Consider the following 56423-nt stretch of genomic DNA (forward strand, 5'->3'; position numbering starts at 1 on the left):
GATGCTCGCCGAGGCGGTCGTGGTGCTCAACCCCGCCGCAGCGGACGGGTTGCTCTTCTCTCGGAAATTCAACATGCAGCTCGCGTCGAAGATGCGCTTCATCTCGGCTCAGCTCGTCGCGCTGCTCGAGGACGACCTGTGGCTGCGCAACGCCCGCCATGCCAACGCGATGGCCCAGCGCCTGCGCACCTCGATCGAGGCGGGGCTGGCCGACGGCACGATCAGCGGCGTCGGATTCACGCAGAAGACCGAGGCGAACGGCGTGTTCGCGACGCTGCCCGCCGGGGTCGCAGACCGGCTGCGCGAGCGGTTCCGCTTCTACGACTGGGACGCCGCGCGCGGCGAGGTGCGGTGGATGTGCAGTTTCGACACCCAGGAGAGCGACATCGACGCGATGGTCGCCGAGCTTGGCAGCCTCACGACCGCCTGACTCCCCCGCCCCGTCGCACCGAACTCAGGCAGAAGCGCGGCCGGCCGCCCGAAACCGGCGGTTCTGGCGCGGTCGGCGTCGTCCTGCCTGCGTTGGGGCAGGCGTCAGCGCAGCAGGCCCAGGTGCGCGAGCGCCTGCCGCACGAGCGTGCCCCTGCCGCCCTCCATCTCGGCGGCCACCGTCTCGGAGGCGGCCTCAGCGGGCGTGAACCAGGTGACCTCGAGCGCGTCCTGACGGGGCTGGCAGGTGCCGGTGACCGGCACGACGAAGGCCAGCGACACCGCGTGCTGCCGATCGTCGTGGAAAGCGCTCACGCCAGGAAGGGGGAAGTACTCCGCGACCGTGAACGGCGCGGGCGAGGCGGGAAGCAACGGGAACGCCATGGGGCCGAGATCGTTCTCGACGTGGCGGAACAGCGCGTCACGCACCGTCTCGCCGAACCGCACGCGGCCGGAGACGATCGTGCGGGTGATCTCTCCCAGGGGCGTGGACCGCAGCAGGATACCGACCTCGGTCACCTGCCCCATGCCGTCGGTGCGCACCGGAACAGCCTCGACATAGAGCATCGGAAGCCGCCGGCGGGCCTCCGCGAGCTCCACCTCGGTCAGCCACCCCGGGCTCGTGCCGGCGCCGAGCACGGGAAGGTCGGGAGTGTCCTCCGGATCGGGGTCGGGAGTGCGTACCGTCATGGCTCCTTTCTATCAGCGCATCCGGCGACGCGCCGGCGTGTCGGATGCCCCTGGCAGGATGGACGTATGGCCGATACTCCCGTGATCGACACCGCCGCGACCCGCTGGGCCAACCGCGAGCCGTCTCTGCCCCTCCTGGTGCTGCTGCACGGCTACGGGGCCGACGAGAACGACCTGTTCGGCCTCGTCCCCTTCCTGCCCGATGGCATCGCCGTCGCGTCGGTCGCTGCGCCGCTCGCCCCGCGATGGCCGATGTCCGGTCGGGCCTGGTATCCGATCGAGGGGCTCGACAGCCGAGACCCCGACGCGGTCACCGCGGCCGCGCGGGCGCTGCACGCCTGGCTCGACGCGGAGGCCGAAGGCGCGCCGCGCATCGCACTGCTGGGGTTCTCGCAGGGTGCCGCCGTTTCGCTGCAGGCGCTCCGCCTGGATCCAGCCCGCTTCGACGCCGTGGTCGCGCTGAGCGGATACGCCGCCCCCGGCGAGCTGCCCGGCGACACCACCCTGCACGAGACACGCCCCGATGTCTTCTGGGGCCGCGGCAGTGCCGACGAGGTCATCCCGCTCCCGCTCATCGAGCACACCGCCCAGTGGCTGCCAGACCACGCCACCCTCTCCGGCCGGGTGTATCCGGGCCTCGGTCACGGCATCTCGCAGGACGAGCTCGCCGACATCCGGGGGTTCCTCGACCGGTGGCTCGCGGAGCCGTCACAGGGCTGAGTCCCGCGCAGCGCGCCCACCGCCGGACACTCCGACCGCGACGCCGGCCGGCACGTCCGCTCTCTCCGCCGCATCCCCCTTGCGCCGGGTCGCCGTTCGTGGTTAGAGTCGAGGGTCCTATCCGCCGTCGAAGGAAGACCGATGAAGCTGATCGTCGCATCCGCGCCCCTCACCTCGCGCTGACGACGATCGCCCCCGCGGCGGCTCTCGACTCTCCCGGCATCGGGTGATCCGGCCTCGGTGTGTTGCGGCTTCACGCCGCCACACCGCCCGATCCCCCCCCGGACCTGCATCCGATGGATGCGTCGAACACCTGCCGTCCCGGCCGCGCCTCGCGTCAGCATCACCCCTGACACCTGGAGGCAGCATGTCCGCACATCCCCACTCCCCCGCCATCGTGCTCGACCGAGTGCGTTTCACCTGGCCGGACGGAACCGTCGCGCTCGACGACCTCTCCGGCGCGTTCACCGACGGCCGCACCGGCCTGGTCGGCCGGAACGGATCCGGCAAGTCCACGCTCCTGCGCCTGATCGCCGGTGTGCACGCCCCGACGGCGGGTCAGATCCGCGCGACGGGCGATGTCGCCTACCTGCCGCAGCGCCTCACACTCGACCCGGCCCGACGCGTCGCTGCTGTTCTCGGCGTCGCGCCGGCACTCGATGCCGTGCGTGCGATCGAGGCCGGCGACGCAGACCCCGCCCACTTCGATGCGGTCGGCGATGACTGGGACGTCGAGGCCCGCGCGCAGGCCGCGCTCGGGGAGGCCGGGCTGGATCCGGCGTTCCTCGACCGTCGTATCGGCGAGCTGTCCGGGGGCGAGGCGATGCTCACCGCCATCACCGGGATCCGCCTGCGACGTGCTCCGATCACCCTGCTCGACGAGCCGACCAACGATCTCGACCGGTGGGCGCGCGCCCGGGTGCGCGACATCGTCTCCGCCTGGCGGGGGACGCTGCTGGTCGTGAGCCATGACGTCGAGCTGCTCGAGATCATGGATTCCACCGCGGAGATCTACGGCAGTGAGCTGAGCGTGTTCGGCGGGCCATATTCTGCCTGGCGCGCATGGCTGGAGACCGAGCAGGAGGCCGCCGAGCAGGCTCTGCGCTCCGCAGAGCAGGCCGTGCGTCGCGAGAAGCGCCAGCGCATCGAGGCCGAGACCGTGATCGCGCGCCGCGAGCGCGCTGGGCGCAAGGCCACGGCGGAGAAGCGCGAGCCGAAGATCGTGATGGGCGGGCGCAAGCGGGCCGCGCAGGTCTCGGCCGGGCGCATGCGCGTCGAGGCGGGTCAGAAGGAAGCCGAGGCGCGCTCGGCGCTGGATACCGCGGAGCGCCGCGTGCGGGACGACGCCATGCTCCGCATCGACCTGCCCGATCCGGCGGTGCCCGCGGGGCGACGTCTGGCGACCCTCGGCGATGACGAGCACACCTGGATCATCCAGGGTCCGGAGCGCGTCGCTCTGGTCGGCCGCAACGGCGTCGGCAAGACGACGCTCCTGCGGCGCCTGGTGGACACCGACCCCCTCCGCGGCATCCACCCTCATTCACCGGGTTCCGACCCCGCGGGCGACCCTGCGGCGCGGACCCGGCACCAGGAGGGCGGGCTCGGCGATGCGGACGGAGAGACCGGTGCGACGGGATGCGCTGAGGCGCACACGGAACGCATCGGCTATCTGCCGCAGCGGCGTGACGACCTCGACGAGAACGCCAGCGCGCTCGTCAACATCGCGGCCGCAGCGCCGTCCATCCCGGAGAAGGAGCTGCGCAACCGCCTGGCCCGCTTCCTCCTGCGCGGCACGATGGTCGACCGTCCGGTCTCCGCGCTGTCCGGCGGAGAGAGGTTCCGTGTCGCGCTCGCCCGGCTCCTGCTCGCCGACCCGCCACCCCAGCTCGTGGTGCTCGACGAGCCGACGAACGACCTCGACCTCGACACCGTCGACCAGTTGGTCGACGCGCTCTCGGCGTATCGCGGGGGCGTGCTCGTGGTCAGCCACGACGACGCGTTCCTCGCCCGGCTCGGCCTGGACCGCACGCTCGAGCTCGATGCAGACGGACGGCTCCGGGAGCTCTGAAAGCCCGGACGACGAGACGTGCCGCCGGCATCGTGACGCCGGCGGCACGTCTCCTCGTTTCCGCCTCGTGATCAGGCGTGCGGGTTGACGATGATCTTGACGTGCTGCTCGTTGTTGTTGATCAGCTGATCGAAGCCCTCGCTGACCAGCTCGTCGAGACCGATCCGGCCGGTGATGAACGGCGCGAGATCGAGCTTGCCGCTCTGCACCAGCTCGATCGTCGCCGGGTGGTCGCCGGCGTAGCCGATGGTGCCGCGCAGATCGATCTCCTTCAGCACGATGTGGGGCATGTCCACGGCCGGCTTGTGACCCCAGATCGAGACGTTGACCACCACGCCGCCCGGGCGCACGGCATCGATCAGCATGTCCAGCACCGCGGGCACCGACGAGCACTCGAAGCCCACATCGGCGCCGCGGCCGCCGGTGAGCTCGCGGATCTGCTCGGCGACGTCACCGTCACGCGGGTCGAACACCGCGTCGGCGACGCCGGTGGTGCGCGCCATCTCCTTACGCGCCTCGGAGAGCTCCGAGATGTACACGGTGAGGCCCTCGGCCTTGAGCACCGCGGCGGTCAGCAGGCCGATCGGCCCCGCGCCTCCGACGATGGCGACCTGGCCGGCGCTCGCGCCGGAGCGGACGAAGGCGTGGTGGGCGACCGACAGCGGCTCGATGAGCGCGGCCTGATCGAGCGGGATGTCGCCGATCGGGTGCACCCAGCGGCGCTCCACGACGATCTTCTCCGCCAGGCCCCCGCCGCGTCCGCCGAGACCGATGAAGTTCATGTCGGGCGAGAGGTGGTAGCTCTGCCCGGGGCTCGTGTCGACGTCGTCGCGGATGATGTACGGCTCCACCACCACGTTCTCGCCGACCGTGAGGTCGGTGACGCCCTCGCCGAGGGCGGTGACCGTGCCGGAGAACTCGTGTCCGATGGTGACGGGGGCCGACTCGCCGGAGATCGGATGCGGGTGCCCCGCCGGCGGGATGAAGATCGGCCCTTCGAGGTACTCGTGCAGGTCGGTGCCGCAGATCCCGCACCAGCCCACTTCCAGCTCTACGGTCCCCGGGGCCAGCTCGGGCTCGGGGATGTCCTCGATCCGGATGTCCTTGCGGTCGTAGTAGCGTGCAGCCCTCATCGTCGCCTCCTGCCCACCGGAGATGCCCGGCGGGCAGCTCGGCTCCGGTGCTCACCATCGAGCCTAAGCGAGCGCGCGACACGGCGGAAGGAGACCGAGCACACCACGGAATTTCTCCTGCCGGTGCGCACGGACGCCCGGCAGGGCCGCGTGGCAGGCGATCCGGCCGGAGCGCGCCGATGTCGGAGGCACCAGCGAAGATGGGGGGATGAGCGACGCCCCAGCAGACTCGGCGCACCGCGTGCTCGACCGGTTCAGCCCCGCGACCCAGGACTGGTTCCGCGGGGCGTTCCGCGCACCCACCACAGCGCAGGCCGGAGCCTGGGAGGCGATCTCCGCCGGCCGGAACGCGCTCGTGGTGGCTCCGACGGGCTCCGGCAAGACGCTCTCGGCGTTCCTCTGGGCGATCGACCGCGTCGCCCGCGAGAAGGCAGCCCGTCCCGCGGCGGGCACCGCCGCGGGGACGGCCGGCGCGAAGGGCGCCCAGAAGGACAAGAAGGCTCCCGCAGGCACGAGCATCCTCTACATCTCCCCGCTCAAGGCGCTCGGCGTCGACGTCGAGCGCAACCTGCGGTCCCCGCTGGTCGGCATCGGCCAGTCGGCGCGGCGTCTGGGCGTCGACGCCCCGGCGATCACGGTGGGTGTCCGGTCGGGCGACACCACCTCCGCCGACCGCCGCAAGCTGGTCGCCGCGCCGCCCGACATCCTCATCACGACCCCGGAGTCGCTGTACCTGATGCTGACGAGCCGAGCAGGGGAGACCCTGCGCGATGTGCACACCGTCATCATCGACGAGGTCCACGCGGTCGCCGCCACCAAGCGCGGAGCACACCTCGCGGTGAGCCTCGAGCGGCTCGATGCGCTGCGCCGCGACGGGCGGCCCGACCTCCCGCCGGCCCAGCGCATCGGCCTCTCGGCGACCGTGCGGCCGATCGACGAGGTCGCGCGGTTCCTGGGCGGCTCCGCCCCCGTCGACATCGTGGCGCCGCGAGCGTCGAAGACCTTCGACCTGAGCGTGGTCGTGCCCGTCGACGACATGCTCAACCCGCCCCCCGCACCCGATGCGCCACCCGACGACGACGACGACGTGTTCCGCCCGCCGAGCCTCACCGAGATCACCGGCTCGATCTGGCCCCACGTCGAGGAGGCGATCGTCGATCGCATCCTGCAGCACCGTTCCACGATCGTCTTCGCGAACTCCCGGCGCCTGGCCGAGCGTCTCACGGCGCGACTCAACGAGATCGCCGCAGAGCGCGCAGGGCTCGATCTGCCGGAGCCGGCCAGACCGGCAGACATGATCGCGCAGTCCGGGATGTCGTCCGGCGCCTCCCCGGTGCTCGCCAAGGCGCACCACGGGTCGGTGTCGAAGGAGCAGCGCGCCCTCGTCGAAGAAGAGCTGAAGTCGGGGGCCCTGCGCTGCGTCGTCGCGACGAGCAGCCTCGAACTCGGTATCGACATGGGTGCTGTCGACCTCGTGATCCAGGTCGAGGCGCCGCCCTCCGCCGCCTCGGGCCTGCAGCGCGTCGGACGCGCCGGGCACCAGGTGGGCGAGATCAGCCGGGCAGCACTCTTTCCCAAACACCGCGGCGACGTGCTGCATACCGCCGTGGTGACCGAGCGCATGCTGGCCGGTCAGATCGAGTCGATCGCCGTGCCCCGCAACCCGCTGGACATCCTCGCCCAGCAGACCGTCGCGGCGTGCGCCCTCGAGCCGCTCGACGTCGAGGAGTGGTTCGACACCGTGCGCCGCAGCGCACCCTTCGCCGCTCTCCCCCGCTCGGCCTATGAGGCGACGCTGGACCTGCTGGCCGGCCGGTACCCCTCGGATGAGTTCGCGGAGCTTCGCCCGCGGCTGGTGTGGGATCGCGATACCGGCACCCTCACCGCCCGCCCCGGCGCGCAGCGGATCGCCGTGACCAGCGGTGGCACGATCCCCGATCGTGGGCTGTTCGGGGTCTTCGTGGCCGGCGAGACCACCGGCGCCCGTGTGGGCGAGCTCGACGAGGAGATGGTCTACGAGTCACGCGTCGGCGATGTGTTCACCCTCGGCACCACCAGCTGGCGCATCGTGGAGATCACCCACGACCGGGTGAACGTGGTGCCGGCTTTCGGGCAGCCGGGGCGCCTGCCGTTCTGGCACGGAGACGGCCTCGGACGCCCGTTCGAGCTGGGCGAGGCGCTGGGCCGGTTCACGCGCGAGGTGGCGTCGAGCTCGCCCGCCAGGGCCGAGGAGCGCCTGCGCGAGGCCGGTCTCGACACCTTCGCGCGGCAGAACCTCCTCGCCTACGTCTCCGAGCAGAAGGCCGCGACCGGCACGCTCCCCACCGATCGTTCTCTGACCGTGGAGCGCGGCCGCGACGAGGTCGGAGACTGGCGGCTGATCCTTCATTCCCCATACGGCATGAAGGTGCATGCGCCGTGGGCTCTAGCGGTCAATGCGCGCATCAGGGAACGTCTCGGGGTCGAGGGATCCGCGGTCGGCAGCGACGACGGCATCATCGTGCGGGTGCCGGACGCGGAGTCCGAGCCCCCCGGCGCCGAGCTGTTCGTCTTCGACGCGGACGAGCTCGAGCAGATCGTGACGGCCGAGGTGGGCGGATCCGCGCTATTTGCCTCGCGCTTCCGCGAGTGCGCCGCCCGCGCTCTCCTGATGCCCCGCATGAACCCCACCCGGCGCACCCCGCTGTGGCAGCAGCGCCAGCGCTCCGCGCAGCTGCTCGACGTCGCCCGCAACCATCCGACGTTCCCGATCATCCTGGAGACCCTGCGCGAGGTGCTGCAGGACGTCTACGACCTGCCCGCGCTCCGGCGTCTGGCGACCTCGATCGCCGACCGCAGCATCCGTCTCGTCGAGACGGAGCCCGGCCAGCCCTCCCCCTACGCCCGCGATCTGCTGTTCGGATATGTTGGCGCGTTCATGTACGAGGGCGACTCCCCGCTGGCCGAACGCCGCGCGGCAGCGCTCTCGGTCGATCCTGCGCTGCTGAGCGAGCTGCTGGGCACCGTCGAGCTGCGCGAGCTGCTCGACCCCGCCGTCATCGCGCAGTTCGAACGCGAGGTGCAGCGGCTCGACCCCGCGCGCCGGGTGAAGGGGCTCGAGGGCGTCGCCGATCTGCTGCGGATGCTCGGCCCCCTCGACGCGGCGGAGGTCGCCGCACGACTCCGCGGCGACGACGCCGGAGACGACGCCGAGGCCGCCGGTGCTCCCCCGGCCACGGTCGCCGAGGCGGCCGCCCACCTGCAGACGCTCGTGACGGCCCGCCGCGCGATCGAGGTGGTCGTGGGCGGAGCGCCGCGCATCGCGGCCATCGAAGACGCCGGGCGCCTGCGGGACGCCCTCGGCACGGCGCTGCCGGTCGGCATTCCGGTGGCGTTCCTCGAACCCCTCGCCGACCCGCTGGGCGACCTGGTCGCGCGCTACGCGCGCACGCACGGACCGTTCACGACGTCCGCCGTCGCCGAACGCTACGGCATCGGCGGCGCTGTCGCCCGCCACACGCTGCAACGCCTCGAAGCGGCCGGACGCGTGGCGTCCGGCATCTTCCTCCCCGAGGGCAGGCCGCCCGGGACGGCGGACGATGCCGAGTGGTGCGACGCGGAGGCATTGCGCCGGCTGAGGATGCGCTCGCTCGCGGCGATCCGCGGCAGCGTGGAACCGGTGGCCCCCGCCGCCTACGCGCGGTTCCTTCCGGCGTGGCAGCACGTCACCCGCCCCACCGAGGGGATCGACGGCGTACTGGCGGCGGTCGAGCAGCTCGCGGGCGTGCCGATTCCGGCCAGCGCCTGGGAGTCGCTGGTGCTGCCGTCACGGGTGCGCGACTACTCCCCCGCGATGCTCGACGAGCTCACCACCGCCGGAGAAGTGGTGTGGGCGGGGGGCGGCACCCTTCCCGGCCGTGACGGCTGGGTGTCGCTGCACCCGGCCGACCTCGCCCCGTTCACGCTCGCCGACCCGGCGGACGAGATCGCTCCCGGTTCGCTCGAGGCACACCTGCTGCATGCGCTCGGGGTCGGGGGCGGTTTCTTCGCCGCGCAGCTCCGCGAGGCGACAGGGGCCGCGAACGAGCAGTCCGTGCTGGAGGCGCTGTGGAACCTGGCGTGGGCCGGTCGCGTCACCAACGACACCCTCGCCCCGGTCCGCACCCTCCTCGGCGGCGGATCGCAGGCGCACCGTGCGGTGCGCAAGACGCCGCGCACCCGGGCGTACCGGGGTGTCTCGTTCGGCAGCGCGCCGACGACCCCGCGTCCGAGCGGCGGGCGCTGGTCCCTGCTGCCCGCGGTCGAGACCGATGCCGCACGGCGCGCCACGGTGACCGCCGGTCTCCTCCTCGATCGCTACGGGGTGGTCACGCGCGGTGCCGTCCAGGCCGAGGGCGTGCCCGGCGGCTTCGCGCAGGTGTACCGGGTGCTGTCAGGGTTCGAACAGGCGGGGCACTGCCGCCGCGGCTATGTGATCGAACGTCTCGGCGCTGCGCAGTTCGCGGCATCCACGACCGTCGACCGGTTGCGCGAGTTCGCGGCCATCGCCGACCCTCCACCGCTGCGGGCAGTGACCCTCGCCGCGACCGATCCGGCGAACCCCTACGGCGCAGCGCTGGCCTGGCCGCGCCTCGAAGGTGTCTCGCACCGTCCCGGCCGCAAAGCGGGCGGTCTCGTCGTGATCGTCGACGGCGTGCTCGTGCTGTACCTCGAGCGCGGCGGCAAGTCGGCACTCGTCTTCGATGAGGACCCGGATCGGCTGCAGGCCGCAGCGTCCGACCTCGCCGCGACCTCGCGCGCGCGACGCCTCGACACGCTCACCGTGGAGAAGGTCGCGGGCGATGGCGTCTTCGGCACCCCGCTGGCATACGCGCTGACGGCGGCCGGCTTCGTGCAGACGCCGCGGGGCCTCACCCTGCGCAAAGCGATCTGACGCCACCAGGGCTGCGCGGACCGGGCGGATATCACCCGCCCGATGTCCGCGACCCCGGGTAGCGTGAACACCATGCTGAGCGAGTTCTGGGCGGGGGTGGGCACCCTCGGGCGCGGATTCCGCTTCTGGCGCAAGCGACCGGGGCTCATGGCCGCCGGCCTGGTCCCAGCGGTGATCGCGTTCGCGATCATGCTCGCCGCCCTGATTCCGCTGGGGCTGTCGCTGGGATCTGTGACCACCTGGTTCACCCCGTTCGCCGAGACCTGGGACGAAGGGTGGCGGGTCGCGCTGCGCGTCCTGCTCGGCGTGGTCGTGATGGCGGCAGCGATCGGCCTCGCGGCCATGCTCTTCACGGCGCTGGCGCTCGCGATCGGGGAACCGTTCTACCAGCGCATCTGGCAGGCGGTCGAGGCGGATCTGGGCGGCCCGGTGCCCGAGGGCGGGTCGTTCTGGCGCGCGCTCAGCGAGAGCGGCACGCTGGTGGTGCGCGGCCTCCTGATCGCCCTGCTGTGCTTCGGCATCGGCCTGATCCCCGCGATCGGCGGAGCGATCGGCGGTCTGCTCGCGCTGGTGCTCAACGGCCAGCTGCTCGCCCGCGAGCTCATGGGGCGATCCCTGGACCCCCGGGACATCGACGCCATCGGCCGGAAGGCCCTCATCGCCCGCGGCCGGGCCCGCACCCTGGGTTTCGGAATGGCGACCAACGCGTGCTTCCTCGTGCCCCTCGGCGCGATCGTGACCATGCCGGCCGCGGTCGTCGGCTCGACCCTGCTGGCCCGCGAGCTTCTCGACCGTGCCGGTATCACCCCCGCCGCGGAGCCCGGCGCGGCCGAACCAGCGGCGCCGACGCCGAGCGTGCCGCAGCGCCGCCCCGCGCCCGGAGCCGCTCCCCTCCCGCCGACACGCGCCCCCGCGCCGCCCCGCCCTCCGGCCGCCGATGCCTGAGGGCGACACCGTCTACCGCGCGGCCGCGCGCCAGCATGCCGCGCTCGCGGGGCGGCAGATCGGACGCTCCGACCTGCGGGTGCCCGCTCTGGCCACCGCCGACCTGCGCGGCGAGACGGTGATCGAGGTGGTGGCGCGCGGGAAGCACATCCTGCATCGCATCGGCGATCGCACCCTGCGATCCCACCTGCGCATGGACGGCTCATGGGAGCTGTACCGCGCCGGGGAGCGGTGGCGAAAGCCCGCCCATCACGCTCGCGCCATCCTGGCGACGTCGCCGTCGGACGCCGGCACCGCGTGGGAGTCCGTGGGCTTCGAGGTCTCGATGCTCGACCTCGTGCCCACCGCGCAGGAAGATCGACTGATCGGCCACCTCGGCCCCGATCCGCTCTCCGACGACTGGGATGCGGCCGAGGCCGTCCGACGCCTGTCGGCGGACTCCCGGCCGGTCCACGTCGCCCTGCTCGACCAGCGCAACGTCGCGGGCTTCGGCAACGAGTACGCCTCAGAGCTGCTGTTCCTGCGCGGCGTGCTGCCCACCACCCCCGCGACGGAGACCGACACCGCCGCGCTCATCGACCTGGGGGTGCGCACGATGCGCGCCAACCGCGACCGCCGAGATCGCACCTTCACCGGAGACGCCCGGCGCGGACGCACCGACTGGGTCTACGGGCGCGCCGGGCGCCCCTGCCGGCGCTGCGGCACACCGATCCGCACGGGCGAGCTCGGCGCCCGCGCCGACCGGGAGCGCATCGTTTTCTGGTGCTCCCGCTGCCAGCGCTGAGGACACCCCCGAGCTCAGAAATCCTTGAAAAACCAGCCGGAATAAATCAAACGGACTCCTCGTTGTCTCTTTTCGGGAACTCTGAGGAGGAACATCACGTGGGCAAGAACTACGTCGACATCGAGAACGAGCAGGGCACCACGCTGCGCTACCGCAAGCATGCGAACGGCCGCGGGCTCGTCGCGCACGGCGCCAAGGTCCATCCGCAGGCACTCGTCGAAGCCGGAGCCTACATCGAGCCCGGCGTGCGCATCGCCGCGGGTGCACACATCTCGCGCGGCGCCTGGGTCGAACCGGATGCCGTCATCGGCGAGGGCGCTTACGTCGATGCCCACGCGCACATCGGCGCGGGAGCTGCGGTCGGCGACGGTGCGCGCATCGGCGTACGCACCGACATCGGACCGGGTGCCCGCGTGCTGCGCGGCACCCGCATCGGCGCCGACGAGACCATTCCCGCAGGGTCCACGGTGACCACCGATCACAAAGGCTTCTGGCTGGCGGCCTGAGCCACCCGGCACAGCACCGCGGGGAAACCCTCTACCCTGAAACCATGAACCGACCGGGCAAGAAGCGGGTGCCGGGCGCCCGCGCCCCGCGTCGGCGCCCGGTCACGGCGAAGCCCGCCGCCGCCCCGCGGCGCGCAACGCCGGCACGAGCACCGCGCCAGAGCGACCCCGTGGCGGAGAGCGCTCTGGACCCGAAGCGCGTCTTCCGACTCGGCGCGATTCCCGGAGCGCGGCCCGGCAAGTGGATCGACGCCTGGAACGACCGGATGACGGTTCCTCTCGAGCTCGTGCCGCTCTCCGTCGCCGAGCAGCGCGGCGCCCTGGACGACGGCTCCGTCGATGCCGCCCTGGTGCGCCTCCCGCTGGACCGCGACGGGCTCCACGTCATCCCCCTCTACGACGAAGTTCCCGTCGTCGTCGTCTGCGTCGATTCGCATCTCACTGCTGCCGACGAGCTCGCCGCAGAGGACCTGGCGGGCGAGGTGCTGCTGACAACGCGGGACGACGTGCTCGGCCCTCTCGATCTGCCGACCGAGCCGGCGACGATTCCTCCGCTCGAGACCACAGCCGACGCCATCGCCACGGTCGCCGCGGGGGTCGGAATCCTGGTCGTGCCGATGTCCCTGGCCCGCGCCCACCAGCGCCGCGACGTGACCTACCGCCCGCTTCGCCACGGCCCGCTGTCGAGCGTGGGGCTGGCCTGGGTCGCCGACCGGACCACGAGCGACATCGAGACGTTCGTCGGGATCGTGCGCGGGCGCACGACGCGGTCCTCCCGCTGACCGGCCGTTCGCCGCAATCCCGCGCAACACCCTCGCCCGCGGTGGGGTCACGGCATAGACTCGGCGCATGGCATCGCTGGTTTACATCTGCGTGCGCCCGGAGCGCGGTGCGGCCGACCGCGAGTTCGCATCCTTCCAGCGGGCCCTCGATGTGGCCGACCTGGACCGCATCGACCTCCTCGACACGCCCCTCACCGAGGAGCTCCTCGACCGATATCGGGGCTTCGTGATCGGTGGATCCCCGCTCAACCTCACCGATTCCGAGGTCTCGCCGCTCCAGCAACGCATCGAGCGCGACCTGGAGCGCATCGCCGCACAGGCGCTGGACGGCGGCGCACCGGCGTTCTTCACCTGCTACGGCATCGGCGTCGTGACCCGCATGCTCGGCGGTACCGTGCACCGCCGCAACCCCGAATCCGCACGCGTCGCCGTCGCGAGGCTCACCGGTGTCGATGACGACCTGTTCCGTACCGAGCTGCCTGAGTTCTCCGTGCTCACGGCGCACAAGGAGGGATCCAGCGAGACCCCGCCGGGCGCCGAACTGCTCGCCACGAACGACGACTGCCCCGTACAGGCCTATCGGGTGGGCATCCGGCTGTACGCCACGCAGTTCCACCCCGAGGCCACCCCGCGCGACTTCGCCGACCGGATGGCGTACTACCGTACTCTCGGCTACTTCGATCCGGTGGAGTTCGAAGAGGTCGCCGGTCACGTCCTGGCGGCGTCCGTTCCCGAACCGGCCGGATTCCTCCGCCGGTTCGCGAAGCGCCTCGCCGCCTGACCGCCTACACGCCGAACATCAGGTCGATTCGCTCGTCGAGATATGTCGAGAGCGGCATCCACCCGCCCGCGGCGTTCCAGCGCACGAGCACGGTCCCCTCGTGCATCCGCAGCGGACCGGACGCCGCCCCGGACGCCACGGCGTCGAGGTCGACGCGCGTCCAGCCGATGTTGACCGTCTCGCCCGGCGCGAATCCCCCGCGTACGGCCTCGGCCCGCCGCTCGGCACGAGCCCGGGCCGACTCTGCCGTATAGCCGCGCCGGCCGAGCTCGGCGGCACGCAGCACCTCCGCACTGGCGAGCACGTCACGATCAGCGAGGAGCAGCACCCCGACACGCCAGGCGCGACCGGCGCGCACCAGTCGTCGGCCGCGCCAGCGCGACTCCCGTTCGACCGCCAGTGCCTCACGGGGATGCGCAGCGAGGCGCGCGCGGGCGCGGGCGAACATCTCGTCGAGGTCGATGCGCGCGTTCACCCCCTGATTCTATGAAACTGCCGAGAGCAGGCGTGCCCCCGAAGTGGGGCAGAATCGGAGCCATGTCAGAACAGCGCCTCGACGACACCGCCCGCCTCCTGATCACCTGCGACGACCAGCCCGGAATCGTCGCAGCGGTGAGCGGAGCGCTCGCGGAGCACGGGGCCAACATCATCTCCCTCGACCAGCATTCGACCGACGCCGAGGGCGGCCGGTTCTTCCAGCGCACCGTGCTGCATCTGGACGGCTTCGCCGCCAAGCGCCCGGCCCTCGAGTCATCGATCGCCGCCATAGCGGAGCGCTTCGGGATGGAGTGGTCGTTGCACGACACCGCCCGCCGCAAGCGCGTGGCGATCTTCGTGTCGAAGTACGATCACTGCCTCATGGAGCTGCTGTGGCGCACCCAGCGCGGCCAGCTCGACATCGACATCACGATGGTGGTGTCCAACCACCCCGACCTCGCCGAGTCGGTGCGCTCCTTCGGTGTCCCCTTCATCCATGTCCCCTCGGGCGACAAGGCGGCAATGGAGGCGCGGCAGCTCGGCCTGCTGCAGGGGAACGTCGACCTCGTCGTGCTGGCGCGCTACATGCAGATCCTCACCGACGACTTCATCGAGAAGGTCGGCGCCCCCGTCATCAACATCCACCACTCGTTCCTGCCGGCGTTCATCGGGGCCAACCCCTACGCCCGCGCCAAGGAGCGCGGGGTGAAGCTGATCGGCGCGACGGCGCACTATGCCACCGCAGACCTCGACGAGGGTCCGATCATCGAGCAGGACGTGACGCGGGTGACCCACGCCGAGACCGCCGCCGAGCTGCAGAGCCGCGGCGCCGAGGTCGAGCGCGTCGTCCTGGCGCGCGCGGTGCAGTGGCACGCCGAGGATCGCGTGATCGTGCACGGTCGGTCGACCGTGGTGCTCTGACACCTCTCTTCCCCCACTCAGGCAGATATCGCCGGCGCGGGCTCGGATAGGCCTGCTGCCGGGGCCGGCGTCGATTCTGCCTGAGTACGGGCTGGCGGCTGGGCCCGGAAGGCCGGGCGGGCGCGCGGGATACGATCGAAGGACCCTGCCGCTCCGTCGCCGAGCGGGAAGTCTCAGCAGGAAGGCCGCCATGTCCGCCGCCCCGGCAACACCCGCCCACGCCCACGCCGAAGACCTCGCCGACTTCGTCGCCGCGTCTCCGTCGAGCTATCACGCCGCCGAAGAGGTCGCGCGCCGTCTGGAGCGTATCGGCTTCACGCGGCTGAACGAGGCGGATGCGTGGCCGACCCTCCCGGGCGGACGTTTCGTCGTGGTGCGCGATGGTGCGGCAATCGCGTGGGCCGTGCCGACGGATGCCGGGCCGACCACCCCGGTCCGCATCCTCGGGGCCCACACCGACTCTCCCGGCTTCAAGCTGAAGCCGAAGCCCACGACGGGCACGCACGGCTGGCTGCAGGCCGGCGTCGAGGTATACGGCGGACCGCTGCTGAACTCCTGGCTGGACCGCGAGCTGCGCCTTGCCGGCCGCCTGGTCCTCGACGACGGCTCCGTCGTGCTCGCGGCCACCGGCCCCCTGCTGCGTCTGCCGCAGCTGGCGATCCATCTGGACCGTAGCGCCAACGACGGCTTCACTCTCGATCGGCAGCAGCACACCCAGCCGGTCTGGGGGCTCGGCGATCCGGCCTCGGCCGACCTGCTCGGCGAGCTGGCGGCCTCCGCAGGCGTGGACCCCGCCCGTATCCGCGGTTTCGATGCCGTGGTGGCCGACAGCGCACGGGGCGCGGTCTTCGGCAAGGATGACGCGTTCTTCGCCAGCGGTCGCCTCGACGACCTCGCCTCCGTCCATGCCGCCACCGCCGCCCTCGAAACGGTGGCGGCGGACGGCTTCGACGCACCGGCGATCGCGGTGCTCGCCGCCTTCGACCACGAGGAGATCGGGTCGGCGTCGCGTTCTGGCGCAGCCGGTCCGTTCCTCGAGGACGTGCTTGCTCGCATCGCCTCCGGGCTGGACGCGGACGCCGACGACCGTCGGCGCGCGCATCACGCTTCGTGGCTGCTGTCGAGCGATGTCGGCCACTCGGTGCACCCGAACTACGCCGGAAAGCACGACCCGGTGGTCGCACCGCTTCTCGGTTCCGGACCGATCCTGAAGATCAACGCCAATCAGCGCTACGCCACAGATGCGGTGGGCGCTGCGGCATGGAACGGGTGGTGCGATGCCGCGGGCGTTCGCTCCCAGGAGTTCGTGTCGAACAACGCCGTGCCGTGCGGATCGACCATCGGCCCGATCAGCGCAACGCGCCTGGGCATCCGCACGATCGACATCGGCATTCCGATCCTCTCGATGCATTCGGCTCGCGAGCTGGCGGGGGTCTCCGACCTGTACGACCTCTCGCGCGTGATCGGGACCTTCTTCACGACATGACCCCCGCCCACCCGGCGTACGGCCCCGCTTGACATCCAGGATACCCCCGGGGGTATCCTGGTCCGGCGGGAGGAATACTCCCCCCGGTATTGAGAGGACGGCATCGTCATGTGTCAGCCGGTGAAATGCCGCACGTGCGGAAAGACCACCTGGACCGGATGCGGCCAGCACGTCGCGACGGTGCGCGCGTCGGTCCCTGCTGGGCTCTGGTGCCCGGGGAAGCACACCCCCGGGGAGACCGCAGCAGCGCGCGCCGAACGCGGCGGACTCTTCTCCCGCCTGTTCTCGCGCTGATCACGGCCGTCGGAACGGCGCAGAAGCACCGCACGACGCGGGGCGCGCCGTGCGGTGCGAGGTCAGGCCTCCTCGGTCCGCTTGCGCCGCGCCCAGCGTGCAGGACGCCCGCGACCGTCCCACACCTGGATGATCGCCCAGGCGACCGCGGTGATCGGAACGGCAAGCACCGCACCGAGGATGCCGCCGAGCGCGGTCCCGACGGTCAGCGCGATCAGCACGACGAGAGCATGCAGGTTCATCGATCGCGACATCAGCACGGGCTGCAGGAAGTTGCCCTCCAGCTGGTTGACGGCCACCACCACGCCGACGACGAGGAGGGCCACGACCCAGCCGTTGGCGACCAGCGCGACGAGCGCCGCCAGGATGCCCGCCACCGTCGCTCCGACGATCGGGATGAACGCGAGCAGGAACACCAGCACCGCCAGCGGCACCGCGAGCGGCACCTGCAGAATGAGCAGACCGATGAGGATGCCGATGGCATCGACGAGCGCGACGGTCGCCGTGCCCCGCACATAGGACCCGAGCGTGGTGACCGTCGCCTCGCCGATGCGGCGGGCACGCTGATAGGCCTCGCCCTCGAAGGGGCGCAGCAGGAACGCCCAGATCTGGGGTCCGTCCTTGAGGAAGAAGAACAGCACGACGACCATCAGCACGAGGCCGGTGACGAAGCTCACCACCGCGCTGACGCCGGCGAGGGCACCCGAGCCGAACTGCGCGCTGGTGATGAAGTCCTGGAGCGCGCCCAGCCACTCGTCGATCTGCGCGGAATCGATCGAGAACGGCAACGTCTGCACCCAGGCCATCAGCTGGCTGGCGCCCTCCTGCGCCTGGCTGCTGAGGTCGTCCCACTGGTCGCGCACGGCCCACACGATGAGCCAGGCCACCAGGGCGAGCAGCAGGATGATCGCCAGGAACGACGCCAGCGTGACCAGCAGGGGCGGGACACCGCGTTCACGCAGCCACTTGGTGACCGGCCAGAACGCCGAGGCGAAGATCAGCGCCAGCAACACCGGGATGGTGACCACCGACACCTGCTGGATCCCGAAGAAGACCGCGGCGGTGAGCACCACGATGACGATGATCTGCAGTGCGCGGATGCTGGTGCGCCCGAGGCCATCGGCCCACAGGCTCCACGGCGCCCGCCGCGCCCGCAACTCGATGCCGACGCCTTCGACCCGCACCTGACGCGGGGAGCTCCCGAACAATCCCATCCCTCGACGCTAGTCGAGGGATGGGACATTGGGGAGCCCGGTGGCGGAGAGTCCGCGCGCGCTGCTCCGCCCCGCCCGCCTCAGGTCAGCGTGGTCTGATCGGTGAAGGCGCGCTTGGGCACGAAGCACAGCGCGACGGCGCTGACCAGCGCCGTCGCGCCGCAGATGGTCCACACCGCGAAGTAGCCCGTGAGCGAGCCGGCCGTGCTGCCGGCGTCTGCGATGCCGTGCATGAGCACGATCCCGAACACCGCAGACGCGATCGCGCCGCCCACCGTCTTGGTGGAGTTGGTGAGGCCGGTGGCCATGCCGGTCTGATGATCGGGCGCCGCTGCCGCTGCCGCTGCCGGCAGCGCGGCGACCAGGGCACCGGATCCGAGGCCGGCGATGAACATGTTCGTCAGCACCTGCGCGTAGAAATCGTGCATCGGCAGGAACAGCAGGTAGCCGACACCCACCAGGCAGCTCGCTCCGATGAGCGTGATGCGCGGGGTGAAGCGGCGCGCGAAGCGCGGGAACAGCAGCGCCCCGATGATCATCGCGATCAGATAGACGCCGATCAGAAGCGATGTGACGAAACCGTTCGTACCGAGGCCGTAGCCGTGCACGGCGGGATCGGTGCGCGCGAAGGTCGACAGCGGCGCCTGAGCGCCCAGCACGCTCACGCCGAAGAGGGCGGCGGTGAGGAACACCGGGGCCAGCGCCGGGGAGCGGAACATGCGCACATCGATCAGGGGATCCGGATGCTGCAGCTCGTACCGCGCGAACGGCACCAGCAGCGCGATGCCCAGCAGCACGGTGCCCCAGGCGTGCGGAGACTCCGCGCCGTGCAGACGCAGCAGGCTGAGGCCGCCGGTGAACGCGATCAGGGCGATCGACAGCAGCGAGAGACCGACCAGGTCGAGACGCCCTCCACTGTGGTCGAAGCGGTCGCGGACGCCGAACGCGATGACGAAGAAGCACGCCACCACCAGCAGCGCCGGCACCAGGAGCACCAGCCACAGCGGCAGCGCATCGATCAGGATGCCGCCCACCAGCGCCCCGCCGATGGCCCCCGCTTCGAGAGCGGCGACCATGATCCCGGCCGCCTTGGCGGTGAGCATCGAGGCGTTCTCATGCCGGCGGCTGCGCGACCACACGATCGCGACGTTGAGGGGCAGCCACACGACATAGAAGCCCTGCAGCGTCCACGCCACGAGGAATACCCAGAACGACTGCGCGAACGGCAGCGCGAGTGAGGCTGCGGCGGTGAGCGCCGTGCTCCACAGCAGCATCCGGCGGTGGCCGAACATGTCGCCGAGCTTGGCGAAGGCCGGCACGACCAGGGCGGAGAGCATCAGCTGAGTGCCCTCGAACCAGTTCACGTCGGCGTCGTGGATGCCCAGATGGCGTGCGATGTCGGTGAGCATCGGCGTGTAGTAGCCCTGCAGCACGCCGCTGGTGAACTCCACGAACGCCAGGAAGCCGACCACCCCGGCCAGCACCCCGAGCCTCATGCGCGAACGCGCTGGTCGTGTCTCGGTCATGCCGCAGCCGTCCCGTTCCCCGGCAGACGCCGGATGAGCGTGCGGTGGAAGACCTCGCCCCGCACGAGCTGTTCGATCGCCACGCTCTCATCCACGCCATGGATCGCGGCGCGCTGCGCGGCGTTCATCGCCAGCGGGGCGAACCGGTAGGTGGCCGGGCAGTAGCGATGGAAGTAGCGCGCGTCCGTCGCAGCCATCGTCACGTAGGGCACGGTGATCGCCTGCGGGTGCGATGCCCGCACGGCCTCGGCGATCAGGGCGAACGGGGCGCCGTCCGACGGGGACTCCGGCGATGCATCGTTTCCCTCGACCACCTCGACCGTGATGCGCGGGTCGCGGATGCGACGCCGCAGCGTGCGAACGGTGCCGTCCACGGTCTCGCCCAGCGCCAGCCGCAGATTCACCGTCGCCGCGGCCTGGGAGGGCAGGACGTTGTTGGCGGTCCCGCCGCTCAGCCGCGTGGGCGCGATCGTCGTGCGCACCATCGCCGCGGCCTCGCCGCCGAGCGCGGCGAAGACCCGGCCGTTGAGCCAGGGCCACGCGGCGAGCGCACGGTAGAGCAGCCGCCCCGGGCCGGTGCTGCGCGCGACGAACATGCCCAGCATGCGAGGGAGCGCTCGCGGGGCCCGCGCCCGGAACGTGCCGGGGGTCAGGCGCGTGACCGCACGGGAGACCCGCGACACGGCGGTCAGCGGCGGGGGCACCGACGCATGGCCGCCGTCCCCGCGCGCCGAGATGCGCACGGTCGCGATGCCCTTCTCCCCCACGCCGACCATCGCCGCCTCGCCCGTGACGAACGGCAGGGGGGCGTCGGTGACGGCACCGCCCTCGTCGATCACCATCCAGGGGGTGATCCCGCGCTCGTGGAGGGTGCGGGAGATCTCGTCCGCGGCGTCGCCGAAGGTCTCCTCATTGCCGCCGAGCGAAAGGTAGACGTCGCGTGCCGGCGTGAACCCCGCCGCGAGGAGGTTCTCGACCGCGTCGAGGAGGACGACCATCGGCCCCTTGTCGTCGAGGGCACCGCGTCCGTAGACGGATCCGCCGTCGATGCGCCCCTCGAAGGGCGGGAAGGTCCACGGGTCGCTCTCGTCGACCGGCACCACGTCGTAGTGCGCCATCAGCACGAGGGGGCCGGCCGTGGCATCCGCACCCCGCCAGCGGTACAGCAGGCCGAAGTCGGTGATCCGCTCCCGCTCCAGCCGTTCGCGGATCAGCGGGTAGAGCTCATCGATCAGATCGACGAACGCCTCGAAGGGCTCGCGCCCGCGCTCTTCGAGCTCTGCCGAGACGGTCGGCAGCTGGATCATCCGGGAGAGCCGCTCGGCGATGCCGTCTCGGGGATCGATCGCGGTGGTCTTCGACATGCCCAAAGTGTATTGCTCTGGATGCGAATGGCCAGCAGGCGGTGGACGACCGCAGCGTGGCCTGACGAATCGCCCGGATGTGCGCCAGACTCAGTCCATACCCTGCGCCATGCCCAGGAGCGTGCGGTGCGGCCGCGACCCCGCCGTACCCTCCTGGGCCGGACCAGCCCCCACCGAGACAGGAGATCCCCGATGAACGAAGCAGTCATCGTCGACGTCGTCCGCACGGCGTCCGGCAAGGGCAAACCCGGCGGCGCCCTCTCCGGCGAGCACCCCGTCGACCTTCTCGCGACGGTCCTCGAAGCGCTCGTCGAGCGCACCGGCATCGATCCGGCGCTCATCGACGACGTCATCGGGGGGTGCGTGCAGCAGGCCGCGGAGCAGGCCACCAACATCACCCGCAGCGCCCTGCTGGCCGCCGGCTTCCCCCAGCACGTTCCCGGCACCACGATCGACCGCCAGTGCGGCTCCAGCCAGCAGGCGGCGACCTTCGCGGCGCAGGCGATCGTCTCCGGCTTCCAGGACGTCGTGATCGCGTGCGGCGTCGAATCGATGAGCCGCGTGCCGATGGGGACCGCCCCGATGGGCCAGGACTTCTCCGGGCCGCGGCTGCACGCCCGCTACCCGGACGGGCTGGTCCATCAGGGCATCTCCGCGGAGCTCATCGCGGCGCAGTGGGGGTTCTCCCGCGCCGAGCTCGACGACTTCTCCGCGCGCTCTCACACCCTCGCCGCCGCGGCGGAACGGGACGGCGCCTTCTCGGACGAGATCGTTCCCGTCTCGGTGACCGGCGCGGACGGCAGCGCCCGCACGCACACGGTGGACGAGACCGTGCGTGCCGCCACGACCGCCGCGGGACTCGGCGGTCTGTCCGCCTCGTTCGAGAACCCCGCAGACACCGCGCGCTTCCCCCAGATCGACTGGAAGATCACGCCAGGAAACTCATCGCCCCTCACCGACGGCGCCTCGGCTGCGCTCATCATGTCGGCGGAGAAGGCGCGGGCCCTCGGGCTCACGCCACGGGCGCGTTTCGTGTCCTTCTCCGTCATCGGCGACGACCCGATCATGATGCTCACGGCGCCGATCCCCGCCACGCAGAAGGTGCTCGCGCGCGCGGGCATGCGCATCGACGACATCGACGCCTTCGAGGTCAACGAGGCCTTCGCGCCCGTGCCGCTCGCGTGGCTCGCCGAGACCGGGGCCGACCCCGCGAAGCTCAACCAGCGCGGCGGCGCGATCGCGCTCGGGCATGCGCTGGGCTCATCCGGCACCCGGCTGCTCGCCACCCTGGTGAACCAGCTCGAGGCCACCGGCGGCCGCTACGGCCTGCAGACCATGTGCGAGGGCGCGGGAATGGCCAACGCCACCATCATCGAGAGGATCTGAGCCATGTCAGACACCGTTCTTTCCGAGCGCCACGGCCACGTCGCGGTCATCACCCTGAACCGGCCAGCGGCGATGAACGCCGTCGATCAGGAGCTGGCCGTCGCCCTCGGCGACGCTCTGGAGCAGGCCGAGCACGACGCCGACGTTCGGGTCGTGGTCCTCACCGGGGCGGGGGAGCGCGCCTTCTGCGCCGGCATGGATCTGAAGGCGTTCGCCCGCGGGGAGTCGGCCGCACCCGCGGCGCATCCGGAGTGGGGATTCGCCGGCTATGTCCGCCACCGGATCGCTCAGCCCACCATCGCGGCCGTCAACGGCTTCGCCCTGGGCGGCGGGGCAGAGCTCGTGCTGGCGAGCGATCTGGCCGTCGCCGGGCGCTCCGTGAAACTGGGCTTCCCCGAAGTGACCAGGGGCCTGGCGGCAGCCGCGGGCGGCGTCATCCGCCTGCCGCGGCAGATCCCGCAGAAGTTCGCGCTGGAGGCGCTTCTGTCCGGCGACCCGATGTCCGCGGATCGCGCCTTCGAGCTGGGTCTGGTCAACCGCGTCGTGGACGACGACGCCGTGCTGAGCACCGCGATCGAGCTCGCGGATCGCATCGCCCGCAACGCGCCGCTGGCCGTTCAGGCCTCCAAGCGATTCGTCTACCGCTCCGCCGATTTCGGCGCAGACGGCAACGACGACCTCTGGCGGGCGCACGACGCCGAGGTGATGCCCGTCTTCTCCACCCAGGACGCCCGCGAGGGCGCCGTCGCGTTCGCCGAGAAGCGCGCGCCCGTCTGGCGGGGCCGGTGACGGAGACACCCGTCACCGGCTGACGGGCAGCGGGCCGTCAGCGCGGCCGCCCTGGTGCATCGTGAGGCACCAGGACAGCCGCGCTGATGGCCTGCCGCGTGGCGTCAGCCGCCGTTTCCGGTCTCGCCCGCTGCGCCGACGGCGATCCGGCGCGGAATCGGCTGGCTGGGGTGCGGGGTGTCCCCGAGCCTGGCCTGCTCTGTCCACATCGCGGCCTCCAGCTCCTCGCGCAGGTCCCGGTAGTCCGGATCGGAGGCCAGATTCCGCATCTCCTGCGGATCGGCCAGGAGATCGTAGAGCTCCCACTCCGGCGGGTACACGAAGGGGCCCGTTCCGGGGAGCCCCAGACCGTCGTTGTAGTAGTAGATGAGCTTGTAACGATCGGTGCGGTAGCCGTAGTGCGCCGGCGCATGGTGGAAGGCGTCGTCGTGCTCCCAGTAGCGGTAGTACAGGCCGTCCGCGGGGGGCTGTGCGGCTTCACCTGTCAGGTCTCCCCAGAAGCTGCGCCCGTGCATCCGCTCGTGCACCGCGACGCCGGCCGCCTCGAGGATCGACGGGGCGAAGTCGACGTTCGACACCAGACCCTCGTGCACGCGCCCACCGGGGATCGCCCGCGGATAGCTCAGCAGCATCGGCATCCGCAGCGACTCCTCATACATGAAGCGCTTGTCGAACCAGCCGTGCTCGCCCAGGAAGAAGCCCTGGTCGGACGCATACATCAGCAGCGTGTCCTCGAAGTCGCCGCGTTCGCGCAGCCAGTCGATGACCCGCCCGACGTTCTCGTCGACGCTGTGCACGCAGGCCAGGTAATCGGCCATCAGGCGCTGATACTTCCAGCGCGCGGCGGCGTCGTAGTCCAGCCCCTCCGGGACGGGCTCCTTGAGGTCCTCGGTGTTGAGGCTGTCAGCCACGCGCATCAGTGCACGGCGCACGGAGCTGGAGCGCGTCTCGTAGGCGTCGTCGAAGGTCTCCGGAAGCGGCACGGCATCACGGTAGAGCGCCGCATGCTCCGGCTTCGGCTCCCACGGGCGGTGGGGGGCCTTGTGATAGATCAGCACGCACCACGGCTCGTCGCCGTCCAGCGTGTCGACCCAGTCGAGCGCGAGGTCGGTGATGACATCGGTCGCGTAGCCCGGCACCGTCCGCTCCCCCTCGGGGGAGAGGAAGAGCGGGTCCCAGTACTCGCCCTGCCCCCCGGCGCCCACCAGCACGTCCCAGTAGTCGAAGCCCTCAGGGTCGTGCCCGGCGCCGTGGCCCATGTGCCATTTGCCGACCATCGCGGTGCGGTATCCCGCGGCCCGCAGCTGCGAGACGAACGTCGGCTGGCTCGCGTCGATCGGCGTGACGAGGGTCGTCACCCCGTTCACGTGGCTATGGGTGCCGGTGAGGATCGACGCACGGCTCGGCGAGCACAGCGCGTTGCCCACCAGGCAGGTGTCAAAGCGCCACCCCGCCTGCGCGATCTCGTCGATGCGTGGCGTGGTGTTGACCTCGGAGCCATAGGCCCCGATGGTCCGCGATGCGTGGTCGTCGGTGAGGATCATGACCACGTTGGGTCGTCGGGGAGCCGTCATCGGACCTCCACCTCCACCGCGGCGGCCGCGACGATGTCTGCAGCGCTGGTTCCCACCCCGAAGCGGTAACTCCCCTCGGGGATCTGCCACACCCCGTCGCGGTAGGCCGCCAGATCGGCCCAGGCCACGGACAGGTCCACGCTGCGGCTCTCCCCGCCGGCGAGGTCCACGGACGCGAACGCCTTGAGGTGCGCGACCGCGCCACCCGGTGCGGTCACGTAGAGCTGGGGCACGACGGTTCCGGGGCGTTGCCCGGTGTTGTGCACGGTGACGGTCACGGGTATCCGTTCCCGCCGTGCGGCGCTGGATGCCGCCTCCGCCGAGACGGTGACCCGGTCGGGAGCCACGAGCCCCGACACCTCGGTCGTGGCGTAGGACAGTCCGTACCCGAACGGGTACGCCGGGGCCGGCGCGCCGTCCTGTCCGACGTAGCGGTATCCGGTCTCCGGCTCGTCGAGCCGCACCGTCCCGTCCACACCGGGGAACCGCTCTGGCGCGAAGGTCGGCAGATCCTCATCACGGTCGGGGAAGGTCACCGGGAGGCGCCCTGCGGCGTCGCGGGCGCCGGTGAGCACGTCCACGATCGCCGCGTTCCCGCGGCTCCCGCCGTACCACCCCTGCACGAGCGCTGCAACGCTCCCCCGCCACGGCGTCAGCACGGCGCTGGCGGTCTCGAGGACAACGAGGGTGCGCGGGTTGGCCGCCGAGACGGCGCGGATGAGGTCGTCCTGGCGCCCCGGAAGCGCGAGCGTCATCCGGTCGAACCCCTCGCTCGCGATGTCGCGCACCACGACGATCGCGATGTCGGCGGCTGCTGCGCGGTCCGCGGCCTCCTGGATCGCGGCGGGAAGCACCGGCGCCGGCTCGTGCAGACCGACCTTGACCGCCGCGGATGACCCGTCGACGAACGCCCGATGGGTCTCGTCTGGTGCGCGATAGCTCACCTCGATCTCATGCTCCCCGGCCGAGAGGGTGACCGTGGCCTCGGTGCGCGCCGAGCGACGTCCGCCCCCGTCGTGCTCGAGCACCACGACGCCGTCGACCCGCAGCACGACAGTGCCGCCGGTGACCGCGTCGAAGGCGTGCACACCGGCGGTGCTGCTCCACCGCCCAGACCAGGTGGCCGCGACAGCACCGGTGGGCAGCGCGGCCCTGGCCACCTGCCCGCCGAACGCCCAGTCCGCCGCCTGCAGAGCGATCCCCCGTGCCGCGGTGGTCTCCGTGCGCTGTCCGTCGCCGTCGAGGAATGCGAGCTCGAACGCCCCAGCGCCGCCGTCCCGGTCCTGGTCGATCGCGAACTCGGCGAAGCCGTGCAGCCCGTCCGTGGCCGCCACCGGATCGATCCCGGGGATGTACTCGATCTGCGCATTCGGCAGACCGGCCTGGAGCGCGGCAAGGAAGGTGTCGCGGTCGGCGATCGGCCGGGTCGGCCCGCCCGCGATCGCGTCGTCGACAGCGGCGGGTCCGATGACAGCGACGCGCGGCGCTGCTGCGGGATCCAGGGGCAGGAGCCCATCGCGGTTCTCGAGCAGCACGACACCGCGGGCCGCAGCCTCGCGCACCGCTGCGGTCTCCTCCTGGGTCGCTCCGGCCCAGACGACGGGCACCGGGGCATCGTCGAACAGGCCCGTCTCGACCATCGTGGTGAGCACCCTGCGCACCGCCACGTCGAGGTACGCCTCGTCGAAGCTCCCGTCTGCGATCGCGTCGATGAGCACCTGTCCGAAGAACTCCTCGTCACGGAACTCCTGGTCAAGTCCGTATCTCAGAGAATCCAGCGAGTGCACCGCCATCGCATCATTGCGCGCAATGCCATCGAAGCCCCACTCGCGACGCAGCAGATCGAAGCAGCCGGGCTGGTCGTTCACGTGCGCGCCGTTGATCTTCGCGTAGGCGGTCATCACCATCGCCACGCGCATGTTGGCGAGCACCGAGCGGAACGGTGCCAGGTAGTGACCGACCAGACGGTCGTGGTCGATGCGGCAGTCGGTCGTGAGCCGGTCCGTCTCGACGACGTTCAGCCCGAAGTGCTTGATGTCCGGCACCACGCCCTCCTGCGGGAACGCCCTGGCGTAGGCCTCGCCGAGGAGCGAGACGAGCTGGGCGTCCTCGCCGAAGTTCTCATGTGCTCGTCCGTGCCGCGGGTCGCGCGTGACGTCGAGAGTGGGCGCATGCCACACCCCGTAGCCCAGCCGGCGTGCCTGGGCGGCCAGGACCGCCGCCGCGCGGCGAGCGGTCGCAGGATCGAATGATGCACCCAGCGCATGCTCCGAGGGGATCTGGGTGACGTCCGGCGGGCCGACGAGGATCGCGGCAGGGCTGTCGCCCTGGGTGACGTCCGGCACGCCGAGCCGGTCGTTGCCCTTCACCCAGGCCTGCCAGACCTGTCGCTCCGGGGAGACCTTGAGGCCGCGCCCATAGAGCAGCGCGGACTTCTCTGCCACGGTGAGCTCGGCCAGGAGCAGCTGCGCCCGTTCGCCGGCCGATCGGCCCCGATCGGCCCACGGCGCCCCCTCCGGGACCGGTGGCGGCGTCGCCGACCGGACCTCGCTGTGGGAGAAGAAGGAGAAGATTTCGTCATCCATGATGGCCTTCCATGTTCTCGGGCAGCCGCGTCCCCGCGCTCAGGAGAGCGGGGACCGGCGGATGCGCCGTCTCGTCGATGTGGTTCGTGGTGTCCGTTCGCAGGAGGCGGGACTGCCTCATCCCGCCGCCCCCGGCGCGTTCGCGCTGAGCTCGAGGAACCGCCGTCGCTCCTCACGCCGAGCGGCCTGAAGATCCGGGTCAGCGATGGGCGAGGCGAGCAGGAGCTGGCGGGTATAGGGGTGGTCCGGCTCTCTGGTCACGCGGTCTCCATCGCCGAACTCGACGATCTCGCCGCGGAACATCACGGCCACGCGGTGGCTGATCGCTCGCACGACATCGAGGTCATGCGAGACGAAGAGGTAGGAGACGCCGGTGCGGTCCTGGATGGAGCGGAACAGGTCGAGCACCCGCGCCTGCGTGGAGAGATCGAGCGCCGACACCGGTTCGTCGCACACGATCAGGCGCGGATCGAGCGCGAGCGCCCGCGCGATCGCGATCCGCTGCCGCTGCCCGCCGCTGAACTCCCGCGGACGCCGCTCCCCCGCGTCGGAGGGCAGCCCGACCATGTCGAACAGCTCCCTGATCCGGCGGCGTGCGTCGTCGCGCGCGACGCGACGGACGGTCAGCGGTTCCGTGAGGATCTGCTCGACGGTCAGCGCGGGGTTCAACGACGTGTAGGGATCCTGGAACACCACCTGGATGTCCGTCGCCAGTGCCCGCCGCTCAGCGCGGGAGACATGGGCGATGTCGCGGCCGTCGAACATGATCTCGCCCTGCGTGACGGGGGCGAGCCCCAGGACCGCACGCCCGAGGGTCGTCTTGCCCGACCCGGACTCCCCCACCAGGCCGACGCATTCACCGGCGGCGATATCGAGCGACACGCCCTGCAGGGCACGGAACGGACGCCCGCGCAGGCCGCGCCCCGGGTACTCGACGGTGACATCCCGGATGTCCAACTGCGGTTCAGACATCGATCGGCTCCTTCTCCTCGCGTGCCGCCAACGCGGCGCGCGGCGGGACATTGTGCAGGATCGACGCGAGCAGACCCTTCGTGTAGTCGTGCTGCGGGGCACGGAAGATGTCCCGCACATCGGCGCTCTCCACGATGCGGCCGTCCTTCATGACCGACACCCGGTCGCAGAGGTCGGCCACCACGCCGAAGTTGTGGGTGACCAGGAGGACGGCCATCCCCATCTCGGCCTGGAGGCTCCGGATGAGCTCGAGCACCTCGGCCTGAACCGTCACGTCGAGCGCCGTCGTGGCCTCGTCGGCGATGAGCAGATCCGGCTTGCAGGACACGGCCCCGGCGATGAGCACGCGCTGCGCCATGCCGCCGGAGATCTGATGCGGGTAGGAGTCGAAGACACGCTGTGGATCGGCGATGCCGACGCGAGCCAGCAGACCGAGCGCCTGCGAGCGGGCCTCTCGGCGCGACAGGCCCCGCTGCAACCGCAGGGGCTGGGTGAGCTGGCTGCCGATCGTGAAAGACGGGTCCAGGTTCGACATCGGCTCCTGCGGGACATAGGCGATCCGCGTGCCGAGCAGGGCGCGGCGCTTGCGCGGGTCGAGCCGGCGGATGTCCTCGCCCGCGAGCTGGATGTGCCCGTCGAGCACCGCCCCGCCCGGCGGGAGGAGACCGAGCACCGCCCACGCGGTCTGCGTCTTTCCCGATCCGGACTCACCGACCAGCCCGTGCACCTCCCCGGCTCGCACGTGGAGGTCCACGCCGTGCACCACGGCACCGTCGTCGTCGGCGCTGCGCGGATATCCGATCGTGAGCCCCGTGACGGTGAGGATGTCCTGTGCGACGCGCTCGGGGGCCGTTCCTGTGCGCCGCTCGGTCACTCGCACGCGTGATCCGCGCCGCGGTCCGTCCAGCTCGTCTCGGATGGTGTTGCCCAGCAGCGTCAGCGAGAGGAGCACCAGTGCGATCGCGAGCGCCGGCCACAGGATCAGCAGCGGCGCCCGGTACAGGTTGACGAAGCCGTCGCTGAGCATCGAGCCCCACGTGGGCACCCGGATGTCGCCGAGCCCGAGGAACTCCAGGCCGGACTGCATCGCCAGGCCGACGCCGCCGATCAGCGCCGACTGGACGATGATGGGCGCGCGGACCACCGCGAGAACGTGGCGCCGGATGATGCGCGCATCGCTCAGCCCGGACACGCGCGCCGCATCGACGTACAGCTCGGAGCGGACGCCCCGCACCGAGGCGTGGACCAGGCGGAAGAACGCCGGGGAGATGAGCACACCGAAGATGATCATCGCGATCCAGAGCGACGGGCCCACCACGGCCCGCGCCGCCAGAAGGACGATGATGCCGGGGAGAGCCATCAGCAGCGACACGATCCAGCCGGAGACCAGATCGATCCAGCCGGCGAAGTAGCCGGCGATCAGTCCCCCGCTGACACCGATGACCAGCGCCACGATCAGAGCGAGGGCTGCGCCGGCCAGGCTCGACCGCGACGCAGCGATCAGGCGCGACAGCACGTCACGGCCGGCGCTGTCGGTGCCCAGGAGATGTTCGGGCGAGGCCGGCGCCAGGAGGTTGCGGATATCGGCGTAGTTCGGGTCGTAGGGCGCGATGAACGGAGCAAGGACGGCGACGAGAACGGCGATCATCAGCACCGTGGCGGCGATGACCGCGACGGGGCTGCGCAGCACGCGCCGGACGAGATGCTCGCGACGCCCGGAACGGACGCCCGGCAGCGGGGCGGGGGCCAGAGTGCTCATGAGACACGCACCTTCGGGTTGAGCCAGCCCTGGAGGATGTCCACGGCGAGGTTGAAGACGATGACGATCGCTCCGACGACCGTGACAAGACCCATGACGAGGGGGATGTCGCCCTGGGCCGTCGATTGCACGGCGACCTGACCGAGACCGGGGATCGCGAAGACCTGCTCGACGATCACGGCGCCGCCCAGCAGGCCGACGAACTGGACGCTCAGAACCGCGAGGGCGGGGCCTGCGGCGTTCTTGAGGACGTGCTGGAGGACCACGACCTGCTCCGGGAGCCCGCGGCTGCGGAGCGTGCGGACGTAGTCGTTTCCCAGGGCGTCCAGCACCGAGCCGCGGATCTGCTGGGACACACCCGCCACACCGCCCACCGCGAGCGCCACGACCGGCAGCGTGACGGTGGACAGCCACCCCGAGACCGAGGTGCCGATCGGAACGTAGCCGGTGGGGGCGAACCACCCCAGTCCCAGCGCGAAGACGAGCACGAGGCCCACGGCGAGGAGGAATCCGGGAATCGCCTGACCCAGCAGAGCGATGAACTGGACGAGACGATCCACCCAGCCGCCCCGTGTCGCCGCGACCACGCCGAGCAGCACCGAGACGAGCGCGATGAGCAGGATCGTCCCGCACACGATCGACAGCGTGACCGAGAACCGCGAGAGGATTCCCGCGGTCACCGCCTGGCCGCTGAACCACGACGTTCCGAAGTCTCCGCGGATCGCGTGGACGAGCCAGTCGCCGTACTGCTCGATCAGCGGGCGATTCACGCCGAGCTGCTCCGCTTTGCGGAGCACGGTCTCGGCGTCGGCGGATTCACCGAGGATCTTGCGGGCGATGTCGCCGCCGCCCGCATAGAGGAGCGTGAACGCGACGACCGTGATCGCGAGCAGCAGAACCGCACCCGCGCCGAGGCGTCGAAGTATGAAGCCGATCATGGGACTCCTTCCCAGGGGATGCGGGGCCGCGCGGCCCCGCATCCGCTCAGGCCTGCGGGACGATGTCGAGCAGGTTCGGGTAGACGTTGCCCTGGTGAACGGTGACGGCCGTCGCGGGCGAGGTGACGAACGAGTTCTGCGAGGTGTACCAGGGGTTGAACCACGCCTGGTCGACGAGGTAGGCGTTGAGCTCCCGTGCCGCGCTCTCGGCGTCGTCGCCGCCCGCCCTGACCTGCGCGATCAGCCGCTCCGTTGTCGCGTCGCCGCTGTGGAACGGGTTCCAGGTCGCATCCGGTGCCACCATGAAGCTGATCAGCTGCGAGTCGATGGGGTCCCGCTGGAGCTGGAAGTAGGCGGCGGAGTACTTCGCGCCGAGCACGTCGGTGATGAGGTTGGCGCCCGCGTCCGTGAAGGTCACCCGGATGCCGACGTCGCCGAGCTGCTGGGTGACCAACGCGGTCACCGACTGCGGGATGCTCCCCGCCGTCGGCAGGCTCAGGTCGAATCCGTCGGCGTAACCGGCCTCTGCGAGCAGCGCGCGCGCCTGATCGGGGTCGTAGCCGTAGCGCTGGTCGAGCGCCTCGTCCCAGCCGAGAGTGCCGGGGCGGAAGACCTGGTGCGTGAGCTCGCCGAGGCCGTATCCGAAACCGGCCAGGAACGCCTCCGCGTCGATGGCGTAGTTGATCGCCTGGCGCACCCGGACGTCCCCGAGCGCGGGCGTGAGGGTGCCCTCCCGATCGAAGAGATAGAGCCCGATGAGGTTCAGATGCGAGGCCGACACCGTGAATCCGGCCTGCTCCAGCTGCGGAAGGGTGCCGTTGTCCATCACGCTCGCGGCGTCCAGCTGGCCGCCGCGCAGGGCGTTGAGCATCGCCGTCGGATCCTGATACACGTTCACGGTGACCGAGCCGTAGCGCACCGCCTCCGGATCCCAGTAGTCGTCGTTCGCGGTGAAGACGTACGACGTGCCGACGACCGTCGCGGCGGTATCGATGACGTAGGGACCGGTTCCCACCGGCTCCGTCGCGGCGTTCGGGTTGTCGAACGTCGCCGGGCTCGCCTGCAGGCCCGCGGCCTGGGTGAGGTAGACGAGGAACGCCGGGTCCGGCTGCTGCAGCGTGATGCGCAGGGTCGTGTCGTCCGCGGCCACCACGTCGACGACGTTCGCCGCCTTGACCCGCTGCGGCGATGTGCCATCACGGAAGCGCAGCAGGTTCTGCGCGGCGACCTCTGCGGTGAAGGGCGTCCCGTCGGTGAACGTCACGCCGGTGCGCAGGGTCAGCGTCAGCGTCGTCCCGCTGTCGTCATAGGCCCACTCGGTCGCCAGCCCCGGCTCCACGTCGACCCCGTTGGGGTTCGAGCGCAGCAGGGTGTCGTACACGGCCTGCGCGTACACCGACTGGTTGCCCCAGTTCATGCCGCTCGCCTCCAGCGTGGTGGGCGCGACGATCGCTCCCAGGCGCAGCGCCTCCGCCGTCGTCGCCTGGCCGGCGGGAGTCTCGGACTCCCCCGCCGTGCATCCGGTCAATGCCAGTCCTGCCACCGCAACCGCGGCCAGAAGAGCTCTCCGCCAACGCATCGTTACGTCCTCTCGCTGTGCTGGTGCACCTGGTGCACAGCTCGTCCACCTTGACGAGTCGATGACAGCTTGGCACGTCTCCCGAGTTTTTACAATGTTTCGGAATTATTCCGGAAGCGGCGCTGTCGCCATCGAACTGCGCAGAGCCGCACGGACCGCGGAGGGCAGGACGATGCTTCGCCGGTCGGCAGAGCGAGGCGGCGGGTGCGGGACGGAGCGGGAACGACTCAGCGCCCGATCGGGCGGTCGTAGCGCGCGAGCTCTTCCTCCGATGACAGCGCCAGCGCGATCGCCCCCCGAGCGGAGCCGAGCATCCCCAGCTCGGCGGCGCGGATGTCCGCCTGCGCCGCGATGTGGTCTGGCGCGAGATCCGCGAGACACCGGGCCACCGCCTCCACCACCCCTGGCAGCCGTCCGACCGATCCGCCGAGCACGAGGACGCGGAGATCCAGCGCGGAGAGGATGCCGGACGCGATCTGCGCGATGCACGCGATCTCGTCGCCGATCCGCGCGATCCCCTCCGGCCGCGCCAGTTCGTCGAGGCTCTGCACCCCCGCCGCCGCCAGCATCCTGGACTGCCCGACGTAGGTCTCCAGGCAGCCGCGTCCGCCGCACCAGCACTGCGGGCCGGCACGGTCGACGCACATGTGCCCGAACTCGCCCACCGTCCCGGTGCCGCCCGAGAGCAGGCGGCGGCTGAGCACCAGGCCGCCGCCGACGCCGGCATCGAGATGCAGATAGGCCAGATCGTCGACATCGCGGGCGACCCCGACCTGCGCCTCCGCGAGAGCGACGAGACGGGCGTTGTTCTCGAACACCGCGCGCACACCGAACCGCTCGAGCATCCTGGCGTCGATCGCGTGCATGACGGCGCTGCTCTCGTCCGGCGCACGGCCGAACGACAGGGGGGTGCCGACGACGATCGCCTCGACCTTGGCCGCGTCCACACCGGCACCGGCCAGCACCGCGCCGACCGCATCGGCCGTCAGGTCGGCGATGCCCTCGGCCGACCAGCCGGACGGCAGGTACGTCTCGCTGAAGCCGACGTCGTCGTGGGCCTGGTTCGCCACCAGCACCGTCAGGTGCGTGCGCCCGATCTCGACGCCGACGAAGATCGCCGCAGCGGGGTCGAGCGCGAGCACCGTCTCCGGCCGCCCAGGCCCGGCAGCGCCGGGCACCCTGGTCTCCTGAAGAACACCCGCACCGAGCAGATCCGCAACGATGCCATACAGCGTGGTGCGCGACAACCCGACGGCGGCCTGCAGCTCCCGGCGCGACGACGGGCCGACCAGGCGCAGATGCCTGATGACGTCGCGTTCATGAACCCGCCGAAAGCGGCTGAGCGGACTGACGGACCCTTCCCCGGACATGAGCACCATCATGCCCGATGCCGGTGATCCGGGCGGCGGCGTCCGCCTCTCACTCCGGGACTGCGGAGCGACGCCGCCCCGCGACCAGCAGGCCCACGCCGCGTGCCACGAGGAACAGCGCGGGCACGGTGACGGCCACGACGACCCAGATCAGCGTCGAGAGGCCGGTGAGCGTGCGCCGCTCACGCCAGACGATCGCGAGTGCCACGATCGCGCAGATCACATGGGCGACGACGGCCACGCTCCACACCAGATCGTACGCCGTGGGGAGGAGAGGATTCTCGGCCATATCAGCAGTTTACGCTGCCTCCCGCGCCCGCCTCCGGGGGAAGCTGCGCCCGCGGAAGCGGGGCGGCCTCCCCCGGTCGGGAGCGTCATGCCGTGACGGGCGCGCTCTCCGCGGTCGCGGACGCCGCGGCGGGCGGCGCGGGCGGGTCGTCGCCGATCGCGGCGAGGAGGTCGGCAGACGGCGCGAAGAAGGTCGTCCCGGTCTGCGGCGTGGAGAAGTCGAGCAGCTTGTCGTGCAGCCCGGGCGGGTCGCCGATGAACATGCGCTCCAGCATGCGTTCCAGCACCCACAGCCGGCGCGTGTAGCCGATGAAGTACGTGCCGTACTCGCCGTGGGCTGGCCGGGCGAACGGCATGTTGTCGCGCAGGATGTCGTGCTCGCCGTTCTCATCGACGATCGTCGCGAGGGTCTTGTGCGACTTCTGGCCGCTGGTCGCATCCGGCAGCTCGACGTTGTCCGCCTTGCGGCGGCCCATGATCGCCTCCTGCTGCTCGGTCGTGAGCGCCTGCCATGCCGACAGCGGGTGCGTGTACTTCTGCACCACCACATAGCTGCCGCCCCGGAAGTCGGGGTCCTCGTCGCCGACGAGCGTCGAGGCCGGCAGCGCCGGACCGACCGGATTGGCCGTGCCGTCGACGAAGCCCAGCAGGTCACGGGCATCGAAGTAGCGGAACCCGGAGACCTCGTCGGCGGTGGAGACGCTCTCGCCGAACGACTCCAGCAGCAGCCGCTCCAGCTCGAAGCACAGGTCGGCGCGGTCGGCGCGGATGTGGAACAGCAGGTCGCCCGGTGTCGCGATCGCGGTGTGGTCGGCGCCGACGATCTCGCGGAACGGATGCAGTTCCGCCGGCATGCTCCGGCCGGTCAGATCCGGCCAGATCCGGGCGCCGATCCCGACGGTGCACGACAGGTGGCCGGTGAGATCACGGAACGCGACGTCCTTCACGAGGTCGCTGATGCCGGAGACGACCTCGCGCACGGTGTTCATCGCGCCGTCGGCGTCCGCGACGACGAGAACGAGGAACACGGCTGTCCCGGTGAGGGGCGCGTCGACCTGCTGCGGCGTGATCGGAACGCGACCACTCGATTCGACGGTCACGATGCGCTTCCTCCGCTCGCGCTCACGGCGCACGGCCCGGTCGGTCCTGGCCTCCTCCGGCGTCGGACGGATCCCTCACGCACACCGCCGATGCGTCGGGCCTGCACTTCTTCGATCATGGGGCACCTCTCTCGTCGTCGTGTCCAGCTCGTCGTCCGTTCCAGTCTGCATCCGTTCTTCCCGCATCACGCACACGGCGTCCCGGAGACGGCGCCCGGACCGACCAGACGCGGACACCGGCACGCCCGGCGGGAGTCCCCGGGTGATGACGCTCAGGGAAACCTGAGCGGATGCCCGGGGAACGGAGGACGAAGGCATGCAGACTGGACGAAGGCCGAGCGACCGCTCCGGATGCTGTGACGACGCACGAGAGGATTCCCATGGGACACCACAAGGACAACGACGAGCTGCGCGAAGACCGTACCGAGCAGGAGGAGCACCGCCAGGACATCCGCGACGAGGTCTTCGAGGAGACCGGCGGCGAGGCGGACGACCTCGGCTCGCAGGACGAACGGCGCAAGGACGGCCTCGGCCGCATCTGAGCCCCGCTGTTTTCTGGTCGCCCACCGGCACACCGCCGGGCGACCAGAAAACGGAGAAAGCCCCGCACCCGTCTTGACCGGGTGTGGGGCTTTCTCACGGGTGGCGGTGACGGTGACGGTGGGATTCTTCTGCGGGTCACGGGCCGGTCATTCCCACGCCATTGGCGCGTCCCCGCCCCACCGGGCCCCCACGTGTGCCCGCCCATCGCACATCGGGATCAGGCCCGTCATCGTCGGATCGTATCGACGCGGCGTGCGGGCGTCACGGCAGTCTCGGACCGTGTCACGTTCGCGCGTCATGAACTCGATGCTCTCTCTACTCCACTTCACATCAGGGTGAATTTCTCTCACATTCGTCCGCGGTGCCATTCTTCGAACACGAATGGGGGCGGTCGACGTGCGGTTGCAGACGCCATCAGACCTCGCCCGCCTGGTCAAGAACGCCCGCGCCCAGCGGGACCTCATGCCGCAGGACGTCGCCGCCGCACTGTCGCCACGATCACCCGGCGAGGCGAGAGCCTGCAGCTGCGATACGTGGCCGAGCATGTCGAGTCGGACACCCCGTTCCCTTCTCCGTGACACTCTGAATCGGCCTGATTTTCGTTCCTCTGGTGAGGTTTGTCCGGCAGGTGCCGGGTGTCCTGATTCTTGGCCAGCGCAGTACGCGTTCTCGACCTCGACCTCGATCGGGGTGCGCATGTCGAGCTCGCTGTGGAGGCGGGAGCTGTTCCACCACCACACCCACTCGAGGGTCGCGAGCTCGACCTGCTCGACTGTCCGCCAGGGTCCGCGTTGGCGGATGAGTTCGGTCTTGTAGAGGTTGTTCACCGCCTCGGCCATGGCGTTGTCGAACGAGTCGCCGACTGTTCCGGTGGAGGGAACGGCGCCGAGTTCGACGACGCGGTCGGTGTAGACCATCGCCATGTAGTTCGAGGCGTGGTCCGAGTGGTGGGTCAGCCCGGTGAGGTCGCCACCAGCGTCCCCCGCGGCCATACCGAGGGCCTGCAGCGGCAGGATTTCGGCCTTGAGCGTGGCTGCGACGTTCCAGCCGACGATCCGGCGAGCGTAGATGTCGGTGACGAACGCGACGTACGCAAACCCGGACCATGTCGCGACGTAGGTCACGTCGCAGACCCAGAGCCGGCGCGGGCCGTCGGCCGTGAACCTCCGGTTGACAAGATCCTGCGGCAGAGACTGCGTCCGATCGGTCTTCGTCGTGAACACCCGCTTCGACTTCTTCACCCCGCGCACCCCGGCCAGCTGCATCAGCCGTTCGGTCTGGTCGCGGCCGACATCCCATCCTTGCCTGCGCATCAGCGCATGCATCTTCCGGCGCCCGTAGACGCCGTAGTTCTCCGCATGCAGCCGGGCGACCTCCGGCACCAGCAGGTCGTCGCGCAACGGCCGCGCTGACGGCGCACGACCGGCGGCGGCGCGGCAGCCGCGGGAGGTGAGGAACCCCTGAACTGCCGGTCGGAGGACACGGCAGATGAGCTCGACCCCGAAACGATCGCCCCGATGCGTTCCGGCAGGCAAGCGAAGGTCAGCTTCGAGCTGATGAGGGATGGCGGCACTGCACCGGTTCTGGTCGCCGACATCCTCATGATCATGATCTCTTCATGAATGAGCTGCTCGGGCGTCGCTGCACGGCGCCGCCGCACGCGGGCTTCGCCGCCGCCCTGCACGGAAAGCTCACATGAGACGGGCCGACCCTGAGCCGGTGAGCCGTCCGCGCCACCACTCCGGAGGGAGCCTCGTCCCTTCTCCGAGGAAGGATCACGAGGAGTCCGATGTGTCTATCTTCCCTTGACATATCGCCATAGCCTCCCTTCACGGACAGCGGCGAATCCGATGACGGCACCGGCAAGCGTGCCTGCGAAGAAGGTGATGACGATCTCTGCTGACCTGATTGTGAGGCTTGTAAGTTCAGTCGGTGCGGTGGTGGCGGATGCGAAGAAGCCGAGTAACCATCCGGCCGCGGCGGCAGGAAGTGACCAGGCGATCGTTTCGATAAGCTGTTGGAGGTAGAGCGCTCCTCGTGTGCCGCCGGCATGCAGGTTCGACGCGATCTCGACTCGTCGGTTCGAGATGGCGATGCTTCCGAGCATGAGCCCGATGAGAAAAACCGCATGCGGCGCATATTGGGTGATACGCGTCTGGTACGCGGTTGTTCCTGCGAATGTAACTCCGTACTTGGTGTTCAGCTGCGAGACCTGGGGCTGTTCCGTCGAACCGCCGCCGGTTGCGGGAGTAACAGCAGACAGCATGAGTTGCCTTAAGTCGGGGCGTTGTGGCCAGGCCAGCACCCAGCACTCGTCGAAGACACCGTCGTCCGGACTGGTAGGAGAGAGTACCGCCCAGCCGAATCCGGCACGTCGTCCGTCAGATGGGTACGCATACACCCCGCGGACAGCGACGGGGCGGTCAGCGATAGGGATCGATGTCGCCCCCAGGCTCGTCGCGACGTCAGTAGGGATATATACGCCTTCGCCGTAGCCGTCCGCGCCAAGGACCTGCGCGAACGTCGGCGTTGTCGTGTAGAGGTCGAGCGGTTCGCCGGGAAGCGTTGTTGCGGAGACTTTTCCGGATTCGCGCATTGCGCCGGCCGCGAGCACGTTCGGCACTTCGGCCAGCGCTTCGCAAGACTCACCGTTGATGCGTCCGGGAGCCGTGAGCGTGATGACGGCGGATCCGGAGCTGCGGTACTCGATGGCGTCATCGACCATACGGCTGATCGTGAGGATATCGGAGAGGAGGATGAGACTGACGCTAATGGCCGCCACGGAGAAGAAGGTGCCCAGCCGTGACGTGCCGGAAGTAAGGTTTCGGGATACCTCTCGAAACAGCGCATGAATCTTCATGATCTCGTGGTTCTGGGTGAGTGCTGGCTGAGATCGAGATGCACGTCGCAGGCGTCGCGAGTCTCTTCATCGTGTGTGGCAACGATGACGATGGTGTTGTCGGTGACGGCATGCGAGAGGACACCGTTGACGACATGGGCGGTGGCGCGGTCGAGTTGGGCGGTTGGCTCATCGACGAGGAGAAGATCTGGTGTTGATGCTGTGGCGCGGGCCAGCATCAGTCGTTGCGCCTCGCCGCCCGACAGGTGCCTGAACTGCCTGTCCGCCACAGGAGCCAAGCCGAATCGACCCATCAGCGCTTCAGCGCGGCTGTCGGCTACGGCAGCAGGGAGTCCGCTGGCGATCAACGGGAACGCCACATGATCGAGTGCTGTGCGTTTCGCGGTTCCGTGCGGGTTCTGGAACACCCAACTGGTGCGTTCGACGCCATTGCGTTTCACATGACCTTCGGTTGGGGCTGTCCACCCGGAGAGGATGGCCATGAGTGTGCTCTTTCCTGAGCCGGACGCGCCGGTGAGTGCGTAGCTGTTTCCCGGAACGAACGTGTAAGAGAGGCCTCGGAACAGCCATGCGTCCTCTACATAGGCGTGCCCGAGCTCTGCGACCTCTACGTGCATGATGCCTGGTGGTTCGACTTCAGCGCGTCGATCTCGGCAGGCGGTTGCACCGAATCGAAGAGGATGAAAGAACTGCCGAACTCTGAGCCCACGACCGTGACGGGAACCGCCTTGTCACGAGTGAACACGCATGAAGCCCCAGCAGAGTCCACGACGACGGCGGTTGCCGGAACAGCGGCGACCTGGACGGGTTCTTGCAGCACGATTCTTGCCTTGAGCGTCAGCACGGAGGCCTCCGGCGCTCCGCTTGCGGCTTCACGGAACGCGCTCGAGTCACGAATGGCCGAGATGCTCAGATCCGCCGGGAGTTCTCCGCCCTCGCCCAGCGGTACTGGCTCCCGCAACAGTTCGAGGTTCCTCGGCCCCGCTATCCGCCCTTCCGGCAACGACACCGACGAGAGCACGACCCCTGAATCGACTTGAGCAAGGATCTCACCCGGAGAGACCGTAGCTCCGAGACCCTTCTCGCACGAATCGACGGTTGCCCTCGGAGCGGGCAGCCAGACCACGAGATCGCGTGGCAGGGTGCCATCGAGGCGGACGCCCGCAGCTGTTGCCAACTCATCAATCGTGACCATCTCAGCCCATGACAGGAACGCGTCAGCCTTCGCGGGCTTGCCCAACCTGACGAGTTCGTTCTCGACGGCCTCCACGTCTGTTCCTTCCGCACCTGGAGCGAGATCCCGCCAAAGAGGAACGCCGGTGGCCAGGTTGAGAAGACTTACCCCGTCGACAGCCACCGAGGATTCTCCCGACATCAACTCGGTGCCTATCGTGCAAGACCAAGCGGTGATCGTTCCGGAGCGTGGAACGGTGATGCTTGACGGCGGGAGAACCTGCGCCGTCAGCTCGACAGAGCGTGGATCGTCGAACGCCTGCATCGTCACCTGGATCGAGGACAGCTCGTCGCTCGGCTTCAGCGTGTCGGGGGTGGGCGATGCCAGAAAACCGTATGCTGCGGCGATTCCGACCGCGCCCCCGATAACGAGGGTGCACCCGACAACGGCAGCCTTCGAAAGAAGGGAGCCTCTCATTTATTGAATCCGAAGTCCGCGTTGCACGATTCGAAGATCTCAAATCCGTGATGATCCACGAACGGGAAAGCCAAGTCCGGTGCGTCGACGAGGTACTGCTCCTCCGTGTAGGACGGGGCCACCGCGCCATTGCGCACCATACACTCCGTCAGCAGCTGCGTCGCCGGCACGTTATCGGGATTGCTCGTCTGCGATCGGTAGAGGTAGCTGATCCATGCCTCGCCGCTCGTCTCCTCACAGGCGCCCATCTTCTCGTTCGCGACGTCGCCGTTCATCTGACCGACGTTGACCTCGTAACTGCCATCCTCGTTGTAAACATGAAGGGAAATCCCGCTCTCATCGAGGCAGGTCTCGAGCGTCTTGAGAACCTGCGACCATTCTTGGTCAGTGATCGTCTCGTCCGCGAGAATCGTCCGCACAGCGTCAGTGGAACTCTTCTCCCAGGCTTCCTGATACTCAGCAGCAAAGCTCCCCTGAAACGCGGGTGCAGCAACACTGGCCGAGTCCGCAGGCACGGGTGAGGTCTCCGTCGGTCCTGTTGCGCTGCACCCTGAGGTGATCGTCAATACCACCGCCACGGGTACGAGCGCACCGAGAAACCTGAACTTAGATCGCATCACTTACCTCAATCGTTTCCACTATCGCGCAAGACTCTCTTGCTATGGAGAGCCAACTCAACCGGAGATGCCCCGATGGCTGCTCGCGCCGTCAGGGCATCTCCGGTTTATAAGAGCTCAGTAGGTGTACCAGTAGGCCTTGTTACCCCAGACGGTGCCGGGTTGCGTGGCGCGCGCCCAGACGCCCCCAGCCTGGTCAGATGATCGGACGGTCTGTCCGGTGCTGTTCTGCACACTCGCGCGGTGCTTCTTCGTGGCGTGGTAATAGCTGCTGTCGTTGCCTCGGTTCGAGCCGTTGAGGTTCTCGTGGACGCCGTACCAGTGCTTCCCGCCACCGACGACGCTTCCTTCTTCCTTGGAGCTGGCCGCCCACCCGTGGCCCAGGTCGTGCGCACTCGCGGACACGGTGCCTCCGGCAGCGAATCCCGCCACAAGCAAGGCGGCGAACACAGACATGGTGCGTTTCTTCATTCTCTTATCCAATCTGACAAAGGTGGCGAGCGGCTCCCGCTCCGGTGCTTGCAGGGCGTCGTGCCGGCGCCCTACTACCTGTGTTTGGGAACTCGGCACAAGGTAACACGCAGACGCTCACAGGAGGACCGGAGACCGCAAGGCCTGCCAGCGGTTCAGCGGTTGGATCGAGTGTGTTACCTCGAGGGGGACTCGCCAAACATAGTCTGTAGGGATCAGTGACAGGGAAAGGGTTCTCTCGATCGACATCGAACGGTCAGCGACACGGACTCGTCGGTTCGAAGACCTCTTCGGCCGGTACTTCGGCGTGGTCGTCACGGTGATCGGCGGGCGTGTTTCCGATGTCCATGAGGCCGAGGACCTTGGCATGGCAGTCTTCGAGTTGGCGTGGGAGCATATCAGGAAAGACGAGCCCATCGGGTTGCCGTGGCTTTATCGTTGCGCGCGCAACGTCGTTGGCAACGAGTACCAGCGGCGGAAGCGGTCGCAGAAGCTCACCTTGCATCTGGTCAGCGACTATGTAGCGAACGCGCTCATCCTCCCGGCAGAGCGGGACCCGCAGCTCGTGGAGGCGATCAACCGTCTCCCCCTATCTGATCGGGAACTGATCGCGATGGTCTATTGGTACGATCTTGCGCTCAAGGAAGTCGCGGAGATCATCGGTGTAAGCGAAGCGTCCATCAAGATGCGCCTGTCGCGCCTCCGCAAGAAGCTGCGGTCGATGATCGACTCACCGGGGAAGGAGACGACGAGGGTGGGAGCCACTCATGGACGACCTTGACGCACGGCTGAGAGCGATACGCCCCACCAAGACCGACCGGGACCACCCGGTGCCCGGTAGGGCCAGTGATCGGATGCGCCAGCTTACTGACGTCGAGCCACATCGGGGGAACAGCGCGCGTCGTAGACCTATCACCCTGACGGTGGCAGCGGCGGTCCTTGCCGCGGTCTTCGTGATGGCCGGGCTCGGCCACGGTGCGAGCACACCCGCGGGGCGCTGACACCACCTCCGCTGCAGTTTGAGCGAAGCGAGATGGAGGCGAGTGAGATGATCCGTCAAGCGATGAGGAATCTGGATCGCAGCGCGGGGCCCCGGCAGCCGGAGCGGCATGCGCAGTACACGGGTTGGTACGCCCGGATCAACGGCGACGCGTGGCCCCAGAATCCCGTGGTCATCGTGCCAGAGACCACCGATCTCACCTGGCAGCATGATCTCTCCGCCGTTCAGACTGTTGTCACCAGCGAACCCTACTGGGCGGATCTCAATCGTTCCGGGCCGTTCGACGACACTGTTCCTACACGCTCTGGAAAGGAGCACAGTGAAACCCGACCACGCCCTGCTTATTCTCGCCGCGGCGGCAAGCCTTCGGGTCTGGACGCGGGCGTTCAGGCGACAGCCGCGTCATGCGGGTTCGTTCTGGTCGCGTAGCGACGAGATCGTGGTGATGGCGCGGTCGGTGAAGCGGTCGAATAGATCGTCGCTGGTGTAGGCAGGAAGCTGTGTCGCACGGCGAGCCCAGGGGGCATCCACCTCGGGGTGCGCGTCGAGCCACCCCCGCGCAACAGGGTGATGCAAAGTGGGGCGCACGTCCGCTGCCGCGTGGTCGTGCAGATAGTCGATCAGGAGAGTGAAGCCGAACAGGTCGGTGAGGAACTGGGCCCGCCAGATCAAGGCGTGCTCGAGCGTGAGCCCGATGGCGGTGAGGAAGGCGAGCATCCGTTCGGACTGGAGGATGCGCTCGGCGGGCAGCTCCATAGGAGTGACCGTCTCATCGAGCGCGAACAGCACCGTCCGCCCCATCGCCCGGCAGGCGACCCGTCCCTGCGCGTAGAGGCGGCGAACGCTCTCTTCCCACTCGTGCGGGTCAAGATCGTCGTCGGGCTGCAACTCGATCATGCGAGCCGCGACGAGATCGATCACATCTTGGCGGCCGGCGACGTGGTTGTATAACGGCCGGACGGTGACGCCCAGACGGTCGGCCAGACTGCGCATCGTCAAGGCCCGGAAGCCCTGGACCGAAGCGATCTCGAACGCTGCGTCGGCGATGCTCCGCCGGTTCAGAGGAACGGTGCCTCCGCCCTGCTGGGGCCGTCCCCGCCCTCGGCGGGGCGAAGTGGGAGCGCGATCCGACATAGGCCAAGGATATCGGCCGGCGATGAATAAGACACACGGTGTTGTTTATTGATGCTGGCGACTATAGCGTGGTCGTCATGGCTCACCTCACCGACGCTGCCCGCGCCTCATCGCAGAGCAGTTCGCCCGGATCCACGCGCGGCAACCGCGTCCGGGGTGCTCTCATCCACGGGCTGCTGTCGGGCCTGGCGATCAGCTTCGCGGCACTCTTGCTGCTGCGCCTCAATCCGCTGTTCGCGCTCCAAGACCTTCCCGATCAGATGGCGCGTGAAGTGCAAGGGCTCACATTCCTGCATGACATCGACGCCTACGACATCACGCTTGCGGCGCTGCTCATGGTGCCGCTGCTGATCGTGCTCATCGGCGACCTGGTGCGCAGACAGACCGCCCCATCATGGGGCAGGACAGATCGGTTCCTGCCGCTGCACTTCTACCTCGTCGGGGTCGTCTGGTTCCTCGCGGTGTTTCTCACAGATCTGATCGCCCTCGACTGGGGCGTGTACGCGACCTTCCACCTTCCCGCGCTGGGGATCGAGCACCTGCTGAGCGCGGAGGCGGTGGCAGAGTTCCAGTCCTACGGGTTCCACGCGCAGGAGCACTTCGCCCACCCCAACAGCTACCTGGCATTGGCGACTGCGCCGCTCGTCCTCGCCCTCGTTCTCACCGTGGTGCATCGGATTCGCCATCGGCGGCAAGGCTGAGCCTGCCCGTGAGTCTCCAGGCCTGAGTCGCGCCTATCCCCAGGCAAGCCTCGCGGAAACGGCGGAACACCATGCTCGGCAACGGGGTGCATTGCAGGGTCGCCATCACCTCCGAGGTTCAGGCCCCCGCTGCGAGGCGGGTTTCCGCGATGACGAGGTCGGGGTCGGTGATCGGCGCGTAGTGGGTGAAGTTCGGTCCGAGCACGCGGCGGCCGCGTCGAGAGGCGGCGGCGCGCGTCGCGTGCGAAACGTTCGCGGCGGCGCGGATGCGTCGGGTCATACCTTCACCGGGCCGGGCGCCGGAGATCACGGTGACCGGGATGCTGCCGAGGGTTGGCGGATGCTCCCGCCACGCGGCGAGTTCGCCGAGGAACGTTCGCGCCTGGGCAGCACGCGTGCGGATAACCTGCACCGTGAATCCCTCGCGGCGCACATCGTCGCGCACATCGGCTGCGGGCATCGTATCGAGCATCCAGCGATAGAAACAGTGGACAACGCCCACGCGTGCGACCATAAGGGACTCTTCGGACATTCGGTGGGGGCCATGGGGTGAGGCCACCGGCGGCGAGGAGCATTCGGAGCCGGTAGTTGTCGTCGTTGGTGAAGCCGCGGGCGCTGCGGCCAGCGAGTTCGATGAGTCCGTTCACGGCTTCGGCGCTGCCGTTGGATGAGCGGTCGGTGGTCCAGGAGGCCAGGAGTGCGTCGCACCATCGGGTCAGAGTCTTCCCAAACTGGGCGATCTCGGGGACCGGGCAGGAAGGGAACGATGCGGGCACCTGCTCGGCGATCTTCCGCCCCTCTGACAGGCCGGGATGCTTGTAGGCGTCGCGGAGTTGATGCGCAACATGCCAGGCGACCTCGACCTCGACCTACTCTTCCCGCGCGGCGACGGCGTCGTCGAGCTCATCGTCGAGGGCCTTCTTGTATCCGAGGAACGGGTCCAGGGTGGCGATCTGCGCCCCGTCACGGAATGTCTCGCCGCGCTCTGGGAGCCAGTCCGTGTAGGCCTTCGCGGATCGACCGGGCACCAGATCGAGCAGCCGCGCTCGCCCGCATCCGGTAGCGTCGCGGGTCGGATCGACCATCCCGGTCAGTTCCTTCGGGCCGCGCCCGCCGTCGGCGACGGGCGCGGTGGAGACGTGGTGCCAGAAGTGCTTGTCCAGGCGGAGGGTGCTCACCCCGCCAGGCCCGGCGGGGACTCAAGATCGACGTGCGTCACACCCAGCGTGGGCTCATACAAGCCCACCGCCCGGCGATGGAACTCGGCGGTGTCGTTCTTCCTCACCATCCTGGGATTCTGCCCCAGCATCGTGCTGGATCCCGCGTGTCCAAGATTGAGAGTTAAGCCCCGATTTGATCAGATCGAGGACCCCGTTCGATCAGCCGGATCGGACTCGATTTGGTTCCGTTGTTCCCACGTCGTTGCCGATATCGCCTGCCATGGCGGACTCGAACAACCGCGGGTACTGGGCACCCGATTCCGCTCTCGCACTCAATACCGCTGCCCCAAAGGGCCTGCTGCGGTTGAGAGCCCGTAAGCGCGCATCCACCCGCGTGCGTCTCAGGCGCTACGGCGATCGAGCGGACGTACGAGCACGGACTGCGGGCCGAGGACCGGCCATTGAGCGTCTCCAGCTTCAGTAATGGTCTCGCGCTTGGAGGATCACGATGTATTCGTCCGTCACGTAGTAGACGAGCCGGTTCTTCTCATCGATGCGCCGAGACCAGGCGCCGGACAGGACGTGGCGGAGGGGCTCGGGTTTGCCGATCCCTTCGAACGGATCGCGAAGGACGTCCGCAATAAGCATGTTGAGCCGCTTGAGGGTCTTGCGATCCTGCGTCTGCCAGTACACATAGTCCTCCCACCCGTTCGGGTCGAAGGCGAGCTCGCGGGTCACTCGTCGAGGAGGTCGTGCTGCTCGAACTCGCCCCGACGTGCGCGCTCGACGGACTCGAGCAACCGCTCCGCGTTCGCAGGGTTGCGCAGGAGATAGGCAGTCTCGGTCAGCGCGTCGAAGTCATCCTTGGACATGATCACGGCGTTGCCGCGTCGAGAGACGACTTCGACGGTCGTGTGGTCCTCATTGACCTGCTGAATGAGCCCGAACAGGCTCTTTCGGGCTTCGGTTGCGGTAATAGCGGACATGACGACACCTCGGATTGAGTAGTACGTAAAACAGTACCACTTCTTCGTCCGGCTCGGGACCCGCACGCGGAAGCTTCTCGGCCATTCCGGGTTCGTTGCGGTGGATGCTGCCCCGATCGACACCCACGCGCGGGACGGACAGCACGTGTCGCCCACCGAGTGCGAGGACTGGCTGGCTGCGTTGCTTGCCTGAGACCTCGCCTGATGTCGGCGGATCTTCCGCCGCCGTGCCGCCCTGCTCATCTTCCGGACGGGGAGGCGCTTGCCTATCGTCAACCAGGGTCACGCCAACGGCGGCGATCTGCATGACGATCGCGTCGTCATCGCCGAGGACTCGTCGTGCGAGTCTGGCGGCGTGCGAAAGATCGGGGTGCTCATCGACAGCTTTCCGGAGCCGACCCTGCGGCACACCCAATTCGTGAAGCAGATTCAGGATCACCAAGCTCGCGGTGACCTCAGCGACAGCATGAAGGTGGTTCAGGTCGTTATCGGCGGTTCCGACGTGCGCGAGATTGTTGCGCGCATCTTTCGCTGCTTTGGCCCACGCCTCGGGTTCATGCCCGAGGCGGACGCCAGCTGCGCCGACTCGGTCGACACGGCCGAGGATCCGCTGCGTGAAGGTGGGGACATTTGAATGCTCCGCGAGACGGTCCGAGCGCCACTCCTTGCGGTCAGCCGGCGCTGCTTCCCGGAGGGCTTTGCGCAACAACTCGAACTCCTCCGGAGGAATCGGCGGGGCCGGATCGAGCGCGCGATGAAGCGACTCCGCGGCGGCGACCGCCGTAACCACTCTTGTCACGATGCACCCGCTCTGCACATACCGCAGACCGAGAGTCGTGCTGCGCTCGGCAGCGAACCTCTCGCGGACGTCTCGCCACCCAGGAAGGAGGTCCTCGGAGGCAAGATCATCAAGCGTCAGGACGCGTTGCGCAGGTCGAGGGCCTTCGCATCCGGCTGAGGCTTGACTCCCCGCATGCTGCATGATCCCGCCCCGCGCGAAGCGTTGAGACGGACAACAGGTCTGCCATGCCGCTGAGCAGATCGAGCCAGTACTCGAAGGACTGCCGCCCCTCGCGCTCGAATCGGATGACCTGATGTTCGCGCACGCGCGTCAGAGTTTGGGACCGGGTCTGCGCAGAGCGCGGATGCCATGCATAGCGGCTGAGCGCGGCTGTGAGCAGGCCCGATTCGATCGTGAGGGCTTCCCGGTGCTTCAACTGTCCGGCGAGTAGGTCAGCACCCCAGGCACCTTGTTGTCGGGATCCCCGGCTCACCACCACGGGCCCGTCCAGTCCTGTTGCTCGTCCAGCAGGGTCTCAGTCACACCGTCATGTCGGACCCGAGCTGTGGCACAGAGCCGCGTCGGGATATCGTCCCGCGACCGCGAGCCGACGTGTGGGCCTCGTCGTGCGATTGGGGATGCGCCAGGGTGTGGCGAGCACTCCACCATCGGCACCGCGTATACAGCAGCGGGACTACGGTGGGCGATCATCCCACCGTACGTCGGGGCGCCGTTCACGCCCTGCCGAAGCGGAGATCCGCAGGATTCCGCGGATCTCTCACACGGGACGGACGGTCACGAAGGCCCGTGACACTATCCGTGAGAACAGGACGGGAACGAAAACCGCCGCGATCTGTTCCCACACCTGTCCCCAAACGCAGATCAGCCCCGCGAAAAAGCAGGGCTGATCTGGGATAAAAGTGGCGGTGACGGTGGGATTTGAACCCACGGTAGGGGGTTACCCTACACAACTTTTCGAGAGTTGCACCTTCGGCCGCTCGGACACGTCACCGGGATCAAGTTTACATGCTCCGCAGCCTGCGTGCGCACACCCGCCTGCCGGTCGCCACACGCGCACATGTGCGCGAACCTCGGGCATATCGCGCGCAAGGCCCCGAGGGAGGGGCACCGGTACGAGCGAAGCACGCGCATGCCGTCGGGGTACGCCCGGTCCCCGCCCACCGCGCTTAGGATGCCCTCAACGGCGGGATGCGCGAAGGGCGGATGCATGACGGACGACACAGCACGACAGCACCTCACCTCAGCCGCCCTGCTCCGCACCGGCTACGTGCTGCTCGACGCGGACGAGACGCCCATCGACCCGGGCGAGTGGGAGGGGCTGGAATACCTGCCGTGGCGATCGTCGGGGATCACCCGCTTCGCTCCGCTCAGCTCTGCGACCGGCGATCTCGACTGCAACGGATTCTGGAACCACACCCCGCCCCGCGCTGATCGTGACGGTGTGTGGATCGCCACGCAAGCCGCCCGGGCTCCGACGCTGGTCGCACATGCCACGGCATCGGGGGCCGCCGTGGGGCGCTGCCGGGTGATCGAGCTGCAGCCCAACACCTACGCAGAGGCGATCTACAACCTGCACCGCGACGACAACAATCGCCTCAATCCTGCGGGCGCCGGGTGGGTGGTGCGCGGCTACCGGAACCTCACACACGATCCGGACTCTGTGATGATCCTCCGCGAGAACCGGCTCGATCCGGCATCGGAGGTGCGCATCCCGCTGCCCGCCGGCACGCAGCTGATCCTCGACACGCAACGCTTCTGGCACGCGGTCTGGCACCGTGGCACAGCGCCGCGCTATGCCCTCATCACCTCGCTCAGCTCCGGGCCAGAGCTCGACGCGCATATCGAACGCCACCACGGCACCAGCGAGCTCCCCGTGGTCGGCATCGACCCAGCGATCATCGCGCGGGCCGAGGCAGACGCCGCGGACTGGCGCGCGGAGCGACGCAGCACCCTGCTCGCCATGGGCATCACGGTCGACCAGGACGACGAGGACTGGTGACGACAGCCCACGGCCGCGCTCACCGCCCCGGGAGGGTGCGCCCTGCTGCGATCCGCACCGTGCGGTCGATCGTGCCGGCCGGCGGAGCGACGTGGGAGATCAGGACCACCGCGCTGTCATCGCCGACCGCGCCCAGCAGATCGCGCAGCAGCGCGTCGGAGGCCGCCGGGTCGACGCCCGCGGTCGGCTCGTCGAGAACCAGCACCGGGAAGCCGCGCAGCAGCGCGCGCGCGAGCGCGAGGCGCTGCGCCTGACCGCCGGAGATGAGCACACCGCGCTCGCCCACGCGGGCGTCGAGGCCACCGCGCTCACGCACCCAGGCGCCCAGGCCCACCCGGTCGAGCACCGCGAGCAGCTCCGCGTCATCCGCGGTGTCGCGGGCGAAAAGCAGGTTCTGGCGGATGTCCTCGTCGAACAGGTGCGGCGACTGCTCACAGAGACCGACAATCGTGCGCAGGTCGGGGCCGGAGATCGCAGACGCCTCCATGCCACCGACGGCATATTCCCCCTGGTAACTCAGGAATCCCACCAGCACAGCGGCCAGCGTCGACTTCCCGGCACCACTCGGCCCCGTCACGAGCACGCGCTCCCCCGCCGAGACGTCGAGATCGACGCCCCGCAGTGCGCTGTCGCCACCCGGCCATGCCGCCCGCACCCCCCGCAACCGTATGGCGATGCCCTCGGCGCCATCGCGGGCCGCCGTGGCCCCGCCGTCCGGCCGGATCTCCGCCGGCAGCGCCGCCGGGCCCTCTCCGGGCAGCACCTCGGCGATCCGCACCGCGCTGGCACGCACGCCCCGCCACGCGGATGCCGTCTGCGGCACCACCGCGAACACGTCGAAGACCGCCATCGGCACCAGCACCGCCACCGCCAGCCAGGGCGCGTCGATCACGCCGGCAGCGAGCCCCGGCGCGGTGGCGGTCAGCGCCCAGACCGATGCGAGACCCGCCATCACGGACACGACCGCGGAGGACACCGCCTGGGCCAGGCCCGCCCGGGTAGCCGTGCGGCGGAGCTCCGCATCTGCGCGTTCGATACGCTCCCGCGCGTCCTGCTCCGCGCCGAACGCGACGAGCACGTCGAGCGATCCCAGATAGTCCACCAGCGCGGACGACAACACGGCCCTCGCCCGCGTGAGCCGCGCCTCCGCGCGCGCCCCGAGAATCCACCCGACCGCCACGGACACCGCGACCGCAACGGCCAGGCACACCGCGAGCGTCACCGCAGCCACCGGAGAGAAGAACCGCAGGAATCCCACCGCCGCGACGCCGACCAGGCCGCCCGTGAGCAACGGCTGCACGACCCTCAGCGGCAGGTTCTGCAGGTTCTCGACGTCGTCCACCAGCGCAGCGAGCACCGCGCCCTGATCGGTCGCGCCCAGGCCGGCTGGCGAGATCGGGATGAGCTGCCGCACCATCTCCGGGCGTGTGCGGGCCACCTGGCGGAGGGCAGCGTCATGACCGGCGATCCGTTCCAGGTAGCGGGTCACCGCGCGGGTCACCGCGAAGAAGCGCACGCCGACGATGGCGATCTGCAAGGGAACGAGGAAGGTCACGATCGAGGCGGTGACGATCAGCCAGCCGCTGGACGCCAGGAGCCCGATGGCCGCCGCCGCCGACGCCACTCCCCAGAGCACCCCCGGCAGGAAACGGCGCATCGGCGGCATCGCCAGCCGCAGCATCTCCCGCGCACCCGGCGTCAGGCCCCGGGCGGATGCCGACACCGGACGCTCACCGGACCCCGCCGGCCGCTCGCGCACGCTCATGCCCGCGGCCCCGTCACGACCGGCCCCGCGGCGGCCGGCATCGCCAACGAGATCACCTGGTCGGCGATGGAGCGGGCGCTGCGCCGATGCGAGACCAGCAGCACAGCGGCGCCGGCATCGGCGGTCGCCCGGACGCCCCGCCACAGCACGGCCTCCGTGTCGGCATCGAGGGCGCTCGAGGGTTCATCGAGCACAAGAACACGCCCCGGCTCCCAGCGGTACAGCGCGCGCGCCACCGCGACGCGCTGCGCCTGCCCGCCGGAGAGCCCTGCCCCCTGCGTGCCGAGTTCCAGCAGAGGATCCAGCGCCCCCGCACAGGCGGTGTCCAGGGCGTCACGCACCCGCGTCTCGTCCGGGTCGGCGCCGAGCGCGACATTCGCCGCGACGGTGCCACGCACGAGGCCGGGCTGCTGGGGCGCCCACGCGAGCCACGCGGCAGGGTCGATCTCCCGCAGGTCCACACCGTCGAGACGGATCCGACCGTCGTAGGCAGCGGCGCCACGCAGCGCCGCGAGCAGGCTCGACTTCCCGGCACCGCTGGGCCCCTCGATGACGGTGACGGTGCCGGGGCGCGCCGTGAACGACACCGGGGGCAGCGTCCGCTCACCGCGGCGCACACGGACGTTCTCGACCTCGAGCTCACCCGGCCCTCCGGAGCGGAGGTCGGATCGGCGCGGCGGAGCGTCCGCGTGCGCCACCCGGGCGTCGTCGAGCACCGCGAACACGTCCTCGGTCGCCGCGACGCCCTCTTCCGCCGCGTGGAACTGCACACCGACCTGCCGGATCGGCAGGAAGGCCTCCGGGGCGAGCAGCAGCACGAACAGGCCGGTGGCCAGCGACATGTCGCCCGCGAGCAGCCGTAGTCCCACCGCCACCGCCACGATCGCGACGGCCAGCGAGGAGAGCAGCTCGAGCGCGAAGCCGGAGAGGAAGGAGAAGCGCAGCACCGTCATGGTCTGGCGCTGATAGTCGTCGGCCGTCTGCCCGATGCGATCGGCCGCCCGGCGCTCCCGGCCGAAGATACGCAGTGTCGAGAGGCCCTGCACGGTGTCGGCGAACTGCGTGGCCAGACGCTGCAGTCCACGGAACTGACGCTGCTGCACCGTGCGAGTCGCCATGCCGATCAGCGCGAGGAACAGCGGAATGATCGGTACCGTCGCGGCAGCGGTCAGCCCGGCAGGCCAGTCGTGCCACCACATCACCGCGACGATCACCGGCGTCGCGATCACCGTGAGCACCAGCTGCGGGATGTACCGGGAGAAGTAGGCGTCGAGGGCGTCGAGTCCGTGCCCCGCGGTCACCGCGAGCGCGGCCTGGTTGCGCTCGGCGAGCCATCCGGGGCCGAGCCGGCCGACCGCGCGCACCAGCGCGGCGCGCAGCTGCGCGCCCGCGCGCGCCGCGGCCGAGAGCCCGAGCGCCTCGCTGGCCCACAGCAGCACCCCCCGCAGCACCACAACGCCCACCAGCGCCGCGACGGAGCCGGAGACGTCGCGCCCGGCGAACACCCCGGTGAGGGCGTCCGTCAGCAGCCACGCGAAGGCGATCACCACGGCGGTCTGCAGCACTCCGATCAGGGCGGAGGTCGCGAGATAGCCGCGCGCCGCCGGCGCGTAGCGAAGCAGACGGGGGTCGAGGGGCTTCACGCGTGCGCGGGAGCGGCCTCGATCGATGCGCGGGTGACGCGCTTGCGGAACACCCAGTACGTCCACCCCTGATACAGCAGCACCAGCGGCAGCGAGAACACGGCGGTCCACGTCATGATCGTGAGGGTGTAGTCCGAGCTCGACGCGTTCTGGATCGTCAGGCTGAACGCCGGGTCGGTCGTGGAGGGCAGCACGTTCGGGAAGAGCGCGGAGAACAGCGTCGCCACGGCGAACAGCACGGTCGCGGCGCCGAACGTGAACGCCCAGCCCTCCCGGTCGCGCAGGTTCGACAGGATCGACAGCACCAGCGAGACCGCGGCGAGTGCGGCGAGCACCAGCACCCAGATCGAGAAGTGCGCGACCACGGTCCACACCAGGAACGCCGCAGCCACCACCAGGGTCGCCACGCCCGCCTTCAGGGCGAGGCGGCGCGCGTCGGCGCGCAGCTGTCCGTCGGTCTTCAGCGCGACGAAGGTCACGCCGTGGGTGAAGAACAGCAGCAGGGTGGTCAGCCCGCCCAGCAGCCCGTAGGGGTTCAGCAGCGTGAAAAGCGTGCCGGTGTAGATGTGGTTCTCGTCGAGCGGCACGCCCTGCACGATGTTCGCGAAAGCCACGCCCCACAGCAGCGCCGGTACGGCAGAGCCCACCACGATCATCGTGTCGAAGCGCCGCTTCCAGCGGGGGTCTTCACGCTGGTGCCGATACTCGAAGGACACCCCGCGGGCGATCAGGGCCAGCAGGATCAGCAGGAGCGCGAGGTAGAAGCCGCTGAACAGCGACGCGTACCACTCCGGGAACGACGCGAACAACGCGGCGCCGGCGACGATGACCCAGGTCTCGTTGAGGTCCCAGACCGGCCCGATGGTGTTGATGATCTGCCGGCGCGAGACATCGTCCTTTCCGAGGAAAGGCAACGACATCCCGACGCCGAAGTCGAACCCGTCGAGCACGAAGTAGCCGACGAACAGGAAGGCGACGATCCAGAACCAGAGAGTGGCGAGATCCATTTCAGGCTCCTCGGATCAGTAGACGACCGACGGCAGCTTGGCCGTCTCGTCTGGTTTCTCGGACGTGTCGGGCCCCTTCTGCGCAGCCCGGATGATGAGTCGCACCTCGACGACGGCGAGGGCGGCGTAGATGGCGGTGAAGGCGACCAGCGAGATGAGCACCTCGAGGCCGGTGACCCCCGGCGATACGCCGTCCTGGGTGGTCATGAGACCGAACACGATCCACGGCTGGCGCCCCATCTCGGTGAACACCCAGCCGACGATGTTGGCCATGAGCGCGAGCGGGTACGACCAGATGGCGATCTTCCACATCCACGCCGCCGGCTCGCTCTTCGCGCCCTTGCGGGTGACCCACAGGCCCACCAGCGCGATCAGGGCGTGCGCCATGCCCAGGCCGATCATCCAGCGGAAGGCCCAGTAGGTGACCCACAGGATCGGGGTGAAGTCGGTGATGCCCGTGTCGGCATACGTCAGGGCGTACTCGGCGTTGAGGTCGTTGATGCCGTGGACGCAGCCGTCGAGCGAGTGATTCGACAGCACGGACAGCAGGTACGGCACCCGGATGGAGAACAGGTCGGTCTTGCCGTCTGGCGTGCCGAGGGTGAACAGGCTGAAGGCCGCGTCCGGGCCGCAGACCGTCTCGAACGTCGCCTCGGCGGCGGCCATCTTCATCGGCTGGGTGGCGTACATCGCGAGGCCGAGCTGGTCTCCGGTGATCGCCACTCCCGCGGTGGAGAACAGCATCGCCCAGAGGCCGAACTTCAGCGCGGGGCGCATCGTGTCGATGTGCTGCGCACGCGAGAGGTGCCACGCCGCCGTGGAGATGATCACACCGGCGGCGAACATGAACGCGCCGAAGATCGTGTGCGGGAACGCCGCCAGCGCGACCGGGTTGGTCAGCAGGGCGACGAAGTCGACCAGCTCCGCGCGGTTCGTGACCGGATTGTACTCATAGCCCACCGGGTTCTGCATGAAGGCGTTGGCCGCGATGATGAAGTACGCCGACAGGATCGTGCCGACCGCGACGCCCCAGATGGTGAGCGCGTGGATCTTCTGCGGCAGCTTGTCCCACCCGAAGATCCAGAGGCCGATGAACGTCGCCTCCAGGAAGAACGCCAGCAGCCCCTCGAACGCCAGCGGAGCGCCGAAGACGTCCCCGACGAAGCGGGAGTAGTCCGACCAGTTCATGCCGAACTGGAATTCCTGCACGATGCCGGTGACCACGCCCATCGCGAAGTTGATGAGGAAGATCTTGCCGAACAGGCGCGTGAGGTGCAGGTAGTGCACCTTGCCGGTGCGCACCCAGGCCGTCTGGAAGATCGCCGTGGCCGTGGCCATGCCGATCGTCAGCGGCACGAACAGGTAGTGGTAGACGGTGGTCAGACCGAACTGCCAGCGCGCCAGGGCGAGCGGATCGAGCCACTCCATGCGGATGCACCTCTTCTCAGGCGCCGGACGCTGCACACCGGCGCGTCCTCGCGAAGCGATCCGGATATCGGGCCCCGGATCATGAGCCGCCGTCCACGTGGATGTGGACGTGGCTCCAGGCTAGGCCGGGCCAGGGACAGATGCCAATCATGCCGCCGTGAATATCCGCGGCGCCCGGCGGGCGGACCGCCCTCAGGCCGTGACGAGCGCCTTCGGCCCCGGGGCCGGGTCGCTCGACGGGCGCTCGATCAGCTCGAGCTCGACGGTGCAGTCGTCCGACTGCTCCGGGGGGCGTACGCAGCGCGCCCGCAGCGGCCCGCCGGCCTGGGCGAGCACTCCCTGCATGATGGTGAGGTGCACCTGGCACAGCATCGGACGATCCTCGGGGGCGGATGCCGCGTGCGGGCACGGGGAGAGCTCCAGCGTCATGCCCGTCTCGTCGAACACCGGCTCGAAACCCGACTCCTCGAGGTCTTCGACCAGCGCGTCGAGCTGGTGCACCGCCTCCGCGCCCAGGGCCTCCACACCGGCATCCGGCACGACGCGCCGCATCAGGTCGCCCCGCCGCGCCGCCGCCTCGGCCTTGCCGCGGGCCACAGGGCTGGATGCCTCCGGCGCCCCGGTCGCTGCACTGAACAGCGTGCGCGGGCGGCCGCGCGTGGTGCGGTGCTCGGTGGTCTGGATGACGTAGCCGCCCTCGATGAGCCGCTGCAGGTGCTCCCGCACCGTGTTCGGATGCAGCCCGGTGGCCTCGGTCAGTTCCGCGATCGTCCGTTCCGGGCGGGACTGGACAAGGTGCAGGATGCGCACCCGTGAATAGCTTGAGATCGGGCCGTATACGACCTTCCCCTGGGTCATAACTTCATTTTCTCCGGTCCGCCGTGAAAAAACGAGACCGACAGCCGTAAATAAAGATCCGCTCGCCCGCCGGCCCGGCGCGACGCCGGTTCGCGCGGCGCCCCCGGCCGAGTGCACGCGGCACCGGGGCGCGGAGAGTCCAGGAGCCGCGGCCGATGTCGGCGGCCGCGGCTAGCCTTGCTGCATGGCCACCCGTCGCACCGCTCCCCCCGCCTACGTCTGCACAGAGTGCGGCTGGACGGCGGCGAAGTGGGCCGGGCGCTGCGGTGAGTGCCAGCAGTGGGGCACGGTCGTCGCCCAGGGCGAGAAGACCGGCATCGTGCGCCAGGTCGCCGCGGCGGCGCCGACGCGTTCCGCCCGCCCCATCACCGAGATCACCACGGTCGACGCCCCGCGGCGCACCAGCGGCGTCGGAGAGTTCGACCG

Annotated in this window: 51 protein-coding genes, 1 tRNA gene and 1 pseudogene (2 of these 53 cut by a window edge); 19 read left to right on the plus strand and 34 right to left on the minus strand. The window is 69.6% G+C overall.

Annotated elements, in window-relative coordinates; genetic code table 11:
• Window positions 1-430, plus strand: the 3' portion of a protein-coding gene (locus tag AC3RXY_RS01595) for a threonine aldolase family protein (RefSeq protein WP_491509124.1). 638 nt of this gene lie to the left of the window's left edge; only the last 430 of its 1068 coding nucleotides appear in the window; the start codon falls outside the window, past its left edge; its stop codon occupies window positions 428-430.
• A gap of 104 nt (window positions 431-534) precedes the next feature.
• Here AC3RXY_RS01595 and AC3RXY_RS01600 read toward each other — a convergent pair whose 3' ends face one another.
• Window positions 535-1119, minus strand: coding sequence for an NUDIX hydrolase family protein (locus tag AC3RXY_RS01600; protein WP_491509125.1), 585 nt, complete (start codon window positions 1117-1119; stop codon window positions 535-537).
• Window positions 1120-1185: 66 nt separating this feature from the next.
• On the opposite strand from AC3RXY_RS01600, the gene AC3RXY_RS01605 reads away from it, so the two are divergent.
• Together AC3RXY_RS01605 and AC3RXY_RS01610 are read left to right on the plus strand one after the other, a co-directional pair.
• A complete protein-coding gene (locus tag AC3RXY_RS01605) occupies window positions 1186-1839 on the plus strand; it encodes an alpha/beta hydrolase (protein WP_491509126.1) in 654 nt (217 codons plus the stop codon).
• Window positions 1840-2206: 367 nt separating this feature from the next.
• Window positions 2207-3907 (plus strand): ABC-F family ATP-binding cassette domain-containing protein, encoded by a 1701-nt coding sequence (locus AC3RXY_RS01610; RefSeq protein WP_491509127.1) that lies wholly within the window; start codon window positions 2207-2209, stop codon window positions 3905-3907.
• 71 nt (window positions 3908-3978) lie between these two features.
• On the opposite strand, the gene AC3RXY_RS01615 is transcribed toward AC3RXY_RS01610, so the two are convergent.
• Window positions 3979-5040 carry a 2,3-butanediol dehydrogenase gene (locus AC3RXY_RS01615; protein WP_491509128.1) on the minus strand — a complete coding sequence of 354 codons (1062 nt, stop codon included), beginning with the start codon at window positions 5038-5040 and terminating at the stop codon, window positions 3979-3981.
• Between the two features lie 208 nt (window positions 5041-5248).
• Between AC3RXY_RS01615 and AC3RXY_RS01620 the strand changes: the two genes are divergently transcribed.
• From AC3RXY_RS01620 to AC3RXY_RS01645, 6 genes are all read left to right on the plus strand, one after another.
• Complete coding sequence (locus tag AC3RXY_RS01620) at window positions 5249-9952, plus strand: ATP-dependent helicase (protein ID WP_491509129.1); 4704 nt, start codon at window positions 5249-5251, stop codon at window positions 9950-9952.
• Window positions 9953-10024: 72 nt separating this feature from the next.
• The gene (locus tag AC3RXY_RS01625; protein WP_491509130.1) at window positions 10025-10897 is read left to right on the plus strand and encodes an EI24 domain-containing protein; all 873 of its coding nucleotides are present in this window, start codon (window positions 10025-10027) and stop codon (window positions 10895-10897) included.
• Window positions 10890-11681 carry a DNA-formamidopyrimidine glycosylase family protein gene (locus tag AC3RXY_RS01630; RefSeq protein WP_491509131.1) on the plus strand — a complete coding sequence of 264 codons (792 nt, stop codon included), beginning with the start codon at window positions 10890-10892 and terminating at the stop codon, window positions 11679-11681. The genes AC3RXY_RS01625 and AC3RXY_RS01630 overlap by 8 nt, the downstream gene beginning before the upstream one ends.
• Window positions 11682-11779: 98 nt before the next feature.
• Complete coding sequence (locus AC3RXY_RS01635) at window positions 11780-12187, plus strand: transferase (RefSeq protein ID WP_491509132.1); 408 nt, start codon at window positions 11780-11782, stop codon at window positions 12185-12187.
• Window positions 12188-12231: 44 nt separating this feature from the next.
• Window positions 12232-12969, plus strand: a complete 738-nt coding sequence (locus AC3RXY_RS01640; RefSeq protein ID WP_491509133.1) for a LysR substrate-binding domain-containing protein — start codon at window positions 12232-12234, stop codon at window positions 12967-12969.
• 67 nt (window positions 12970-13036) lie between these two features.
• Window positions 13037-13750 (plus strand): glutamine amidotransferase-related protein, encoded by a 714-nt coding sequence (locus tag AC3RXY_RS01645; RefSeq protein ID WP_491509134.1) that lies wholly within the window; start codon window positions 13037-13039, stop codon window positions 13748-13750.
• Window positions 13751-13754: 4 nt separating this feature from the next.
• On the opposite strand, the gene AC3RXY_RS01650 is transcribed toward AC3RXY_RS01645, so the two are convergent.
• Complete coding sequence (locus AC3RXY_RS01650; RefSeq protein ID WP_491509135.1) at window positions 13755-14225, minus strand: glutaminase; 471 nt, start codon at window positions 14223-14225, stop codon at window positions 13755-13757.
• A gap of 62 nt (window positions 14226-14287) precedes the next feature.
• Between AC3RXY_RS01650 and purU the strand changes: the two genes are divergently transcribed.
• The 3 genes from purU to AC3RXY_RS01665 all read left to right on the plus strand — a co-directional run bounded on the left by purU (window position 14288) and on the right by AC3RXY_RS01665 (window position 16928).
• Window positions 14288-15148 (plus strand): formyltetrahydrofolate deformylase, encoded by an 861-nt coding sequence (gene purU, locus AC3RXY_RS01655; RefSeq protein WP_491509136.1) that lies wholly within the window; start codon window positions 14288-14290, stop codon window positions 15146-15148.
• Between the two features lie 190 nt (window positions 15149-15338).
• On the plus strand, window positions 15339-16634 hold the full coding sequence (locus AC3RXY_RS01660) for a M18 family aminopeptidase (RefSeq protein WP_491509137.1): 1296 nt from the start codon (window positions 15339-15341) through the stop codon (window positions 16632-16634).
• A 108-nt stretch (window positions 16635-16742) separates the two neighbouring features.
• Window positions 16743-16928 (plus strand): DUF8730 family Cys-rich protein, encoded by a 186-nt coding sequence (locus tag AC3RXY_RS01665; RefSeq protein ID WP_491509138.1) that lies wholly within the window; start codon window positions 16743-16745, stop codon window positions 16926-16928.
• A 62-nt stretch (window positions 16929-16990) separates the two neighbouring features.
• On the opposite strand, the gene AC3RXY_RS01670 is transcribed toward AC3RXY_RS01665, so the two are convergent.
• From AC3RXY_RS01670 to AC3RXY_RS01680, 3 genes are all read right to left on the minus strand, one after another.
• Window positions 16991-18142, minus strand: coding sequence for an AI-2E family transporter (locus AC3RXY_RS01670; RefSeq protein ID WP_491509139.1), 1152 nt, complete (start codon window positions 18140-18142; stop codon window positions 16991-16993).
• Window positions 18143-18222: 80 nt separating this feature from the next.
• Window positions 18223-19668: an MFS transporter gene (locus tag AC3RXY_RS01675; RefSeq protein ID WP_491509140.1), complete on the minus strand. Its 1446-nt coding sequence runs from the start codon at window positions 19666-19668 to the stop codon at window positions 18223-18225.
• On the minus strand, window positions 19665-21032 hold the full coding sequence (locus AC3RXY_RS01680) for a M20/M25/M40 family metallo-hydrolase (protein WP_491509141.1): 1368 nt from the start codon (window positions 21030-21032) through the stop codon (window positions 19665-19667). The genes AC3RXY_RS01675 and AC3RXY_RS01680 overlap by 4 nt, the downstream gene beginning before the upstream one ends.
• Window positions 21033-21224: 192 nt before the next feature.
• Between AC3RXY_RS01680 and AC3RXY_RS01685 the strand changes: the two genes are divergently transcribed.
• Window positions 21225-22418 carry a thiolase family protein gene (locus AC3RXY_RS01685; protein WP_491509142.1) on the plus strand — a complete coding sequence of 398 codons (1194 nt, stop codon included), beginning with the start codon at window positions 21225-21227 and terminating at the stop codon, window positions 22416-22418.
• 3 nt (window positions 22419-22421) lie between these two features.
• Complete coding sequence (locus tag AC3RXY_RS01690) at window positions 22422-23207, plus strand: crotonase/enoyl-CoA hydratase family protein (RefSeq protein WP_491509143.1); 786 nt, start codon at window positions 22422-22424, stop codon at window positions 23205-23207.
• Window positions 23208-23311: 104 nt separating this feature from the next.
• On the opposite strand, the gene AC3RXY_RS01695 is transcribed toward AC3RXY_RS01690, so the two are convergent.
• The 9 genes from AC3RXY_RS01695 to AC3RXY_RS01735 all read right to left on the minus strand — a co-directional run bounded on the left by AC3RXY_RS01695 (window position 23312) and on the right by AC3RXY_RS01735 (window position 35372).
• Window positions 23312-24781: a sulfatase family protein gene (locus AC3RXY_RS01695; protein WP_491509144.1), complete on the minus strand. Its 1470-nt coding sequence runs from the start codon at window positions 24779-24781 to the stop codon at window positions 23312-23314.
• A complete protein-coding gene (locus AC3RXY_RS01700) occupies window positions 24778-27366 on the minus strand; it encodes a glycoside hydrolase family 3 protein (RefSeq protein WP_491509145.1) in 2589 nt (862 codons plus the stop codon). Before AC3RXY_RS01700 ends, AC3RXY_RS01695 begins: the two co-directional genes overlap by 4 nt.
• Window positions 27367-27483: 117 nt before the next feature.
• A complete protein-coding gene (locus AC3RXY_RS01705; protein WP_491509146.1) occupies window positions 27484-28338 on the minus strand; it encodes an ATP-binding cassette domain-containing protein in 855 nt (284 codons plus the stop codon).
• Window positions 28331-30097: an ATP-binding cassette domain-containing protein gene (locus AC3RXY_RS01710; RefSeq protein WP_491509147.1), complete on the minus strand. Its 1767-nt coding sequence runs from the start codon at window positions 30095-30097 to the stop codon at window positions 28331-28333. Before AC3RXY_RS01710 ends, AC3RXY_RS01705 begins: the two co-directional genes overlap by 8 nt.
• Entirely contained in the window at window positions 30094-31035 is a 942-nt protein-coding gene (locus AC3RXY_RS01715) for an ABC transporter permease (protein ID WP_491509148.1), read from the minus strand. The genes AC3RXY_RS01710 and AC3RXY_RS01715 overlap by 4 nt, the downstream gene beginning before the upstream one ends.
• Before the next feature lie 46 nt (window positions 31036-31081).
• On the minus strand, window positions 31082-32614 hold the full coding sequence (locus AC3RXY_RS01720; RefSeq protein ID WP_491509149.1) for an ABC transporter substrate-binding protein: 1533 nt from the start codon (window positions 32612-32614) through the stop codon (window positions 31082-31084).
• Between the two features lie 227 nt (window positions 32615-32841).
• Complete coding sequence (locus tag AC3RXY_RS01725; protein WP_491509150.1) at window positions 32842-33984, minus strand: ROK family protein; 1143 nt, start codon at window positions 33982-33984, stop codon at window positions 32842-32844.
• A gap of 49 nt (window positions 33985-34033) precedes the next feature.
• Window positions 34034-34273, minus strand: a complete 240-nt coding sequence (locus AC3RXY_RS01730; RefSeq protein WP_491509151.1) for a hypothetical protein — start codon at window positions 34271-34273, stop codon at window positions 34034-34036.
• An 85-nt stretch (window positions 34274-34358) separates the two neighbouring features.
• On the minus strand, window positions 34359-35372 hold the full coding sequence (locus tag AC3RXY_RS01735; protein ID WP_491509152.1) for a Dyp-type peroxidase: 1014 nt from the start codon (window positions 35370-35372) through the stop codon (window positions 34359-34361).
• A gap of 380 nt (window positions 35373-35752) precedes the next feature.
• Between AC3RXY_RS01735 and AC3RXY_RS01740 the strand changes: the two genes are divergently transcribed.
• A complete protein-coding gene (locus AC3RXY_RS01740) occupies window positions 35753-35914 on the plus strand; it encodes a hypothetical protein (protein ID WP_491509153.1) in 162 nt (53 codons plus the stop codon).
• Between the two features lie 147 nt (window positions 35915-36061).
• Here AC3RXY_RS01740 and AC3RXY_RS01745 read toward each other — a convergent pair whose 3' ends face one another.
• From AC3RXY_RS01745 to AC3RXY_RS01770, 6 genes are all read right to left on the minus strand, one after another.
• The gene (locus tag AC3RXY_RS01745; RefSeq protein ID WP_491509154.1) at window positions 36062-37450 is read right to left on the minus strand and encodes an IS3 family transposase; all 1389 of its coding nucleotides are present in this window, start codon (window positions 37448-37450) and stop codon (window positions 36062-36064) included.
• 260 nt (window positions 37451-37710) lie between these two features.
• Window positions 37711-38775, minus strand: a complete 1065-nt coding sequence (locus AC3RXY_RS01750; RefSeq protein ID WP_491509155.1) for a hypothetical protein — start codon at window positions 38773-38775, stop codon at window positions 37711-37713.
• Window positions 38772-39392: an ATP-binding cassette domain-containing protein gene (locus tag AC3RXY_RS01755; protein WP_491509156.1), complete on the minus strand. Its 621-nt coding sequence runs from the start codon at window positions 39390-39392 to the stop codon at window positions 38772-38774. The genes AC3RXY_RS01750 and AC3RXY_RS01755 overlap by 4 nt, the downstream gene beginning before the upstream one ends.
• Window positions 39383-40426 carry a hypothetical protein gene (locus AC3RXY_RS01760; protein ID WP_491509157.1) on the minus strand — a complete coding sequence of 348 codons (1044 nt, stop codon included), beginning with the start codon at window positions 40424-40426 and terminating at the stop codon, window positions 39383-39385. The genes AC3RXY_RS01755 and AC3RXY_RS01760 overlap by 10 nt, the downstream gene beginning before the upstream one ends.
• Window positions 40423-40941, minus strand: a complete 519-nt coding sequence (locus AC3RXY_RS01765) for a hypothetical protein (RefSeq protein ID WP_491509158.1) — start codon at window positions 40939-40941, stop codon at window positions 40423-40425. Before AC3RXY_RS01765 ends, AC3RXY_RS01760 begins: the two co-directional genes overlap by 4 nt.
• Window positions 40942-41160: 219 nt before the next feature.
• Entirely contained in the window at window positions 41161-41514 is a 354-nt protein-coding gene (locus AC3RXY_RS01770) for a lactococcin 972 family bacteriocin (protein ID WP_491509159.1), read from the minus strand.
• Window positions 41515-41761: 247 nt separating this feature from the next.
• On the opposite strand from AC3RXY_RS01770, the gene AC3RXY_RS01775 reads away from it, so the two are divergent.
• Window positions 41762-42295 (plus strand): RNA polymerase sigma factor, encoded by a 534-nt coding sequence (locus AC3RXY_RS01775; protein WP_491509399.1) that lies wholly within the window; start codon window positions 41762-41764, stop codon window positions 42293-42295.
• Window positions 42296-42916: 621 nt separating this feature from the next.
• On the opposite strand, the gene AC3RXY_RS01780 is transcribed toward AC3RXY_RS01775, so the two are convergent.
• Window positions 42917-43648, minus strand: a complete 732-nt coding sequence (locus AC3RXY_RS01780; RefSeq protein ID WP_491509160.1) for a TetR/AcrR family transcriptional regulator — start codon at window positions 43646-43648, stop codon at window positions 42917-42919.
• 77 nt (window positions 43649-43725) lie between these two features.
• Between AC3RXY_RS01780 and AC3RXY_RS01785 the strand changes: the two genes are divergently transcribed.
• On the plus strand, window positions 43726-44349 hold the full coding sequence (locus tag AC3RXY_RS01785; RefSeq protein ID WP_491509161.1) for a hypothetical protein: 624 nt from the start codon (window positions 43726-43728) through the stop codon (window positions 44347-44349).
• Between the two features lie 118 nt (window positions 44350-44467).
• On the opposite strand, the gene AC3RXY_RS01790 is transcribed toward AC3RXY_RS01785, so the two are convergent.
• The 7 genes and pseudogenes from AC3RXY_RS01790 to AC3RXY_RS01820 all read right to left on the minus strand — a co-directional run bounded on the left by AC3RXY_RS01790 (window position 44468) and on the right by AC3RXY_RS01820 (window position 48288).
• Window positions 44468-44863, minus strand: a complete 396-nt coding sequence (locus AC3RXY_RS01790; protein ID WP_491509162.1) for a hypothetical protein — start codon at window positions 44861-44863, stop codon at window positions 44468-44470.
• Window positions 44864-44933: 70 nt separating this feature from the next.
• Window positions 44934-45203 (minus strand): annotated as a pseudogene (locus tag AC3RXY_RS01795) (transposase); the annotation flags it as partial.
• 15 nt (window positions 45204-45218) lie between these two features.
• Window positions 45219-45527, minus strand: a complete 309-nt coding sequence (locus AC3RXY_RS01800) for a hypothetical protein (protein WP_491509163.1) — start codon at window positions 45525-45527, stop codon at window positions 45219-45221.
• Window positions 45528-45986: 459 nt separating this feature from the next.
• The gene (locus tag AC3RXY_RS01805) at window positions 45987-46247 is read right to left on the minus strand and encodes a Txe/YoeB family addiction module toxin (RefSeq protein WP_491509164.1); all 261 of its coding nucleotides are present in this window, start codon (window positions 46245-46247) and stop codon (window positions 45987-45989) included.
• The gene (locus tag AC3RXY_RS01810; RefSeq protein WP_491509165.1) at window positions 46244-46495 is read right to left on the minus strand and encodes a type II toxin-antitoxin system Phd/YefM family antitoxin; all 252 of its coding nucleotides are present in this window, start codon (window positions 46493-46495) and stop codon (window positions 46244-46246) included. The genes AC3RXY_RS01805 and AC3RXY_RS01810 overlap by 4 nt, the downstream gene beginning before the upstream one ends.
• Entirely contained in the window at window positions 46431-47477 is a 1047-nt protein-coding gene (locus tag AC3RXY_RS01815) for a HEPN domain-containing protein (RefSeq protein ID WP_491509166.1), read from the minus strand. Before AC3RXY_RS01815 ends, AC3RXY_RS01810 begins: the two co-directional genes overlap by 65 nt.
• 720 nt (window positions 47478-48197) lie before the next feature.
• A tRNA-Ser gene (locus tag AC3RXY_RS01820) sits at window positions 48198-48288 on the minus strand.
• A gap of 216 nt (window positions 48289-48504) precedes the next feature.
• On the opposite strand from AC3RXY_RS01820, the gene AC3RXY_RS01825 reads away from it, so the two are divergent.
• Window positions 48505-49296, plus strand: a complete 792-nt coding sequence (locus AC3RXY_RS01825; RefSeq protein WP_491509167.1) for a hypothetical protein — start codon at window positions 48505-48507, stop codon at window positions 49294-49296.
• 19 nt (window positions 49297-49315) lie between these two features.
• On the opposite strand, the gene cydC is transcribed toward AC3RXY_RS01825, so the two are convergent.
• The 5 genes from cydC to AC3RXY_RS01850 form a co-directional block, all read right to left on the minus strand.
• The gene (gene cydC, locus AC3RXY_RS01830) at window positions 49316-51061 is read right to left on the minus strand and encodes a thiol reductant ABC exporter subunit CydC (RefSeq protein ID WP_491509168.1); all 1746 of its coding nucleotides are present in this window, start codon (window positions 51059-51061) and stop codon (window positions 49316-49318) included.
• Window positions 51058-52704, minus strand: coding sequence for a thiol reductant ABC exporter subunit CydD (gene cydD, locus AC3RXY_RS01835; protein ID WP_491509169.1), 1647 nt, complete (start codon window positions 52702-52704; stop codon window positions 51058-51060). Before cydD ends, cydC begins: the two co-directional genes overlap by 4 nt.
• Window positions 52701-53711 carry a cytochrome d ubiquinol oxidase subunit II gene (gene cydB, locus AC3RXY_RS01840; RefSeq protein WP_491509170.1) on the minus strand — a complete coding sequence of 337 codons (1011 nt, stop codon included), beginning with the start codon at window positions 53709-53711 and terminating at the stop codon, window positions 52701-52703. Before cydB ends, cydD begins: the two co-directional genes overlap by 4 nt.
• Window positions 53712-53726: 15 nt before the next feature.
• Entirely contained in the window at window positions 53727-55139 is a 1413-nt protein-coding gene (locus AC3RXY_RS01845; protein WP_491509171.1) for a cytochrome ubiquinol oxidase subunit I, read from the minus strand.
• Window positions 55140-55331: 192 nt separating this feature from the next.
• Window positions 55332-55997, minus strand: a complete 666-nt coding sequence (locus tag AC3RXY_RS01850) for a helix-turn-helix transcriptional regulator (protein ID WP_491509172.1) — start codon at window positions 55995-55997, stop codon at window positions 55332-55334.
• 184 nt (window positions 55998-56181) lie between these two features.
• Between AC3RXY_RS01850 and radA the strand changes: the two genes are divergently transcribed.
• Window positions 56182-56423: the start of a DNA repair protein RadA gene (radA, locus tag AC3RXY_RS01855; protein WP_491509173.1), read on the plus strand. The gene runs 1111 nt beyond the window's last position; only the first 242 of its 1353 coding nucleotides appear in the window; its start codon is at window positions 56182-56184; its stop codon lies beyond the right edge, outside the window.

The sequence above is a fragment of the Microbacterium longlingense genome, from assembly GCF_058349825.2.

What these genes read in the sequence shown, in the direction of transcription:
- AC3RXY_RS01620 (WP_491509129.1), top strand. Translation starts at nt 5,249, where the DNA reads ATGAGCGACGCCCCAGCAGACTCGGCGCACCGCGTGCTCGACCGGTTC.
- AC3RXY_RS01610 (WP_491509127.1), top strand. Translation starts at nt 2,207, where the DNA reads ATGTCCGCACATCCCCACTCCCCCGCCATCGTGCTCGACCGAGTGCGT.
- AC3RXY_RS01615 (WP_491509128.1), bottom strand. Translation starts at nt 5,040, where the DNA reads ATGAGGGCTGCACGCTACTACGACCGCAAGGACATCCGGATCGAGGAC.
- AC3RXY_RS01690 (WP_491509143.1), top strand. Translation starts at nt 22,422, where the DNA reads ATGTCAGACACCGTTCTTTCCGAGCGCCACGGCCACGTCGCGGTCATC.
- AC3RXY_RS01755 (WP_491509156.1), bottom strand. Translation starts at nt 39,392, where the DNA reads ATGCACGTAGAGGTCGCAGAGCTCGGGCACGCCTATGTAGAGGACGCA.
- AC3RXY_RS01640 (WP_491509133.1), top strand. Translation starts at nt 12,232, where the DNA reads ATGAACCGACCGGGCAAGAAGCGGGTGCCGGGCGCCCGCGCCCCGCGT.
- AC3RXY_RS01785 (WP_491509161.1), top strand. Translation starts at nt 43,726, where the DNA reads ATGGCTCACCTCACCGACGCTGCCCGCGCCTCATCGCAGAGCAGTTCG.
- AC3RXY_RS01715 (WP_491509148.1), bottom strand. Translation starts at nt 31,035, where the DNA reads ATGATCGGCTTCATACTTCGACGCCTCGGCGCGGGTGCGGTTCTGCTG.
- AC3RXY_RS01675 (WP_491509140.1), bottom strand. Translation starts at nt 19,668, where the DNA reads ATGACCGAGACACGACCAGCGCGTTCGCGCATGAGGCTCGGGGTGCTG.
- AC3RXY_RS01770 (WP_491509159.1), bottom strand. Translation starts at nt 41,514, where the DNA reads ATGAAGAAACGCACCATGTCTGTGTTCGCCGCCTTGCTTGTGGCGGGA.
- AC3RXY_RS01815 (WP_491509166.1), bottom strand. Translation starts at nt 47,477, where the DNA reads ATGCAGCATGCGGGGAGTCAAGCCTCAGCCGGATGCGAAGGCCCTCGA.
- cydB (WP_491509170.1), bottom strand. Translation starts at nt 53,711, where the DNA reads ATGGATCTCGCCACTCTCTGGTTCTGGATCGTCGCCTTCCTGTTCGTC.
- AC3RXY_RS01825 (WP_491509167.1), top strand. Translation starts at nt 48,505, where the DNA reads ATGACGGACGACACAGCACGACAGCACCTCACCTCAGCCGCCCTGCTC.
- AC3RXY_RS01630 (WP_491509131.1), top strand. Translation starts at nt 10,890, where the DNA reads ATGCCTGAGGGCGACACCGTCTACCGCGCGGCCGCGCGCCAGCATGCC.
- AC3RXY_RS01740 (WP_491509153.1), top strand. Translation starts at nt 35,753, where the DNA reads ATGGGACACCACAAGGACAACGACGAGCTGCGCGAAGACCGTACCGAG.
- AC3RXY_RS01605 (WP_491509126.1), top strand. Translation starts at nt 1,186, where the DNA reads ATGGCCGATACTCCCGTGATCGACACCGCCGCGACCCGCTGGGCCAAC.
- AC3RXY_RS01665 (WP_491509138.1), top strand. Translation starts at nt 16,743, where the DNA reads ATGTGTCAGCCGGTGAAATGCCGCACGTGCGGAAAGACCACCTGGACC.
- AC3RXY_RS01660 (WP_491509137.1), top strand. Translation starts at nt 15,339, where the DNA reads ATGTCCGCCGCCCCGGCAACACCCGCCCACGCCCACGCCGAAGACCTC.
- AC3RXY_RS01680 (WP_491509141.1), bottom strand. Translation starts at nt 21,032, where the DNA reads ATGTCGAAGACCACCGCGATCGATCCCCGAGACGGCATCGCCGAGCGG.
- AC3RXY_RS01845 (WP_491509171.1), bottom strand. Translation starts at nt 55,139, where the DNA reads ATGGAGTGGCTCGATCCGCTCGCCCTGGCGCGCTGGCAGTTCGGTCTG.
- cydC (WP_491509168.1), bottom strand. Translation starts at nt 51,061, where the DNA reads ATGAGCGTGCGCGAGCGGCCGGCGGGGTCCGGTGAGCGTCCGGTGTCG.
- AC3RXY_RS01725 (WP_491509150.1), bottom strand. Translation starts at nt 33,984, where the DNA reads ATGTCCGGGGAAGGGTCCGTCAGTCCGCTCAGCCGCTTTCGGCGGGTT.
- AC3RXY_RS01645 (WP_491509134.1), top strand. Translation starts at nt 13,037, where the DNA reads ATGGCATCGCTGGTTTACATCTGCGTGCGCCCGGAGCGCGGTGCGGCC.
- AC3RXY_RS01810 (WP_491509165.1), bottom strand. Translation starts at nt 46,495, where the DNA reads ATGTCCGCTATTACCGCAACCGAAGCCCGAAAGAGCCTGTTCGGGCTC.
- AC3RXY_RS01685 (WP_491509142.1), top strand. Translation starts at nt 21,225, where the DNA reads ATGAACGAAGCAGTCATCGTCGACGTCGTCCGCACGGCGTCCGGCAAG.
- AC3RXY_RS01790 (WP_491509162.1), bottom strand. Translation starts at nt 44,863, where the DNA reads ATGGTCGCACGCGTGGGCGTTGTCCACTGTTTCTATCGCTGGATGCTC.
- purU (WP_491509136.1), top strand. Translation starts at nt 14,288, where the DNA reads ATGTCAGAACAGCGCCTCGACGACACCGCCCGCCTCCTGATCACCTGC.
- AC3RXY_RS01695 (WP_491509144.1), bottom strand. Translation starts at nt 24,781, where the DNA reads ATGACGGCTCCCCGACGACCCAACGTGGTCATGATCCTCACCGACGAC.
- AC3RXY_RS01750 (WP_491509155.1), bottom strand. Translation starts at nt 38,775, where the DNA reads ATGAAGATTCATGCGCTGTTTCGAGAGGTATCCCGAAACCTTACTTCC.
- AC3RXY_RS01760 (WP_491509157.1), bottom strand. Translation starts at nt 40,426, where the DNA reads ATGAGAGGCTCCCTTCTTTCGAAGGCTGCCGTTGTCGGGTGCACCCTC.
- AC3RXY_RS01705 (WP_491509146.1), bottom strand. Translation starts at nt 28,338, where the DNA reads ATGTCTGAACCGCAGTTGGACATCCGGGATGTCACCGTCGAGTACCCG.
- AC3RXY_RS01850 (WP_491509172.1), bottom strand. Translation starts at nt 55,997, where the DNA reads ATGACCCAGGGGAAGGTCGTATACGGCCCGATCTCAAGCTATTCACGG.
- AC3RXY_RS01710 (WP_491509147.1), bottom strand. Translation starts at nt 30,097, where the DNA reads ATGAGCACTCTGGCCCCCGCCCCGCTGCCGGGCGTCCGTTCCGGGCGT.
- AC3RXY_RS01600 (WP_491509125.1), bottom strand. Translation starts at nt 1,119, where the DNA reads ATGACGGTACGCACTCCCGACCCCGATCCGGAGGACACTCCCGACCTT.
- AC3RXY_RS01625 (WP_491509130.1), top strand. Translation starts at nt 10,025, where the DNA reads ATGCTGAGCGAGTTCTGGGCGGGGGTGGGCACCCTCGGGCGCGGATTC.
- AC3RXY_RS01670 (WP_491509139.1), bottom strand. Translation starts at nt 18,142, where the DNA reads ATGGGATTGTTCGGGAGCTCCCCGCGTCAGGTGCGGGTCGAAGGCGTC.
- AC3RXY_RS01720 (WP_491509149.1), bottom strand. Translation starts at nt 32,614, where the DNA reads ATGCGTTGGCGGAGAGCTCTTCTGGCCGCGGTTGCGGTGGCAGGACTG.
- AC3RXY_RS01700 (WP_491509145.1), bottom strand. Translation starts at nt 27,366, where the DNA reads ATGGATGACGAAATCTTCTCCTTCTTCTCCCACAGCGAGGTCCGGTCG.
- AC3RXY_RS01730 (WP_491509151.1), bottom strand. Translation starts at nt 34,273, where the DNA reads ATGGCCGAGAATCCTCTCCTCCCCACGGCGTACGATCTGGTGTGGAGC.
- AC3RXY_RS01780 (WP_491509160.1), bottom strand. Translation starts at nt 43,648, where the DNA reads ATGTCGGATCGCGCTCCCACTTCGCCCCGCCGAGGGCGGGGACGGCCC.